We start from the raw sequence: 57,671 nt of genomic DNA, 5'->3' as shown, positions 1-57,671 counted from the left end.
GTAATAGATCAACTACTTTGGGATTATCATTGGTATAAAGGGTTCGCGCTATCGCTAGGTCGTGTTGTGTCTTTTGGTATTCTGTTAGTACCTGCTGTACCCCAGGGGATTGACTTAAACTGCTCAGATCAACGGCTTGTTGTGTAGTCAGTTTCATTTCATTTTGTAATGCTACGGAGCGAGTATAAGCTGCGGCCAATTCCCCTTGGCTTTGGGTAATGGCCTCAGTTAAATTTCCTAAAGATTCCAAACTCACTCTGGCTTCTACATCCAAAGCGACGACTCGGTTCTTTTCTTTAAACCGACGCAGAGCTATTTCTGCTTCCGTAACTCGTCTTTCTACCTTTGGCAACTCCTTAGACAAAAATTCCCGGGCAGCGATCGCCTCGGCGCGGTTAGTGCTAACATTACTAGCCAGGTAATGTTTCATCAAGGAATTAACTACATTGGCGGCTTCTCGTTTATCGGTACTCTTGTAGGAAAGTTCCATCACATCCGTCCCCCGGATAGTTTTGAGCTTGAGTATTTTCAGGAAATCACCCGTGGTCATGGGTGCGCCTTTTCTACCCTTGAGCTTTAGTTCGGTAATAGTTTTCGTGACAATGGGATTGGAACGAATGACTTCGGCCTCGGTATCAACTGGGTTGCTGAGGTTTGTGAGTCCGCCCAGTTCTCCCATCTTGTCTGATAGACTTGACAAGGATGAAGCTGCATCTTTTTTCGTAAAAACGAGCTTACCTTGTGATTCGTAAACTGGTTTTTGTGTGTAAGTCATAAAGGCTGTAGCTGAGATAACGGAGGCCATCACAACTGAGGCGACGAACCAACGTCTTTTTAAGATCAGCCAATACTGTTGAATATCAATGGAATCCTGGTCTTCTTGGTTAATAGACATATATTAATTTCATAAAATATACTGATTTTATCACTTATTTAGTCTACAGCCAAGACATCTTGTCGAATAAATAAGTTCCGCAAAAAAAGCTAACATAAGCTAACAATTACCAGATTTTTTTTCTTTCTGTGGTCAATGTGAGAGGTTATCCGCTCCAAAAAAGCTAACTAATGTTAACATTCTTCCTGTTTTTTCTTCCTGCTTCATTCTAAAAGTGTCTGCTCTATGTAAAGACGTTCCATGGAACGTCTCTACTACAGTTAACCTGACACCTACCCAACCCTCTCACCTGTTGCCCTAACCCGTGGGATCTATTATATCTTTTAGCTTTCTGGTTTCCCAAACTAGATGACTATAAATGATATCATCCAGATTATTATGCTTGGGTTGCCAATTCAATACCTGCCTAATTTTATCCGCACAAGCTGTTACGCAGGCTGGATCTCCAGGACGACGTTCTAATTCAATCACGGGAAAATCTACCCCAGAAATAGCTTTCGCCTGTTCCACAACTTGCCTAACACTATAACCTTTGCCATAGCCACAGTTGAGAATTTGACTTTCTCCGTTCTGTTCCAAGTAGCGTAAACCATCTACATGGGCTGTGGCCAGGTCTTCAACATGGATATAATCTCGGATTCCTGTACCATCTGGGGTGGGGAAATCGGTGCCAAATATCTTTAATTCTGATTGGCGTTTAAGTGCAGCATTACAAACATTTGCAATCAAGTGAGTTGCATTCGGTGAGTTTTGTCCGATTCTTCCCCCAGGGTCGGCTCCGGCGACGTTAAAGTAACGCAGTATTATATATCGCATAGGAGACGCTAGGGCGTAGTCTCGAATCATTAATTCGCTCATCAATTTGGAGCGTCCGTAGGGGTTAATCGGTAAGGTAGGAGTATTTTCCGTAACCGGATTTTCTTGAGGCTCGCCATAAACTGCGGCCGTACTAGAAAAAATTAATTGGTTAACGCCCATGACACTACAACAGCGGAGCAGATTTAAGGTATTACGGGTGTTATTAGCGTAATAATCAAGGGGGTACGCAACCGATTCTGGGACAACTAGACTGGCAGCAAAGTGAAGTACTGCACTAAATTGATGCTTGGCAAAGACTTGGTAAAGGCGGTCTATATCTGCTAAATCACCAATAATTAGTTGACCATGGAGTACGGAATTAGGCACGCCTGTGGAGCAGTTGTCATAGACAACTACGTCATAACCAGCTTCTCCGAGTTGACGGACCACATGAGAACCGATATAGCCTGCACCGCCTGTCACCAAGACTTTTTGATTCATCGGCCTTTACCTAATAAGACGACTTTGATGGTTTTAAAAGCGATAACTAAATCCAACCAGAGCGAATAGTTTTTCATATAGTATATGTCGTAGGACAGCTTTTCGTAGGCATCTTCTATGGAAGCACCATAAGGATAAAGGACTTGCGCCCAGCCTGTGATTCCTGGTTTGACTAAATAACGCAGTTCGTAGTAAGGAATCGCTTCTTTGAGCTTGACATCAAATTCTGGCCTTTCTGGACGAGGACCAATCAGGCTCATTTCTCCGCGCAACACGTTCCAAATCTGGGGTAGTTCGTCAATTCGCAGGAGTCGTAGCCAATGTCCTACTCTGGTAATACGGGAATCACGTTGGCTTGCCCATTGTGCGCCCTGTTTTTCAGCATCTTGATACATGGAACGGAACTTGTAAACCCGAAATGGTTTACCGTTGAGTCCGGTTCGCAATTGGCTATAGAAAATCGGACCTGGACTATCTAGTTTAATCATCAGTCCTACCAAAACCATGAGCGGAAATAGTAAGACAAATAATAGCATAGTGACTATTGTATCTGTAACTCTCTTGATTTTTCTACTAGTATCACTAGATACTAGTAGAAAGCCTTTACTAAAGGTAAACCACTCATCCTCAAGTAGGGAAGAAGGGAGTTTTTGATATAAGGTTTCCCAAATATCGGGTAGACGATAAACCGGAATACCTTTCAGTCGCAATTGCATCAGAGTTTGCACTTGTGTTTCATGGAGGCCTGTTTGAGTCCCCAATACCACGCCAGACCAGGATTGCTGAACCCAGTCAGATAAATCGCTCAGACTTCCACCATAAGTTATCTGGGTTTCGGTTTCTTCTAAGTTGGAGATATCAGAGATATTATGGGGATTTTCCGTGAGAATAACTAATTCTTGTGATGGTTTATCAGCTAATAACATTTGAACAAATTTGATGGCATGATCTCCACCACCAATAATCAGCCAACGCGCGCCCTCAACTTTGGATTGTGAATCACTTAATACCTTTGGTTTTAATTCCACCAATGATGTCATAGATACTCCCAGATTAACTAACTGAATTTACCACATTTTTATTGAATCATACTCTCTGGAAAAAAGTTCCCAAAAACTAGATAAATTTACGCACCTGATTTTGGTTTTTTCTTCCTGTTACGCACGTCGACACAAACATACCCTGAACGGACAGGGGATACTACGTGATACGATACCCGTAAGAGGCGTGTTATCCGCCAAACATTAACTAAACTATACAGTTTTCAAAACTCTTACCCCTCGCAATCAATGTAAAAATGAATTACGATATTTGACTAATGGATAATTAAAAGCGATGTCTTTTTTTATTTCGATGTTTCACCGAACGTCAATGAGTATAACCCTATAGATCGATATTAGTCAAGTGAATTGGAAAAATATTGGCATTGAGCAGTTTTAGATTATATATCTTCTAGAAATTAAATCAAAGGCGGTGTGACCGAAAACCCTTGTATGGACAATTCCTAAATTGTCCATACAATCTTTACCTCCAGATGCGTATTTATGTAATACCATACTTAAATACTTCACAGGAAAATCAAGGAGTCATGGAGTTAGGAATATATGACTTACGCACTGTACAAATTAACCATCATCTGTATGAACCATATCTGGTCGTTTCAGTTTTTGCGGATTAAGTCCAGATAAATAACCATAGTGAAGTGCTGCTGCAAGCAGTTCGCTAAAAAATGATCAAAAAATCGGGTTTAAATCCCTCAAGGTCAATAGTTATTTGTTTGCTAACTTAGGACTAGCTTTCTAGAACTATATAGTTATGTAATATCAATGAATATTCCAAAATTCCCACTTTTTGCTAGGTAAAAAAACGCCATTATTGGTGCTAAAATTAAATTTAGCTGATTTATAACCGATAAAACTGCATCTCACGTTAAATTACTCGGTTTTAATCCCTTAATCTATGTCTTACTAACTATTCCCAGTTAAGAGTTAAGAGTTCCCTGCCCTCACAGACAACTTATTCAGCAAGCCCTAAATAGTGATGGCCTCCCTGTTTCTGGGCGATAGGGAAGCGCGACCTAGGAATCGTGCCAGTTGCGTAAGTCCTGGAATAAAGAACATACTCAGTACCGTTAGCGCAGTGTATCCTCCCGATAAAAGTTACTGTGCTTTACGCTTACTTAGTGTTTCTGTAAGATGAGGTAGTTTATATTGGAATTTTGAATTAATCTCAATGGCTGTCTTTTCTCACATTACTGTTAAAGTTCCCGCCACGACTGCAAATTTGGGTCCGGGTTTTGATTGCATTGGTGCAGCTTTAAAGCTTTACAATCAATTTGAATTTACTACTCTCGATGTAGATGGCTTAATGATTCAAGTTTCTGGTGTGGAGGCGGAAAAGGTACAAACTGATGAGAGTAATCTTTTATATCAGGCATTTGTTAAGTTATATGGATATATAGAACAAACACCGCCATCAGTAAAAATAGAGATTAAGTTGGGTGTACCTTTATCTAGGGGTTTAGGCAGTTCCGCCACGGCTATTGTCGGCGGGTTAGTTGCAGCCAATGAATTGGCTGGTAGGCCTTTGTCTGAATTGGAGGTGATGAAATTAGCGATCGCTATAGAAGGACATCCTGATAATGTAGTACCAGCGCTATTGGGTGGTTGTCGTCTGGCAGCTACCAGTAACACAGGTTGGGAAATTAGCGATATTCCCTGGCATCGGGATATACTACCAGTAGTAGCAATTCCTGATTTTGAGTTATCAACCTCAGAAGCAAGGAAAGTTCTACCTACAGAAATCAGTCGTCATGATGCGATTTTCAATATTTCTCATTTTGGTTTATTGTTACGCGGTTTAGCAACTAATCGGGAAGAATGGTTAAAAACCGCATTACAAGATAAATTACATCAACCTTACCGTCAAGCTTTAATTCCTGGCTATGACGCTGTTAATAACGCTGCTATAGATGCTGGTGCTTATGGTATGGTAATCAGTGGTGCCGGTCCCACACTTTTGGCTTTAGTAGATACAAGCAAGGGAAAAGCAGTAGAAATAGCCATGAAAAATGCTTGGTTACAAAAGGGAATCACTTCAACTGTGCGAATACTTGACCTAGATATGCAAGGGACGACCACATTTTAAAGTTTAGATTTTGAATTTTCCATTGGTAATGGGTGATGAAAAACCAATTACCAATTACCAATTACCAATTAACAGTCATAACATAATATGGAAAAAATTCAGTCAGAAATAGTAGAACTAAAATCCCAAATCCAAGCACTCCAGCAAGAAAGGGCTATACTAACTAATAATCATGTAGAATTGGGCGAAAATGATTCACATTTAGCCATTGTTGAAGCTTATCGTCGTCAAGCTAGGGAAAATGCCCAATTATCTGCTGAACTTAAAGGCATAGATGATGCAATATCTTTCCTAGAAAAGCAAATACAACAAAGGAAAGTCTATCTAAATAGGCATTTACCTATTTCTATCCGCATATCGCAACAAGAAGCACAGCTAGAAGAAGCCAAAAAAATCGCTCAAATTCATGCAGAACGAGTTAACGAACTAGCAGGGGAACTGGCCAAAGAAATTAAACTTCTCAAAACCTGCGCTGACGAACTTAGTCCTATGTATTGGCAAGTTTACTACAAACCTTTCATCACAGGCTTTAAGACCATTTCTGTCCCCTATGTTAGATCAGATTGTCAAGTGTGGACAATTGTCAACCGTATTGTTTAAGCATCCTAAACAACCTTGTGAAAGTTTAAATTTATCCTTAGCCGGGGCATTATAACTAAAGACAGCGACTAATAGCGCTGTTTTTTTGTTGACATCACAAAAATTTACATTTAGAATAGACTTGCACCAGACTTCAGTAGGTATTTATTACTAATAAAATCCACAAAACTGGAGATGTTCACAAGAAATCATTTACAAAAGTAAAAATTTCTTAATATAATGTAAACAAAAGCAAAACCAAAAATATATTGTCAACAGTTATGAATACAATAGAACTCCCTTGGTTATCAGCCATAATTTTCCTGCCATTAGTGGCAGCCTTGGCAATTCCGATTATTCCCGATAAAGAAGGTAAAACTGTGCGCTGGTACGGTTTGTGGGTGGCAATATTAGATTTTTCATTAATTATCTGCGCTCTTTGGCAGGGTTATGACTTCCAAAGTTCAGCCCTACAACTGACAGAAAGCTATTCCTGGATACCTCAAATTGGCTTTAATTGGTCTTTGGGGGTTGATGGTTTATCAATGCCCCTGATACTATTAACAGGCTTAATTAACACACTCGCAGTATTCGCGGCTTGGAAAGTAACCAATAAGCCGCGTTTATTTTATGCGTTAATGTTGGTAATGTACAGCGCCCAATTGGGTGTATTCCTTGCCCAAGATTTGTTAATGTTCTTTTTGATGTGGGAAATTGAGTTAGTACCCGTTTATTTGTTAATTTCCATTTGGGGAGGAGCAAACCGCCGTTACGCAGCTACCAAATTTATTATCTATACCGCTGCTGCATCCATACTTATACTAGTATCTGGTTTTGCCATGGCTTTCTATGGTGATAATTTGACCTTCAACATGACAGAATTGGGAATGAAAGAATATCCCAAAGCTTTAGAACTGGCACTATATACCGGTTTCTTGATTGCGTACGGTGTCAAATTACCTATTTTCCCCTTCCATACATGGTTGCCTGATGCTCATGGTGAAGCGTCCGCTCCTGGTTCAATGATCTTAGCAGGTGTATTGTTAAAGATGGGTGGTTATGCCCTAATTCGTTTTAATGTGGAAATGTTGGCTGATGCTCATATCACCTTTGCTCCTGTTTTAGTAGTTTTAGGTGTAGTTAATATTGTTTATGGTGCTTGTTGTGCTTTTGCACAAACCAACCTCAAACGCCGTTTGGCTTACTCTTCAATTGCCCACATGGGGTTTGTGTTAATTGGGATTGCATCTTATACAGAAATCGGTATCAATGGTGCTGTATTACAGATGGTTTCTCACGGTTTAATTGCTGCTAGTTTATTCTTTTTATCCGGTGTCACTTATGAACGTACTCACACCTTAATGATGGATAAAATGGGCGGTATGGCTAAAGTAATGCCAATAACTTTTGCTCTTTTTACCATGGGTGCAATGGCTTCTCTAGCGTTACCTGGTATGAGTGGCTTCGTCGGTGAATTGATGGTATTCTTGGGTTTTGCTACTAGTGATGTTTACAGTTCCGGCTTCAAAATTGTCATCATCTTTCTCTCAGCAGTTGGCGTGATTTTAACACCCATTTATTTACTTTCTATGCTGCGTCAAGTGTTCTATGGTGACAAGAATGAAGAATTGCATTTAGATGCTGTGGTTCTTGATATTAAGCCACGAGAGTTGTTTATTACTGCTTGTTTGTTAATTCCTATCATCGGCATTGGTTTTTATCCTAAGCTGATCACACAAGCTTATGATGTGAAAACAGTAGAAGTTGCGGCTCATGCTCGTCAAGTTTTACCAATTGTCGCTCGTCAACAACCTGCAAATTTGTACTCACAAATTTTCACCTCACCAACATTAGCTAGTTCCAAAATAGGGAATATAGTTGAATAATTATCAAGTCCAAAATGGCACTGTAGTAAATCTTAAACTTAAATATGAGGGGAAGGGTGCAAATAAGAAATATCCTTGATTTCTTGCAAAAGTCAAGGATATTTATTTTTAACATATTTTTAACACTGTGTGCTTAGTAATAAGTTAGTTCTTTTGATAGATTTAAATTCCCGAATTATTAAATCATTTGGGAATATTTACCATCCTAAACGTTTAATAATATCGGTAACATTAATAACAGATGCCACCAATTTATAACAAAATATTTCCTCACTGTGAAATTGAGGTTGAAAAGGTTCACTTAAACTAATTGTTAATCTAAATTGATCAGGTTCAAAATTTTTCAAGTTGAGTTTTTCGATTACCTCTTCACAGGAATATATTCCCTCTTCTAAAAAACCAAGTTTGTCTATCCACACTGGATCTGTGATTGGTAAATCATAAAAATTACCACATAAATAAAAAAGACATCTGTAAGTCTTCTTATGTGAAGAATTATATTTAACTTGCCATTTTAATTCTTCTGGATTTATCATTGTTAATGAAGATCTAATCGGGGATATCTCTAAATCTTGATAACGGATACGTTTATCGAAATTACCTAATAACCTAGGTTGAGAAGAATTTTTTTGAATTTCTGGTTTAATTAATTCTCGGACTTGTTCTAAAGTAGCCTGTCCTAAAATCTGCCATTTATAACTATAATGAATGAGATAATTTTCAGGTTGATGACATTTTGGTTCATATCTAAGAAAAGGAATTTTCACAACATCAAATAATTGTACTTCTCTACCATCTCTCACTGTGTAGTGTTCTGGATATAGAGTTCCATCTTTTTTATTAGAAACTGGCCGTAACCACCCTGTACCATCGGTTTTAATACCTGCAAGACAAATTCCGCCATGCTTAGTAGATTTAGCAAGACAAATAATATCAAACCACAGCATTGTTAAACTTTAATTAGCACCTTAACTAATATTATACTTAAAGATGATGAATTTTGATATTTTTTTCTAGGTTAATTTGCAAATATTCAGCCACTAAGCGACGATGACAATTATGGGGTTTTAACTCGCTACACAATAAACAACTTTTATCTATGATATCTATAGATAACTTCCTTTCAATTTGTCGCTGTGTCATCAGTTGATTAAATTTCTGCTCATAGCTATCCCAAGTTATTTCTTTCTTCTTATAAGCATCCAAAATATCTTTAGTGGGCGCTAAATCAAGAATATGGATATATTCAATTCCACCAATTTTCTGGAGAAAATATTGTAAATCAGGCTTTTTCGCAAATCCCGCAAGTTGGGAAACATTATTTAAACGAGTATCAATAACTCGCTTCACACCTGCTTTTGTTAAGGTCTCGAAAAACTGCTCGGCTTTTTTTTGTGTGAAGCCAATAGTAAATAAATTAACTTGTTTAATCATCATCTGTTGTTTCTGTATAAGCTACTTTTTCACTTTGTAATTGATATGCTTTTTCTACTAATTCGGCACGGGAAAGAGGTTTTTCTAGGGTTTGTATGGGTGGGAAATCAAGTTGCAAATCAAATAGAGAAAGCTGTTTAACAGGACTTGGCAAATCAGCGGACAATTTAGCGGACAATTTATATAAATTATTCTGTTTTAATACCCTATTTTCTAAATCTTCATTTGATTCTAAATCTCCATTTTTATGAATATGGTGAATTTCTAAACCAGCATTTTTTAAATGTGGACAAATTAAAATAGCTCGATGACAAACAATGGGGTCTTGTTCTGCACACATTAAACTAATTTGATATTTTTCTGAGCCTTGAATTAGACGATTTAAGCCGATTTTAAAAGCTTCTGTGGCAGCAATTAAATCATAACGAGCCATACCATTTATATAACAGTTTCTATCACGGGGACGAGCGCCTAAGTTATCTCCCAGGGGAACATAAGCGATATTTACGGTTTTTAGGGCTGTTTTTAAAGCTGATTGATTAAACTGAGGAAATCGGCGACTATAAGGACTAGAACGCACGTCTGCTAAAGCTGTTACTTGATGTTGATGTAACAGTTCGATAAATGTTTCAATTGTATGATTGGAATGTCCAATAGTGAATATTTTCATAATTATTTTTTATCCAGAAATAATACTTATAATAATTTTTACAAGTTTTGATAAATTTTCTGGAACTCGATAGCGTTTGTGGTCTTGAGTTATTTGCCGATTAATTTTCGACTGCCATCTGATTGTAACATAAATTATGTTGTTTGAAAGCTCTATTCTAAAAATTAGGGCATCAGCTTGAATAACCCCAACTTTTTGCAAAAGTCGGGGTTATGTTTTAGGAATTACTTGTATAAACCTTAATTCCATGGAGTAATAGACCTAAACCCCATCCTAACATGGGGTAAATTGCCCAAAAATATCCGGGACTAACTACTAAATTTAATAGCACTAAAAAACCATTGATTGCCATAAAAGCAAATAGGTGTGATTTAAATTCTTTTCGTTGTTGACTATGAGACATTTGTTCTTTTTTCACTTCTACGTTATTTTTTAACCATTCTTGTTCCGCTGCTTGCAAAGATTTTGAAGAAACACCTAATTCTGAGGCTATTTCTATTATTTGCTCTCTTGTATATTCTCCTTGTTGCTTACGTTTAAAAGCTACTTCGAGAATTTGCTGCATTTCTTCTGAATTGTAAGTCATTATCTCTACCTAAAATGGTCAAAAAATACTTGTGAGAGTTGCTTTTGCAACGGTAGCTACACAATGATTAAAAATATTTGTCTGTTGTTATGGACTGTTGAAAAACATATTTTATATCTGAAAAAATGATTTATATAGTATTTAAAAACACAAATGTAGATGCAGGTCAAAATATCAAGTAAATAATCAGTGATGAAAGTGACATAATTTGATAGAATCGAAAAGAATATAGGTCTAGTTTACACAACCAAAATGACGAATGACTAATCATCAATCTACCAAACGCTTACCTAATCAACGCTGGCAAATTGCCGCATTAAATCCAGAATTAGCCGAAAAATTGGCAAATTTAACGAATACTTCCCCCATTATCGGCCAATTATTAATTAATCGGGGCATGGAAACTCCCGAAGATGCAAAGATATTTTTAGAACCTGAATCTCTGATTTTACCTTCTCCTCTGGCAGAATTTCCCGATTTAGCTGCTAGTGTGGAATTATTAGAAATAGCGATCGCCAATAATGATAAAATAGCTATTTGTGGTGACTATGATGCAGATGGTATGACCAGCACTGCATTACTATTAAGAAGTCTTAGGGCTTTGGGCGCTGATATTGATTATGCTATTCCTAGTCGAATGCACGATGGTTATGGGATTAATAACCGTATTGTCCAAGAATTTTATGATGAAGGTGTAAAACTAATTCTAACTGTAGATAATGGAATTTCTGCTGTTGAACCTATTACTAAAGCCAGAGAATTAGGTTTAAAAGTTATTATCACAGATCATCATGATATTCCAGAAAAATTACCTCCAGCTAATGCAATTCTCAACCCAAAACTAATAGCTGAATCTTCTCCCTATCGGGGTGTGGCTGGTGTGGGTGTGGCTTATATTTTAGCAGTTTGTCTAGCACAACAGTTAGGGGAAATTAAAGGTTTAGTTCAACCACTTTTAGCTTTATTTACTTTGGGAACTATTGCTGATTTAGCCCCCTTAACGGGTGTAAATCGTCGCTGGGTAAAACGGGGTTTAAAGTTATTACCAAAATCTAATTTACCAGGGATACAAGCATTAATTCAAGTTGCAGGAGTGCAAGCTAGTGAAGGAGAAAAAAACCAAAATTCCAAATCTTTAAAACCGGAAGATATTGGTTTTCGATTAGGACCGCGAATTAATGCTATAGGTAGAATTGGTGATCCACAAGTTGTCATTGATTTACTGACAACTGATGATTTTAGTATCGCATTAGCTAAAGCTATTCAGTGTGAACAAACTAATACTCAACGTCAGCAAATATGTGAAGAAATTGAACAAGAAGCTATTTCTATGGTTGAGGATTTATATATAAACTCTTTACAAAAAGACCGCGTATTAGTTATTATCAAAGATAATTGGCATCATGGTGTCATTGGTATTGTGGCTTCTCGTTTACTAGAACGTTATGGTGTGCCGGTGTTTATTGGTACTTATGAAAATCACAGCATAATTCGCGGTTCAGCGCGGGGAATTGCTGAATTTCATGTATTTGCGGCTTTAGATAGTTGTCGGGATTTATTAGGTAAATTTGGAGGACACAAGGCTGCGGGAGGATTTTCTTTACCAGCGGAAAATTTACCAGAATTTCGATTGCGGTTGTCGGAATTTGCAAATAGATGTTTAGAAATTCAACATCTCAAACCTCTTTTGAAAATTGATACTCAAGTGAATCTTCACGAAATTAATGAGGATCTTTTGCAACAATTAAATATTCTCCATCCCTGTGGTATTGATAATTCAGACCCTATATTTTGGACTCCTAATGTCCAAGTGATTGCACAAAAAATTGTTGGTAAGGGTCATATTAAATTAACTGTAGTTCAAAATATTGATAATAACTTGGTGGAAATTAAAGGGATAGCATGGCGCTGGGGTGATTATTTTCCTTTACCGTCAAGATTAGATATTGCTTACAAATTACGGGAAAATAACTTTAATGGTCAAATTAATATTGAACTTGAGTTAATTGGTGCAAAACTTCCAAATCATATTCTCAAACTTTTCACTAATTCATCAAATTTATCAGCGGTGAGTTTTGAATATCAACAGCGTCAATACACTTGTGGAATTTATGAAAATGGTATGGGTAAAGAATTAAGGGTCAAAAATTCCGAAGGTAAGGTTTTAGTGATGCGGCCAGATGATAAATTTGGTCTGTTAGGTTTCAACCGCGAAAATGCTGCACAGGTAAACTTATCTCAACCTATATATGAGGGAATTATTGAAAAGGCAATCCAGGCTTTATCAACCTGTGCTATGAGTTAAAGATTAAAAACTGTTTGAAGCGGGGATTTAACCCCGATTGTTATCAATGGGTAATGGTGATTAGATAAACTCTTACTTATTACCCATTAACTAATTTACAGGTTGCCGTTGCGAAATGCTAGGATAAAGATGACTATGGGACCTGAAATCACAATTAATCCCACGCAAGTCAACTGTAAGACAACTTCCCAATTGATGTTAGCTAAAATGTCCATTTTTTCCTCCCAATGATTTAATGGTTTAAAAAGATTTAATAATTTCATAGCCAAACCCGTAATTTATCATATCTTTTTAGGGGATCTAAAATTTAATTTAGTTCACAAAATTATAGAAAAAGTCATAAAAAAGTAAAATAGCAGCAATAGCAGAAGGTTAAAAATATGGCTACTTGGCAATGTATATCTCAGTGTGGGGCTTGCTGTAACTTAACACCAGCGGATCGTCCAGACTTAGAAGAGTATCTTTCACCACCGGATTTAGAACTTTACCTCAGTATGATAGGTGAAGGGGGATGGTGTGTAAATTATGATCATGGTACAAGGGAATGTAAAATTTATCCTCACCGTCCTCGGTTTTGTCGTGTAGAAGCAGAAACCTTTGCAGAAATGTATGGTATTGAAGCAGAGGATGTAAACGATTTTGCGATTGACTGCTGTCGTCAGCAGATTGAAGGAGTTTATGGCGATCGCAGTTTAGAACAAATCCGTTTTGATCAAGCTGTGGGTTTTTGATTTAATTCATACAGGTATTCTCTCATTGTGTTTTTGAGCGTAGTAATCAATGGGAGATTCACTTTCATATATCTAAATTTTGTTACTGATTACAAAGTTTCTATGCTGTCCCATATATCTAACAATAATTTCAAGCTAGATAAATGATTCATTGATTCACATCGCTTTTTTAACGCATCTAGATACTTTTTATCCGCTACAACCTTTGGATTTTTCTTACTATAAGACAAACCAAATCGTCTGAGATATTCTTGGAGATAACGTTCATGAAATTTCGCTTTTGTCCCAAAAATATATCCAGGTGGACATGAAGACATTTCTTCAGGATCATTGACCAAAATATCGTAATATGCCTGAAAATCAGATAAAACTGTAGAACTTACAATTGAACTATATTCGTTAGGAATTTCTGCATTACCTAATGCCCATGTTTCAAAACAGCAATGCTGAATTATTATATGAATCTCTGTTTTTGAGCTATCTATATTGCAGCCTGACTTGAGATCATCAAGTTTAGATTTCACTTCATGAAAACGATCTGTATAAGAATTTTCTTCAGAGTCAATACATATAAAAAAATGATTGACATTGCCGAATTTTACTATATCAATTAAACAGGCTTCCAGTCGAGAAACTCCTGGATATTGCTTAGGCTTACTCACCATATTTGGATAGCCGTCCCCTGCAATAATTCGACAAGTATTTATTGTCATATCTTCAGGTCGGACAACAAAAGTTAAGCTAGGAAATAAATGTTGTAACCATGCTTTATATACTTTTGGTTCAGTCTTTCCCCCCTCTACTAAAAATAAAAGATTCACTCGGAAAATTCCTCCCAGTCAAGTAAATTAATTAATTGAGTAAACTTATCTAAGCTAGATGCTGTGTTCAGTTCTGGAATATCTGGAGCTTTTCTGACTCTGACTTTGTTTCCAGATTTATTAACTATTTGCCAATTATCCCAAGGAATATTATTGATAATATATGGATGATGGCTAGTAAGTATAAACTGTATGTCTGAGGATTTATCAAGGATAAAATCTGTTAATTCAGCCATACAGTTAATTCCTAAACTGTTCTCAAATTCATCAATTAAAATTACTGACTCTTCAGGAGCAGTAATTACTTCAATTAAAAAAATTAAAGTACGAAACATACCGGATGAAATTCGCTGTTGAGGAATCCAGTCTTCTACACCGTTCTCCTGAATTTCCAAGAATAGCCTAAAATCACCATCTGAGGTTCTCTCGCTACTAACTCTCACATCGTTAACTTCTGAAAAAACATCAATATAATACTCTTTAATTTCATTGAAATCATCTGGCAAAAATTTCTGCAAACAAAAAGACTTTATGACTGGCAAACTCAAACTACCAGTAAAAATTTCTTTAAACCTGGAAATATTTATTTTATCAGAAAATTCTTCTAGTTTATTAATAATTTGAGTCAGATCATCATAATCAGCCTTAAGCATAAATCTCTGAGTCTCAGCAGTTTCAAAGTTGAATATTAATCGTCTAAATGCTTGAAGGACTGGAATAATTAAATTTTCTTCTGAAAGAAGAGTAATTGCACTTTCAGTTCTTTTTAATTTAGGTAATTTTTCGTTATTGAATTTTGAATCTGAAATAGTACGGATAAGTATCTCCAGTTCAGAATCATCATCATATCGAACTAATTTTTCATAAATAATTTCAGTCTGTTCCGACTCATTGACATTTAGAAATATTTCTTCTTTCTTGCTTGAGGAACTTTTTAACTCCCACCTATAATTTTGTCCTAAATGAGAGAAATTGATACTCCATTCCAAATCATCTAAATTACGATTTACACCTTTTGCAGTATCACAAATTAAATTAAGTGCTTTTAAAATTCTTGTCTTTCCAACTCCAGAACCACCGACAAGTAAATTTAGACTCTCAAATTTAACCTCCTGAATGTGCCAATTTTCTTTATTATTACTGAATTTAAAACTCTGTATTTTCATATTTCTTACTTTTTTTAACAAATAATTATATAGAGAATCTAAAAGAATTTCTGACATGAATATCTTCAATTCGCTCTATATCCGGTATTTTAGCGCCCAAAGTTGTGATAAGAGATTTTATTTTAGATTACTTTTTAATATCATTAACGCATATTCTCATTAGTATTCTTCATGCAAAAAATTAATGCTACTATTTGCTTACTATTGCATCTTGATAAATAAAAGTACAGCAATAAGCGATCGCAGTTGGGAAATTATCCGCTTTCATCAAGCTGTGGGTTTTTAATTCAATCAGGTTGCAATTTATGACAACAATATGAGAAAATGAAAGGAATATGAAAATAACTGAAAGACAAAACTAACGACCGTGAAAATTGATACTGCACCATTCAGCATTCCTAAATTATCTGCAACCGAAAACCAGTCACATCAGACTATAGTTAAGGATGATCCCAAAAGCAAAACATCTGTATTTATGGTCTTTGGGACAACCTTTATCACGATTTTTCTCGCGGAAATTGGTGATAAAACTCAACTTTCCACCCTGTTAATGAGTGCAGAATCTCATGCTCCTTGGGTAGTTTTTCTTGGTTCTGGCGTAGCATTAATTACTACTAGTTTATTAGGAGTATTATTAGGTGGTTGGATTTCTACGAAACTCAGCCCTAAAACTGTTGAAAAACTAGCCGGTGTCATGTTGCTACTAATTTCCCTGATGTTGGTCTGGGATGTCATTCAAGGTTAATTTTTGTAATATTGTCAAATATTGTCAACCGAGGAAAATATGGACTGGAATCTTTTAGGACTGAGCTTTGTGACAGTGTTTTTATCAGAATTAGGTGATAAGAGTCAGTTAGCAGCGATCGCTCTTTCTGGACAAGGACAATCTCGAAAGGCTATATTTTTTGGTACAGCGGGTGCTTTAGTCTTAACTAGCCTCTTGGGAGCATTGGCTGGTGGTGCGGTGTCTGAATTTTTACCTACACGCATTTTAAAAGCGATCGCTGCCATTGGATTTGCGCTTCTCGCTATCCGTCTACTCTTACCTAACACTGATGAGGCTTAAATTTCCCGCCAACACCAATTTAAAAGTATACCTCCTGCTATGACCTTAAAGGCCTCTAGCAGGAAGTAACCGCTGTGTAATAAGTTCATAATTGCTGGGACTGGATCACTAGGGAGTAAGCTGAAATTAGCTCCTAGAGCGCACATTTGGGGAGTTAAGAAATAAGTATCTAGTAATGCTACTGTTAACAATATTCCAGATAATGCAATACTACCCAAGCGCCAATGAGATTGAGTTTTGCTAATAGCCAATACAGAAGTTAAAACCACAGTAGCGGCTAATAATTCTAAGCGATTAAAATTCCAAAAAACTACATAACCTGCTATAGAAAAACTAGCTTCGTTCATCATGCCGGCAAAGTAAAGACTAGGCATAATTACCCAATCTAAAACCAGACTAGCACTCAGCCAAAAGCCCAAGGTCAAGAGAATGGCTATTTGCCAAGTTGAGCGTTTAAATTCCAGATTAGAAATAGCGTTCATAAAAATAATTGCTTTGTTGTATTCCTAGTATCTAACCAAGAGAAGAATTTGACAACAAATATAAATTAACTGTTACAAACAAAAAATTCTAGTTATTAAAGGAGTTGCAGACAGATTTGTTAACAAATTTAAAGTTTTATTAAGAAATAATTGAGAATAGCAATATTTATTTATTGGTTATTTATTGGTTATTTATCGGTTAGTCGTAAGGATTCAGACAAGGGGTAAAGCCATCGGTATTTTTTAATTATTTATTAATAATTCTTACCAGAAGTAAAATAGTATTTTCATGTAGAATCAGGTTTGACATAGGATTCAGATTTGATTTTGCAAATATACGTAGGCTGGGCAATACTCTATCAACACTACCGAATATTGTGCAGAAATCATTTAAGATGCCTATAAAAAATTTCAAGTAGGGAATGATTAATCATGAAAAATTGGCAGCACAAATTATTTGTAGGCTTACTTTGTTGTGCATTTTTAGTTTTTGGATGGCAAAATAGGGTATTAGCTGAAGGAATGAATAGCTATAATACACCCGCATCAAAAACTCAATTAGCCCAATTAGAAGTAACTCAAAATGTCTATGACTATCTGTTGCAATATCAACCAGAAACTTATAATTTGCTCACAAAAACATTAGCAGATAGTATTGAAGATGCCAAAGAACCATTAGCAAATGAAGTAGTGAATAATCTTTGGGCTTTGTCTGCAAATAATCCACAAATCAAATCAAGAGAAAATAATGGCAAAATACAATATTTGATGTCAACTTGGAAATATACAAGTAATCCCACTACAGACTGGCCAATAGGTGCAAAAAAACTGCTACCTTATCAAACTTGGTTTACAGCAGTACCACAGGTTAAAGAATTTTGTCAAAAATATCAAGCAACTGATAGCAATATTCCTGATCATATTGAACTTTCATTGAGATTACAACAGTATTTGGGGTTAATTTTGAATAAGTATTCTACCAAAACCCATTTTGTGGAAATGTGGGTAAAAGGAGAAGATCTAATGAGACCATGTATTGATGGAGAAATTAACGATTCTAGTTGCGATCTTTTACCTTTACCTGTTCCTGATAATAGTCCTGTGGTCAAGACAATATACACCAATTCCTATAGCAATGCTAAAAAAGAATATTATCCCTGGTCTGGTTTAGGTTATACCTATGACTGGGGAAATCCTCAACAACCCCATCAAGGACCAAGTGAATTTATCATTAACCCGACTCCAGAAAAACCTGTAGAGGTGGAAGTTGTTTCTGTCACACCAACCCAAAAATATTGTCAGCATCAGATTCTACAGTAAAGTTTTTGTTAAATAGCAAATAACTTACAGCGGATTATCATCAGGGTGAGGTACAATTTGGGCGGGCAAGATGCCCGCACCACAACTGCTATATTACCCTGGCTGTAGCTATACAGATAAAACTCATTTATCCATAATTGAATTTTAATGTTGATAATTTGAGAATTATATCTGCTCATAATGGGTATTTATTCCTGTTGTATCTTCATCGAAAAAAACTACAAAAATTAGAATTTAAAATTAGTAAGATATTAAATCAGTCTGGGGAATGATGGCTAAATGATTAACATTTATCTAGGAAATCAACTAATACTGTATTTTGCTAATTAAGCCCTGATAATTGGAGGTGAGAAGCAAGAATTTGTAGTAGAAACTACTAAATATAAAAATCTTTAAAAATCTGACAGATTGATAGATTGATAAATGCTTAATCTCATAATCAACTCAATCTTTTATCCGGTATGGGCTAAATCAACATTGAAAACTTAAATAGAGTTGAAAGTTTTCAGAAAGTGAAAATAGTCATGAATAATACAAAAGAACGCAAGTCTGCTCAAAAGAAGCAGTCCTTTTCTCCAGTTGATATTGGAACTCCTCAAGTACCAGTCCGTAAAATCAAAAGTAAAAATCAGCAGTCTGAATTACTCAGTGACTGGGAACACGCAAGTTAATTGATCAGGTGGTTTGATTAGCCTTTAAACTGTCTAAACTAGAATTTGGGCAGATTTTTTTGGTGATGATCATGATTTAAGATAGTAATGGCATAAGGTAGGGTAAGCCTGGGTGAAGAAAAGTAGATTTTTCATGATTTACAGTCACACATAAGAAGATCATATCCAATCACATCACACAAGTTGATCACAGAAATTAAAGAAATCAGACAAATCATAGTTCAGATTATGTTACCATTTGTCAATCGGTAGAAGATCAGGGTTATAAAAATGCAAAATGGCGACCAAAATCTGATTATTTTGATGATTTATATACTTACCGTCTATTGGACATTTAATCGCATGATTGAATCTATAGACGATATAGTTAAAGTTGATTTCCAAAAAGGTGCTGTTGATAATCAATTAAAAGAACAAAATCTTCAGGAGACAGTGGGTATTTCTTTTAAAACAGGTACTTATGGTTTAGATAAAGTGCAAGATGATTTAAAAGAATTATCCATGAGTATTGAAAATAAATCAGACAGTATTGCTATATATGTTGACTGGGATAATAGTTCTTTTGTGGTTGAACATAGCAAGCAGTCGCGGCGGGTAATTCGCAAATCTCCTGACTTAACCCGGGATTTAGCTATACCCCAAGTGCCGACAATTATCGCCCCTAAAAAGACAATTTCTGAAAATGTCACCGCTGAAGATGTTTTTCAAAGAGATAAAGAATCAGGAGTCTATAAACCAGCTTCACCTTTAATCAATGTAGCGGGAGTTAAAGGGAATAAAAAGTTATACAAAGACTTTTTAGATGGTAAAAAAAATTTAGAATTTTCCTTACAACTTGTATTGCGAATTTCAGAAATGAGAGTCGGTATAGCACCGGGAATAAATGTTCCCCCAGTGTCAATTATTAATTGTCCTTTTACTATTAAAAAACTCCCTTGGACCTACGCTTTACCTTGGAATAAAAAGTAATCTAGGAATACCCCCGACTGCTTGAAAAAATCAGGGATCTGAGTCTTGCGATTTTCATGTAATTAAAAGTAAACTAGAGAAAGGGGGAGAGTAGGCGTAGGCAGTTGCAGATTAGTCATTCAGACTGGTTTGAGGAAAGTCCGGGCTCCCGAAAGACCAAACTTGCTGGATAACGTCCAGTGCGAGTGATCGTGAGGATAGTGCCACAGAAAGATACCGCCAGTCAATTTATTGGTTGGTAAGGGTGCAAAGGTGCGGTAAGAGCGCACCAGCAGCGTCGAGAGGCGCTGGCTCGGTAAACCCCGGTTGGGAGCAAGGCCGGAGGAACTACGGTTGGTCTTTTACCGGTTCCGCTGAAAAAGAGCCGCTAGAGGTGTTTGGTAACAAGCATCCCAGATAGATAACTGCCCTCGCAAGAGAACAGAACCCGGCTTACTACCGACTCTCTCTTTTTAAGCGAATTATGGATTTTTTATTTTCCATAGTTCGTTTTTTCACAATGATAGATTTAAGTTTTTTTTGGGTAAAGGCGATCGCTCTATCATAGCTCTATGATAATTAACTATAGATATAAACTGGACGGATACTATGCGGACAATTATTAGAAGCAGCCCAAAGAGATTTGAATTTGGCACTAGAAAATGTAGAAAATCCCCATGAGAAAAATTTTATTGAAAAGCATTTTAATTTCTTAAACGAATTGAAACAGACTTATAAAAAAACATCAACCAAGTAGAAATATACTATTACTATGCCATTAAGCTGGAACGAAATTAAAAGCCGAGCGATCGCATTTTCTCAAGAATGGGAACATGAAACCTCAGAAGATGCAGAAGCTAAATCATTTTGGGATGGGTTTTTTCATGTTTTTGGTATTTCTCGTCGCAGGGTGGCAACATTTGAACAATCTGTCAAAAAAGCCGATAATAAACAAGGTTTTATTGATTTACTCTGGAAGGGTGTAATTTTAGTAGAACATAAATCTAGGGGGAAAAGTCTAGATAAAGCTATGCAGCAAGCCAAAGATTATTTCCCTGGTTTAAAAGAACATGAATTACCAAAATATATTTTAGTTTCTGATTTCCAAAAGTTTAAACTCTACGATTTAGATACTAATATTACCACAGAATTTGTCCTCAAAGATTTTATTAATCAGGTTCATTTATTCGGTTTTATTGCTGGTTATGAAAAACGCACCTATAAAGATGAAGATCCGGTCAATATCCAAGCCGCTGAATTAATGGGTAAACTACATGATAAACTAGAAGCAGTTGGTTATCGAGGTCATGATTTAGAAGTCTATTTAGTCCGGTTACTCTTCTGTTTATTTGCTGATGATACAGGCATTTTTGATAAAGGTATTTTTTGGGAATATATTGATTTACATACTAAATCAGATGGTAGTGATTTAGCAATGCACATTGCTTCTATTTTTCATACATTAAATACACCACCGGAAAAAAGATTAACAAATTTAGATACTAATTTGGCTCAGTTTCCCTATGTGAATGGGAAATTATTTGCAGAGGTTTTACAACCCGCTGCTTTTGATAGCAAAATGCGGGAAATGTTTTTAGAAGCTTGTGGTTTTGACTGGGGTAAAATCTCACCGGCTATTTTTGGTTCGATGTTTCAAGCGGTGATGAATCCCACAGAAAGACGAAATTTAGGCGCTCATTATACCTCGGAAAAAAATATTCAAAAGTTGATTAAACCTCTATTTTTAGATGATTTATATTTAGAGTTGGAAAAAGTCAAAAGTAATCGGGGTAAACTCCAAGAATTACATCAAAAAATCGCTAATCTTTATTTTCTTGATCCTGCTTGTGGTTGCGGTAATTTCCTAATTATCACTTATCGGGAATTGCGAGATCTAGAGATGAAAATTTTGCAAGCATTGAATAAAAATGGACAGCAATTTATTAATATTCAAGATATTATTAAGGTTAATGTAGATCAATTTGCGGGTATTGAATATGATGAATTTGCGGTGCGTGTTGCGGAGGTGGCAATGTGGTTAATTGATCATCAAATGAATATTCAGGTTAGTCATGAATTTGGTCAATATTTTTTTAGAGTTCCTTTAACTAAATCTGCGAAAATTGTTCATGGTAATTCATTAAGAATTGACTGGGAAACCGTTGTCGAGAAGGAAAAGTTAAGTTTCATCTTAGGAAATCCCCCATTTGTTGGTAAACAGCTACAAAATGCAGAACAAAAAGCGGATATGCAATATGTTTGTAATAGTATAAAAAATTCAGGTGTTTTAGATTATGTAAGTGCTTGGTATATCAAAGCTGCTCAGTTAATACAAGATACAAATATTCGTTGTGCTTTTGTGAGTACAAATTCTATATCACAAGGTGAACAAGTTGGGATTATTTGGCAAGAACTTTACAATAATTACAAAATAAAAATACATTTTGCTCATCGTACTTTTAGCTGGAGTAATGAAGCTAAAGGTAATGCTGCTGTACATTGTGTAATTATTGGGTTTGGTTTAGAGGATATTGAAAATAAGAGAGTTTTTGATTATGTAAATATTAAGGGTGAACCAACAGAGAGGAAAGTTAAAAATATTAATCCGTATTTAGCACCAGGAAATGATTTAGTTATCTTGAAGAGAACTAAGCCTATTTTTAGTGTACCTGAAATGATCTATGGTAGTAAGCCTACAGATGGAGGAAACCTTTTAATGACTGAGGAAGAAAAGCTAGAATATGTCATTCAAGAACCATCTGGAGAAAAATTTATTAAACCATTTATTTCTGCTGATGAATTTCTTAATGGTAAAAAACGTTGGTGTTTTTGGCTTAAAGATATTCAACCTAATGAATTAAAAAAATTGCCATTATTGTCTGATAGAGTCATTAAAGTTAGAAAAATGAGATTATCAAGTACAAAACAATCAACGGTAAAATGGGCAGATTTTCCTACATTGTTTATTGAAAATAGACAACCTGATAGTAATTATATAATTATTCCTCTACACTCATCTGAAAATAGAAAATATATTCCCATCGGTCTATTTAACAAAGATAATATTGTTGCGAATAGTTGTAGTTGTATCCCTAATGCTACTCTCTATTTATTTGGTATTCTTACTTCAGAAATGCACATTACATGGGTAAAATATGTATGTGGAAGATTAAAAAGTGATTATCGCTATTCCAATACCATCGTTTATAATAACTATCCCTTTCCTGAAAACGTCAATGAGAAACAAAAACAGAAAGTAGAAACAGCCGCGCAAGCAGTATTAGACACCAGAGCAAAATATCCTGATAGTAGTTTAGCCGATTTGTATGATCCCTTGACAATGCCACCAGACTTAGTAAAGGCACATCAAATATTAGATAAAGCCGTAGACTTATGTTATCGTCCCCAGCCCTTTGTCAGTGAATTAAATCGAATTGAATTTTTATTTAGTCAATATGAAGCCTTAAATGCTCCCTTACTCAAACCAGAGAAAAAGAAAAGAACGAAAAAAAGCAGTTAATTGTTAAATAAAATTAATATAAAGTAAACTTATACCATAAATTTATGGTATGCTATCTTACCTCAATTCCACATTCCGCAGCTAGTTGCAATTCTGAGAATATGCAGACAGAAAATTTTTCCACAAAAAACAACTTGTACTTATACTCCATAATTTAATGCTAAGTTAAGAGTTATTAGCCCTTTTTTCCACACTTACCTAATGTCCAGCGTTTATCCCCGAAGACAACGGCAGCTTGAAAGTTTAGTTCAAAAGTTTGGTTTGTCACTAAATGCACCAGTAAAGTGGCAATTATTGGACTTGGCACTAACTCATCCTACCGTCTCCGATACCGCCAATTATGAACAACTAGAATTTGTGGGCGATGCGGTGGTACGTCTCGTGGCGGCTGTGGTATTATGGGAACATTACCCTAATTGCTCCGTTGGTGATTTTGCCGCTATTCGTTCGGTTTTGGTGAGCGATCGCATTCTCGCCCAATTAGCAAGAGAATATGGTTTAGAATTATATTTATTAGTGGCTGGTAGTGCTACTGCTGATCATATCGGGCAAGAATCACGATTAGCAGATTCTTTTGAAGCAGTTCTAGGTGCGCTTTACCTTAGCACTCAAAATCTTAACCTGATTCGTCCTTGGTTAGATCCCCATTTCCAACAGCTAACCACAGAAATCCGTCTTGACCCTGCTAGACTCAATTATAAAGCGGCTTTGCAAGAATGGACTCAAGCACAATTTAAGGTTCTTCCAGAATATCGAGTTTTAGAAATTAGTCAACCCCACCGCAATCATGAACGCTTCTTTGCTGAAGTTTGGCTACATGAAAAAATGTTAGGACAAGGTAAAGGACGTTCTATTAAAGCCGCTGAACAAGCTGCTGCAAAGGAGGCTTATTTGCTAATTAGCACCCATCTGACAGAGGAGTAATTAAAATCATCTGATATTTATATGTGAATATATATACTTACAGGTGTGATAACATACAAAATAAAACCAATTACCTCCCCCCAAGGGAGGACGAGGCTAAAAGGATTTTAAACCCACCTTTGTGGGTTATGTCTGTGTAGATGCGGTTTATAACCGCCTAATCTATGCTTCTATTCTTCTACTTTTACCCAAAAATCTGCGGTTTTAATATTTCCATTACGGTTAAATTGCATCCACATTTTATATATTCCTGATTTGGGAAATTTTGTCTCAAATTCTATTTTTCCATCTGGGCTATTTTTGAGTGCATGAGCATGAATATAATCGGATTTTGTCAGGGGAGACGAACTTTTAATAATCACTAAATGACCTTTTTCTCCTAAGTAGGGTTGTAGGTCTTGAATGGGTTGATTTTTATTGTCTTTTAAATCAAAAATTAAACTTACTTCTTTACCAGCTTGCAGATTTTTTTCAGACATATTCAGATTGACTTTAGTATCTGTTAAGGTTTTAGTTTTTGTGAATTTTTCTAAATCTCTTGGGGGTGAAACTGTACCAGGAATTGTGATCTTCATTAAAGAGACATTTTCCCTTGCACCAGCGGGTTTATAATCACTGAAAAGTGTATAATTTCCTGATTCTGGAAACTTTGTAGTTACTTGAAATCGTCCATTGTCTTTGTATTCGGGGTGAATATGAGCAAAAGAGTTTAAATCATCCCTAACTACAATTAAGTGCATGATTTTTTCCTGGAAAATATCAAATTTATTTACAGGTTTTCCCGTAGCATCTTGAATATCTATGACTAAATTAACTGATTGATTGGGAGTTAAAGTTTTGGGAGTATTTAATGTCGCTTTAGTAGTTGTTTGTGAATTATTTTCATGATTCATATTTTCCATAGAATGTCCCTCATGTCCACCCATAGAATCTTGATCATCATTCATCATCATACTAGGAGAAACTTCTACTTTAGTAGATTTATTAGTTGATGAACAAGCGGAAGCTACTAATAAAGTTGTCACGAAAAGAATACTTGATAAAAATCGTTTCATTTCAGAAATGTTTTACTTTTTAATTTATCGGCTAGTTTGACTCCTAACTCCATTACCAATAGCATCTTTTTTCTCTGTATTTGGTAATAAAGCTAGATCAGTTAAGGGTAATTTGATGATTACCGTCGTTCCTTGATTTAAACCCAAACTCTGCAAACTAATTCTACCACCCATCAGTTCAATTAAATTCCGGGAAATTGCTAAACCTAATCCAGTTCCTTCAAATTTGCGCGTAGTTGTACCATCAACCATGACAAAGGGACGAAATAGTTTACCTTGTTCTTCTGGATCAATACCAATTCCTGTGTCTTTAATGGAGACTATAGCATAAGGCTGATGACTATTTGTGTAAATACTTGTACTAATTTGAATACTACCTTCATCTGTGAATTTAGTAGCGTTACCAATAATATTAATTAGCACTTGTTTAAGTTTAACTATATCTGCCTTAATTGGGATGGGTTGATCACCTATATCACAAATTAATTGTAGTCTTTTGGATTGGATATTAACTGATTGTAAGTTAATTACCTCTAATAATAATTGACGTAAATCTAGAGGTACTATAATTACAGAAAGTTTACCAGCTTCTATTTTAGAAATATCCAATAAATCATTGATTAAACCTAATAAATGAATTGCTGTATCATCGGCTTTTTTGAGAAATTCTAATTCTTCTTCTTTGTTATCACACAAACCATCACGAACCAGACGAACACAATTAATAATAATATTAAGTGGGTTTCTTAATTCATGGGAAGTTGTTGCTAAAAATTGACTTTTAATTTGGTTAGCTGATTTAGCTTCTTTCCAAGCAATTTCTAATTCTTCAGCCCAATCTTTGAGTCTTTCTACCATTTGATCTAATGCTTGTGCTAGTTGGTTAAATTCCCGAATTTTGAAATTACGGGGAATAGGTTGGGCTGCGTGGTGACTATGAAGATTAACAGCATAGTCGCGCAGTTCTTCTACTGGACCTGCTAAATAAGGAACTAAATAAAATGATGCTAATAAACTTGCACCAATTAAACCAACTGTTAGCACAATCAGAATTAGTTTAATTTCTTCTAAACCAAATAGGGCATTTTCTACAGTTGTAACTGCTAGTATAATCCATCTTTGTGATGGTTTTGTGGTTATAGGTTTAGTAGTAGCTGTAAAACCAGCGACCAATTCTTCTCCTTCTTTAAAAGATAAATTACTAGAATTATTACTTCCAGCTAAAGCATCTTTAACTATAGCTTGTATTCTTTCTACATCGGGATAATTTTTAATATTAGTACCGATTCTTTCCGGTAATAGATGAGCTAAAACCCTACCATCTTCAGAAATTACAACTAAAGAACCAGTCAGAGAGCCTGGATGATTGGGAGTTTGTTGATATAATGTGGTTTTAATGCTTAATCGGTAAGCTAAATTACCACGTTGATTAGCAACAGGAACTGATAAAAACAACTGGAGTTGATTTTGTTTATCTCGTTTGCCAGTTTTTCCTGCTGGAGGTGGTAATATAAATTGAATATCAACATCATTATTGGTAGGAGATAAACCTGATGGGGTAATTTCTTGATCACCACAACTACTAGCAATTATATCACCTTTTTTAATATGGGTGAGTTGTAAACAATCAATTTGGTTTGGTAGTTGGTTTTTGAGTTGTTTAAGAAATTGTTGAATTTCTACAGATGATCCAGAATGAATTACTTTCGTTTGACTAGCGGTAATTAAATTGGAACGTAAAGCAGCAATATCGTCACTAATTTTTTCTCCTTTGTTAACTGCACTTTCTGTTAAATTTTGTCTGGCTGTATTAAAAAGGCTAGAACGGGCTTTATTCAGGGCGACTAATTCACCTACTAATAAAACCGGGACAAATACCAGCAGTATTCTTGTTACTAAAATTCGTCTAAATGACGATTGACTAGATTTAACCATCTGTTGTCTCTTTTCGCATTCTTAAACCACCATAAAAAGATATATAATTACACTCACTAAAGGAGACATTTTATAGAAGATAAAGCCGATTTAATCAGTGTTATCAGAATTTTTAATAGATAGAAAATAGGTAAAAATTGAAAATTAAAACTTAAAAAGTTATTACCGATGACCAGTTACCAATGACCAATGACCAATTACCAATTACCTGCCTATTAATTTATCTGTTTTCCCTAAAAATAAACATCATGTAAATCATAAAAAGTAGATATAGTGAATATTGTTGCATATCAATATAGGGAGTAAAATTTCTCAACATTGTCTTATAGCTATAAACTATGAGAAAATCTACACAGCAGCTAAAAATTATCAAAGTAACTTAATGATGGAAAATCGCCCTCATACCACAGTAGTTTTAGCCATGAGTGCTGATGGCAAAATAGCAGATTTAAACCGCTCCCCTGCTCGGTTTGGTTCATTAAATGATAAACTCCATCTGGAGAAACAAATTGCTGCTGCTGATGCTGTTTTATTCGGTGCTGATACCCTTCGTGCTTACGGTACGACAATGATAATATCAGAGTCAATACTCTTGCAACAAAGAATAAAAGTAAATAACCACCCCCAACCTGTTCATATAGTGATTTCCCGTTTAGCTAATCTAAATCCGGACATTAAATTTTTTCAACAACCGGTGAGACGTTGGTTACTCACAACTTCTATAGGGGCTTCTGTTTGGGAAAAAAGTTCAGCATTTGAGGAAATTTTAATATTTGAAACTCCTACGGGAGGAATTGACATTCTGGCTGTTGTAAAATACTTAGCAAGTGTACAAATTAGCCGTCTAGCTATTTTAGGAGGAGGACAATTAGTAGCATCTTTTCTTGAATTGGATTTAATTGATGAAATTTGGCTGACTATTTGTCCACTGATTTTAGGTGGTAATACTGCTCCTTCACCGGTAGGAAAAAAAGGATTTTTATCTGCTCTTGCTCCTCAGTTACAATTACTAGAAGTATCCACAGTTGAGCAAGAAGTATTTTTACACTATCGGATAATTCATCAGTCATAAGTAAATCTAAAATCCTAAATTGTTGAATAATTACACAATGATAAAAGCACACAAACCTAACTATTCTGTCACTTGGACTCACACAATCGCGGATGTTCCTAAATCTGCTTGGGATGCTTTAGCAATACCCTTAAAAACCCCTTTTTTAGAATGGGATTGGTTGCACAATTTGGAAGTATCCCATAGCGCTACAGCCCATGCTGGTTGGTTACCAAATCACTTGGTTTTATGGCGAGATGGAACTTTAATTGCTGCTGCTCCATTATATTTAAAAGGACATAGCCAAGGGGAATTTGTCTTTGATCATCAATGGGCTGAATTAGCATCTCGCTTAGGAATAGAATATTATCCCAAACTCCTGGGAATGACACCATTTACCCCCGCAGAAGGCTATCGGTTTTTAATTTCACCGGGAGAAGATGAGGAAGAAATTACAGCTTTAATGCTCCATGAAATTGATAGTTTTTGTGTTAAACATCGCATTTCTAGCTGTCATTTTCTCTATGTTGATCCCCAATGGCGACCAATTTTAGAAAAACAGGGTTTGACAACTTGGTTACATCATAGTTATATTTGGAAAAATGCTGATTTTACAACTTTTGATGATTATTTAACTGGCTTTAATGCTAATCAAAGACGCAATATTAAACGGGAACGCAAAGCTGTAGAACAAGCAGGTTTAAAACTTCAAGCTATGACTGGTGACGAAATTCCCCCATCTATGTTTCCCTTAATGTATGATTTCTATGCTGATACTTGCGATAAGTTTGGTTGGTGGGGTAGCAAATATCTGACAAAGCAATTTTTTGAACAGTTATACCATAATTATCGTCATCGCGTTGTATTTTTTGCTGCTTATCACCAACAAGATCAAGATCAGCGTCAACCCCTGGGAATGTCTTTTTGTTTATTTAAAGATAATCAACTCTATGGACGTTATTGGGGGAGTTTTCAAGACATAGATTGCTTACATTTTGACGCTTGTTATTATACACCAATTGCATGGGCGATCGCTCACAATATCCAAACTTTTGATCCCGGTGCTGGTGGTAAACATAAAAAACGCCGTGGTTTTCCTGCTACTCCTAATCACAGTCTCCACCGCTTTTATAACCACCGTTTAGAAAAAATTATCCTCCCTTGGATTCGAGAAGTCAATCACATCGAACAACAAGAAATAGACGCTATTAATGCAGAATTACCTTTTAAATAGCAAAATCTAGATCGCTTTTAGATACCGGACTTCTCACAGAATTCCGGTATCTACCTAAATGATCTATAATTACACTGAAGATGTAATCTAAAAAAGACTGTCTCAATAAATTTACTTTTGATAAAGCATGAAGGATTTACTACTTGAAGATTTGACAGCAATTGATCATAAACTTTCCCAGCGTCATATTGATCTTGACCCCAATGGCTATTTTATCATCTACATAGATAAAAATGAAGGATTGATTTATGCCAAGCACTTCACTAATATTATTAATGAGCGTGGTTTAGCGGTAGATCCAGAAACAGGTAAGGTCATTCCCGTACGCGGTAAGGTGGAAAGAACACACACAACCGTATTTAGTGGCCGCACAGCCAAAGAACTCTGTATTAAGATCTTTGAAGAAACTCCAGATTGTCCTATTACCTTCTTAGATCATGCAGCTTATTTAGGTAGAGAATTTGTCCGCGCTGAATTAGCTTTAGTATGCGGTAAAGATTATATTCAAGATTGATTAGTAGTAGTGATGAGTAAATACTTACCTCATCACTTATTACCTATTCCCCAGATTCTTTAGATTCTTTAGTTGCTGGTTGAAACACTTGGTAAATATAATATGTGGCCATGGGAATCACAGTAGCCGCAATTAAAAGCCCTACAACCCAAACAGTAGCATTGCCTTTATCAGTGTCTTCCGCTTTAGTGAACGTTCCTTCTACTTTGACAGTTTCTATTTTCTGTGGGGGACCTGGATCTGGTTTACCAGATAGAACCGCAACCAGGCGATCGCTCACATCCAAAAAACCCTGATTATATTTATTGCCATTACGCAAAAATGTACCTAATGTTTCTTCAGTAATACTCTGCGCGATCGTATCAGTCAATAGAGACTTAATATTATCACCACTAATTAAAGCAGTTCCATTAGTAACGGTGTCAACTAGTAATAACACTTGATTAGCTTGCTCTGCTGCGGTTGGAAACCATTTAGTAAATAATCCTTTGCCAAAACTTTCCGGTGTTTCACCGTAGTCAAGCCTGTGAATTGTTACAAGTCTCACCTCCTGACCAGTTTCCTGAGCCAAATCCTTGAAAGTCTTAGTCAAATTACCTTCATTAAATCGGCTAATCACATCACCTTGATCTAAAATCCAAGTATCTGCTGTTAAACCTGGCATTTCGTATACACCAGTAGCAGAAGCAGGTAAAATAAACAGCCAAGTCCCCATCACCATTACCAGTAAAGGTAAAAGAAGACGAGTAAAGTATTTTTTGTTACTAAATAACTTTTTGAGTAACTGTTGCATAGTATGAATCCTTAAACAGACTTGCAATCAAAATACTACATAATGAGGGACTTGGTAATTGGTAATTGGTAAGAAGTTCTTTTCCCTGTACTCCAGCATCGGCGGGGATATGTAACTTCATTAAGGTAATATTAAATTTAATAAAAGTAAAAAATCTTTGTTTAAGGAAATATCATGACAGCCTCTACCACCTTTGACTTAGTAGCACTAAATCAGCAATTGGAAACCGCAACCCCCAAGGAAATTTTAGCTTGGTCTATTAACAATATCCCCACGGGACTGGTACAAACTAGTGCCTTTAACGTTGATGACATCATCTTGACACATATACTGTATACAGAACTTGAGCATCCAGTTCCTGTAATTTTTCTTGATACCCTTTATCACTTTCCCCAAACCCTAGAATTAGTTGCTAAAGTCAAAGAAATCTATAACCTTGATTTAAAAACCTATAAAACACCAGATGTAGATAGTCGTGAAGCCTTTGCTGCTAAATTTGGTGAAGCCCTTTGGGATACAAATATTGCTAAATTCCACGATATTACCAAAATTGAACCATTGCAACGGGGTTTAGATGAACTGAATACCGTAGCCTGGATTACAGGCCGCCGTCGTGATCAAGCTATTACCCGTGCTACCATGCCTGTATTAGAATTAGATGGTAAGGGAAGATTGAAAATTAACCCCCTAGCTACTTGGACCCGTAAACAAAGTTGGGAGTATGTAGCTGAACATAAGGTAATTTACAACCCTCTCCATGACCAAGGTTATCCCAGTATTGGTGACGAACCTATTACCACTAAGGTAGGTGAAGGTGAAGACGAACGCGCTGGACGTTGGCGTGGAAGTGAAAAAACTGAGTGCGGAATTCATATTTAGTCAGTTGTTAGCAGTCTAGACGACTAAACCCCCGACTTCTTGAAGCAGTCGGGGATCATCCTACAATTAAATAAATTATGAAAATTCTTCATCTTTCAGATATCCATATTGGTAGCGGTTTTTGTCACGGGCGTGTTAATTCCCTCACAGGTTTAAATACACGACTGGAGGATTTTGTCAAGACATTATCTTTGTGTATTGACCGGGCGTTAAATGATCATGTAGATTTAGTTTTATTTGGTGGTGATGCTTTTCCTAATGCGACACCTGCGCCCTATGTTCAAGAAGCTTTTGCTCATCAATTTCGTCGCTTAGTAGATGCAGATATTCCCACGGTGTTATTAGTAGGAAATCATGACCAACATTCCCAAGGTTTGGGAGGCGCTAGTTTAAATATTTACCGAACTTTAGCTGTACCAGGTTTTGTGGTTGGTGATACTTTGACCACTCACCGCATTTCTACCCGCAATGGAGATATACAAATAATTACTCTCCCTTGGTTAACTCGTTCTACTTTGATGACTCGTCAAGAAACTCAGGGTTCTTCTTTGGCCGAAGTTAATCAATTACTCACAGAACGTTTACAAGTGGTAATAGAAGGCGAAATTCGTCGTCTTGACCCTAGTATTCCTACGGTACTTTTAGCTCATTTAATGGCTGATAATGCAACTTTGGGCGCGGAACGCTTATTAGCAGTGGGTAAGGGTTTTACTTTACCTTTGTCTTTGTTAACTCGCTCATGTTTTGATTATGTGGCTTTAGGTCATGTTCATAAACACCAAAATCTCAATAAATCTAATGACCCACCAGTGATTTATCCGGGAAGTATTGAACGGGTAGATTTTAGTGAAGAGAAGGAAGATAAAGGTTATGTCATGATAGACTTGGAAAAGGGGAAGGTAAATTGGGAATTTTGTCCTTTACCGGTGCGAATATTTCGGACAATTGAAGTAGATTTATCTAAACACGATGATCCACAAGCAGCTTTATTAAAAGGAATTGCTAAATATGATATTCAAGATAATGTGGTACGACTGATTTACAAACTGCGCTCAGATCAATTGGATTTAATTGATAACTCTTCCCTCCACAGTGCTTTAAAATCCGCCCATACTTACACCATTCAAGCAGAACTAGTCAGTCAGTTAGCAAAACCCCGGATTCCTGAATTGAGTACGAGTACCAGTATTGACCCAATGTCTGCTTTGAAAACATACTTAAATAATCGGGAGGATTTAAAAGATATCGCCCCGTCTATGTTAGAAGCAGCACAAAATTTGTTAACAGATGATCAGGAAATTATAAAATATAATCTCCCCGACTTATTGAAAAATTCGGGGATCTAACTCTAAAAAACTTAACAGTTAATTATGTTACAAATCTGCCAAAATTGCTATATTCTATAAACTCAGACTTGAGTTTCCCCTCAATTGAATAAACATAAACACATTTATCTGGTGGACTTTTTATGTCCTTGTATCCTCAGATTAAGCAATTTTTCCTTGGTAAGTCCTTACCAACCAGCGCCCATAGCGAAGAGCGATTAAGTAACGGTGCGGCTTTAGCGGTTCTTTCTTCTGATGCTCTTTCCTCGGTAGCGTATGCTACAGAAGAAATTTTACTAGTTTTAGTCGCAGCAGGAAGTGGCGCTCTGGGTTTGTCCTTACCTATTGCTGTAGCAATTATCGTCCTCTTGGCTATAGTAGTCCTTTCCTATCGTCAAACCATTCGCGCCTATCCTCAAGGTGGTGGTTCTTACATTGTCGCTAGGGAAAATCTCGGTCTTTATCCCGGATTGGTGGCTGGTGGTTCGCTGATGATTGATTATATTTTGACTGTAACTGTCAGTATATCTGCTGGTACAGCCGCTTTGACTTCAGCCATTCCGGTACTGAAATCTCACACTGTCCTGCTGTGTTTGTTTTTCATCTTTTTGATTATGCTGGCAAATCTCCGGGGTGTCAAGGAGTCAGGACAGATATTCATGGTTCCTACTTATGCCTTTATTACCAGCATTTTTCTGTTAATTGGCATTGGTTTGTTTAAATATACCACTGGGCAGGTGATAACTGAATATCCTTCTCTTCCTGTTAGTGAAGGCATAAGTGTATTCTTCATTTTACGGGCTTTTTCCGCCGGTTGTACCGCACTAACGGGGGTAGAAGCAATATCTGACGGGGTTTTAGCTTTTAAAACTCCAGAATGGAAAAATGCTCGCCTGACTTTGTTATATTTGGGAGTGATTTTGGGATTTATGTTTGTGGGTATCAGCTACTTAGCAAACATTTATCATATTGTTCCCGAAGAAGGACAAACCGTAGTTTCTCTTTTGGGTAGGGTTATTTTGGGAAATGGACCTGTTTACTATTTCCTGCAAATTGTCACTCTGCTGGTTTTGATGTTAGCTGCTAATACCAGTTATGCAGATTTTCCCAGACTGTGTTATTTCTTAGCACGAGATGGATTTTTACCTCGTCAATTATCTCTCTTGGGCGATCGCTTGGTCTACTCTAATGGTATTATGCTCTTGAGTATCTGTGCAGGAGTCTTAGTAATTATCTTTAAAGGTCAAGTTAACGCCATTATTCCTCTCTACGCGGTTGGTGTATTTACTTCCTTTACTCTCTCCCAAGCGGGTATGGTACGTCACTGGTTTCAAGAACAAACCAGAGGTTGGCGTGCAAGCGCAATCATGAATAGCTTAGGAGCATTTTCTACCCTAATAGTGTTATTAGTAATTATTTGTACTAAGTTCCTATTAGGTGCTTGGCTGGTTGTAATCGCAATTCCTTTAGTAGTTACTCTATTTGCAGCTATTCATAGTCATTATCAATATGTAGCTCAACGTCTCAGTATCCACGATTTAGCACCCCGGACTTATATCTCCGTTCCCAAACCCGCAGTTGTCACTCACCCTGCGGTAGTTGTAGTGGGACAACTCAACCGAGGAACGGTAGAAGCTTTGGACTATGCGCGGACAATTGCAGATAAAATTGTTGCTGTTCACGTAGATATTGGTTCTACAGACCGGGAAGAATTACAAAAAAAATGGCAAAATCTAGAAGCGGATATTCCTTTGGAAATTATTGAATCTCCCTATCGTTCTGTAATTGACCCCATTGTAGATTTTATTGGTCAGTTCCAGAAAAATCACCCAGGTGTTTTCACAACTATCATTATTCCTGCTTTTGTTCCTCGTAATTGGTGGGATAGTATTTTACATAATCAAACAACTTTGTTTTTGAAAAATGCTTTACGAGTTAATAAAAGTCGCATTGTTACGACTGTTAGATATTACTTATGATAATTGTCAATTGTTAGGTGTTAATTTTTTAAAACTTCCGTTCAAACTCAATTACAGCGCGACTATCATCCGTTAAATTAGTAGAAGAACGGAGACGAAGTTCATTATTTATTCGGTAATTAATCCCCCATTGTAAAGGATCACTAGCAGTCAATATCTTAATAGTAGAAAGGGAAAACTTCGGAGAAATATCAACTCCTGCTTCTAAAGCCAATTCTAAAGATGAGTTATTTCTCCCTGCTTCTGGCCTTTGGGAAAGAATAGTGGGAAATACTCTTAATTCGCTTAAACCAAAAGCATCACCAATTTGATTAAATGCACCTTGGAAATTACTAAAAACGGCCGAACCAGCAATATTAATTAAACCCAGTTTAATGTCACCACGTTCTTTAGTATCAATGAACCCACCCCCTAATAAAGTGACAATTTGTGCTTCTGAACGTGAAGGATTGCTTTTGAGTTGCAAATTCTCATTGATTTGAGTAGCTAAACCATTAATACTTGCTTCGACTCGAACTGTTTCTAAACCCGATAAACCTAAAGAACCTACAGAATTTTGTCGGCCAATATCGTTATTTTGAACTACATCTAGAATTTTAGCAAATAGACGAATATCCAAATAAGGGTCACGGGGTTGACTAGAAACAAAAGTAGCGGTATGTTCATAACCTCGTGCTAAACCTAATTGGGTCGTGAATAAATTCACCGCACCTTTAGTTAGTTTAATAGTTCCTTCCGGTACGGGTTCAGTTAAAGAACCATTAACAATTAAATCCCCAGCAGCTTGGAACTTAAAAAGCGGTGGACTAGTAATTTGTACATTTTTACCTAAGTTCAATTCTAACTTATTTAACTTGGTAATTTTATTTTCTACCTCTGGAGATCTTTGAGAAATGCTGATTTTACCATTTGAGGAATTAACATTTTTAGATTCTGCTAACAATACTTGACCATCAAATAATTCTATCTTACCACCAATTACAGGTTGCAGAAGAGAACCTGTAATTTTTACATTACCACTAGCACCCCCTTGATATAATCCCTTGAGATTTAAAGCCAATTGTTCTAAATTAACAGTCAGTGCATTTTCTGTTTTAATATTTTGACTAGTAAAAATTGGTAGCTCTCCCACCACTTCAACTTTACCATTACTAAATCTACCTTCAAGACTGTCTACAAATACTCGGTTTAAATCAAACTCTGCACTACCATTTATATTGGTTAACTTTCCTGGTAATGCTTGAGCGCTAAAGGTAGCATTACTCAAGGAAGCTTTACCTTCAACCAAGGGGTTTTTTAAAGTTCCCGAAACTTTTAAATCTAATTCTCCTTGTCCATTTTCAAAAGCTACTTCATTAGTAAAAAGATTTAGAAGTGTTAAACCTTCGTTTTTGACTTTCACATCTAAGGTAATTTGATTACCCTCGGATTTTCTAGTCGCAAAAGGTATTTCATAAGGAATACTCCCCGAAATTTCAGTTCCAGATTCTTTCCCCGTTCCTGAGACATTGCTACTAAAGTTTAATCTTCCATTAGCATAATTGAAAGTAGCGTTGGTTGATGCTATTTGTTTTTGATTAATTGTTCCTTCTGTAATGTTTAATTCTCCTATAGCTTGAGGATTATTAATACTACCTGCTATTGCTGTCGTTAAATTCAGTTTACCTCCAATTCCCACTGGTAGTTTCACTAAATCATTTACTCGCCCAAGAGGAAAATTTTCTACTGTCAATTTACCTGATTGTTTACTATTACCAATGTTACCTGTAAAGGTAATTAACTTTTGCTGAGATTGAATTTGTAAAGGTTGTAAACGGAAAATTCCCTCTTCTAAACTACCCTTAACTACTACTTTTTCCACCGCATAAAATCGGCTTGGTTCTGTTGGTTTACCCCAAGTAAAGTTTTGTCCTTGCAGGTTAAATTTCACTCTTGGTTGGTCGGTGGTAGCAGTATTAATACTGATACCACCGTTTAAAATCCCTTTTAAGTCTCTTAATTCTGGTATGGGTGTAGCATTTATCCGTTTTTGTTCTTGGGCAGTTACCAGGGCATTAATTTCCGATAACCTTTGAATTTGGCTGAATAAGGACTGATTTGGTAATTTTTGGGATTGAGCGGTTAACTCCTCAGCTTTGCCGTATTTTGGTGCTTTTAAACCACGTTGCAAGTCTTGAAGTTCAAATATTTGGGCAACATTAAGAATGTCTTGAATATTACCTTTGTCAATTTTGATGTTTGCTCGCAGTTGGGGTTTTTTAGTCCATGGTCTGATGTTTGCATCAAAGTTATATCTGCTTTCACCTTTGCGAAATTCGCTATTACCGAGAATAAATGTTTGATTATCATAGCGTAGTTGGGTTTGAAAGCGATCGCCTTTAATGCGGCCAATTTCTGGTTTCTCAATGGCTATATTCCCCTCTGTCGCTAATGTCTGGGAATTAATTTGTAAATTTCCACTTAATAATCCCCCCACACCTCCCGGACTTAATAGTGTATCATCTGGTAAAATTATATTTAATGCTCCTAATGGTAGATTAGTCATACCCACGGCTAAGTTACCATCTGTTTCTATACCTGATAACAATGCTTGTTGCCACTTGACTAAAAAAGATTTAGGACGATTATTACTATCTAATTTAAATGCTATACGCTCTTTTCCACCTGCAACATCTAAGGTTACTCCCTGTCCTGATACAGCTTGAACACTACCAGTTAGAGATGGTTCAAATGCCAATTTTTGAAGTCTTAAATCTGTAAATCCCAATTTACCTGTAATATTTGGTGCAGTGGGTTTTCCTCTCAACTGGCCACTAAAATCCAGATTTCCAGCAATATCTACGTTTTTAGGTAATTTAATGGGCAATTTTTGTAGATTATAATTATTTACATCTAAGTTTAAATTCATATCCGTAATTTCGGGAATCCCTACTTTTTCGGCATTAGCTAATAAATAACCTTTAACTTGGAAATTACCATTATTATAACTATCTATAGTTAGCTTTTTTCCATTCCAACCAATATATAACCAAATAGGTGGATCAATACCTGGCAAACCTCTATTAAATCGCAGTTGACCAACAGCAGCAATATCTGCTAATTTGGGAGTGGCTAAAGTTCCCGCTAGTTGTAATTTCCCTGTCAACTGTCCTTGTAACTGCTGACCAAAAGAGCGCAATTCTAACCCAGAAGTAGCCAAAGAAGCCTGATAATTTCCATCGTTAACTCGAATATCAGAGACCATAACCGTTCCGCTAGGAAGTTTCAATCTCCCTTTTCCCTCTCCCTGAATAGTTTCAGGTTGGAATGACTCCACAGAACCCCCTACCTGTAATTCACCTGTGATATTTCCTTGCCATGGGGATGGTACAGGTGCTAAACTAAGTAAGGATACATTATCAGCTTGAATTTTCGCCTCATAGCGACCTTCCGCAACTTGAATATTCCCAGCTTTAATTTTCCCCCCTCCCACAGATAAAAAGGCCTCACCCAATGCTGTGAGGGTTTTGAGTTGGAAATTTTCCCGATTACCCCCAATCATGAATTTACCTGTGAGGGGATAATTTAAAATCGGGTTGGTTTGTTTTTGTTTTAATATTGTGCCTAAGCGTAAATTTCTCCCTAGTAACAAGGCTGTGAAATTTTGCTCTTGTAAATTGATTTGGGCTATATTGACTGTACCACCCGCAATGTTAACATTCGCATTTTCAGGGATAATTGTCTCGATTTTAAATGGTGAGGAATTTCCTGATAAACGGATATTGCCATTAAATTCCGCCCCAGTTAACGAAATATTCTCCTGTTGTTTTTGGTCTATAAAGGAGGCTAATTTAATCTTATTAGCTTGCGCTAAAGCTTGCCAACGACCATTACTATAAGTACCACTACCCCTAACTATGCCACTACCTACATTAGCAACTAGATCACGGAAGGAAACCGTCTGGTCAGAATTAATAATTGTTGTTAACCTTGCGGGATATTTAGCTTGAGGTGCTTGCAATTTTACTATAGTCTGGGTTTTATTATCCGCTCCTTTGAGTTGGGCTGTAGCTGATAATAGTCCAATGGGGAATCCTGTTTGAATATTATATACTTGAGCGATCGCATCTCCGGCTATATTTTCCCCACTCAAGTTAAAATCTAGTTGGGGTACTGCACTCAGTTTAATTGTTCCCCCACCTTTTACCTGACCTTGATATGTAGTTTTTCCTTGGATATCTGTAATTTTCAGCAGAGACTTACTGCTTATCAGTTCAAATTTACTACTAACTTTCTGAAAATCTACTTTATCAATTCGGACAGTTTTCAAACTGCTGACACTACCGGATAATACTGGCTGGGAAATTCCTCCCAATATCTGTACATCTGCTTGAGCTATCCCAGTTACAGGAACTGGTAACTTGACTTTCAGAGTAGTTTGGGCATTAGCTAAACTTACCGCATTGACACGCCCTTTTAGATTAAATCCAGCTTCCTGGTCAATTGTACCTGATGCTGTAACGGGGATTTGCCCGTAGTTGGTAATTATCTGCTCTAATTTAATCGCCAGTCCATCAAAACTGAGATTCCCTTGACTATTATTTAATAATTGAGGTATTTTAGGGATTTGTACCGTTACTCCCGCTATGGCCGCCTTACCGTATAATAAGGTTTTCCCCCTGGGAACTACTTTAATTTGCAAATCACCATTGACTCTACCAGTTTTTAAGGTTAGTGGTAAAGTGACAATTCGCGTAATATCTGCGGCAAGAATGTTTTCCGCTTGTAGTCGAAAATCCCCAACTAAAACTTTCTGAGGAATTAAATCCCCGGTAATGGAAATATTACCCCCACTGACTGCCTTACCAGCTAATTCTAATTTAATCAGACGATTTTGATTTAAGAGTTTAGCTGTGCCATTAATTCCTGAAAATGCTACTTTCTCTGGTAAAGAATTTTTTTCTAAAACCGATACTTTCGGCACTAATACTAGATTGGCATCACGAAACCGCAATTTATCCAAATCAGTTTTAATCAATGCTTTACCCGGAGGCGGAGTTATAGTAGTAGTTAACCAGCGTCCTTGGGAATCTTGTTCAATATAAATATCTGGGTTAATTAAAGTTACATCTAATCGCAGATTGCGGTTAATAACTAATTGCCAAGGATCAAATCCCACTTCAACAGCTTTTGTATTTACCTTATCTGAATCCGTATCTGTAGTTGGTATCTCTGAAGCGGCAAAACTTACCCCTGTCAGGGAAAATGACTTAACTGCTCCCAATTTGACCGGACGGTTCAGGGTGTTAGTTAGATTTTGGGTAACTAATGGTACTAAATCATCATAAACGAAATTCCGCAACCGCCAAACACCGGCAATAATTCCCAGCACCAATACAGCACCTAAAACTAGTCCACCTCGACTTAATATTGTTAACCATAGACGCTCCAACCCAGAGTTTCTGGAGTGAGAATTTTGACCAGGAGAGTTAGACATGATGTTTTCACCACAACTTATGGGATCAGGAAGCCCGCTAAATTTACGCTGCTGGATATTTGACACTCACCTTCCCCATTATACCAAAAGCTGTCTTTCTAGAACGGAGTTTTTAACCAAAATTTTCGGGAAAAAGAGTAGAAAAGGTATTGACAGAGAGTTTTTAATCGGTTATCATAGAACCGACAAGGAAGAACTATCTTCTACTTTTATGTAAATTAATATTATTTTTATCACGCACAGGCGCGGATGGTTGGCACTTTTTCGAGAAAAAGAGTATAAAAGATGTTGACAAAGAGTTTTTAATATGTTATTATCAAACGGACGAGGAAGAACTATCTTCTGATAATTTTATAAATATATGGCAAACAAGCCCAAGCAGATTATATCAAGAATTATTTTAAAAAAAATAGTTGAGAAAGTCAAGCCCGAAAATGAACTTTTTTCGTCGAGTTATTGAGAATATTCTCAAGATTATTGAGAATAGAGGGGCAATTATTCAACTTGACCTTTTTTTGTCAAATTCCTATTTAAAAAACTTATAGTTAATTAACTATATGATTGGAAAATCTTTTAGTTTAGCTGTGAGTCCTGAAAATCGGACAAAAATGATCTCAGACTTTTGCAAATGCACAACCTAGAACTTTAATATAAGTTAGACAAGAAATTAAAGGATGGATAATGCGTGTTTTTGTACTAATTTTTAATGCTGGTACGGACAATGAGGGCATTCACAGCGTTCGGATTACCAATGGCCAAGGGTTAGAAGGTAATCAAATCCTCATGTTTGAATCAGAAGATGATGCTACTCGCTATGCTTTAATGTTGGAAGCTCAAGACTTCGCTGTACCGACAGTGGAAATGATGGATGCTGCTGATGTTCAGGAATTTTGCGAAAGTGCCGGCTATGATTGGGAAATTATCTCCGAAAATAGTGAGTTAGCGATTCCTCCAGCAATAAACGTGGAAGAAACTGACTGGCAAGCTGAAGCCGAAATAGGGTACACTAGGAAAGATTTCCTGGCCACAGGTCCATCTGTACCAGAAATTGCTAATTCTGATTTAGACAGCATTCGTCGTCAACTGGAAGGGCTATTATGATTTGTCATGGATCATTAGTCATGATCAGTAAGTCAACCACCCACCACTAATCAGAGTACCGATATAGTGCGGGTCTCCTGGGAGGTTTAGATGACAACTGACTATTGATTTGTTACCACTGACCAAGAATATAGACTACACAAAATGACAAATTTCCAGGAACGCGGCCATCTACTCACAGAACAAGTTAATCCTCATAGTCTCAATCTAGACCAACTCAATTCCCTGGAATTGGTGGAGTTATTTAATCATGAAGACCAAAAAGCAGTAGCCGCAGTAGCAGAGGCTAAAGTTGAATTAGCAGCAGCTATTGATTTGACAGCGGACAGGTTGCGTCAAGGAGGACGTTTATTTTACGTGGGTGCAGGGACAAGTGGTAGATTGGGAGTATTAGATGCTGCTGAATGTCCACCTACTTTCTGCACTCCGGCCGAGTTGGTACAGGGGATTATTGCCGGTGGCGCTGGTGCATTGGTTCGCAGTTCTGAGGATTTAGAAGATCGATCTGAAGATGGGGAAAGTGCCATTTCTCAACGACAAATTACCCAACTAGATGTGGTCGTCGGCATTACTGCCGGAGGAACAACACCTTTTGTTCACGGTGCTATTAATGCTGCTCGTCAACGCGGAGCTAAAACTATTTTTATAGCTTGTGTCCCCGCTGAACAAGTCACTATTGAAGTTGATATTGATATCCGTTTGTTAACAGGTCCAGAAATTTTGGCTGGTTCTACTCGTTTGAAAGCGGGAACTGTAACAAAATTGGCTTTAAATACTCTCTCCACTGGGGTAATGGTCAAACTCGGTAAGGTCTATGGTAATCGCATGGTTGATGTCGCTGTGACTAATCAAAAGTTACGCGATCGCGCTTTACGGATTCTACAAGACTTGACGGGATTAAGTCGAGAAGCGGCGGGTTTCTTACTGGAACGCAGCGGTAAATGGGTGAAGTTGTCCTTATTAATGCACTGGACGGGTTTAGATCAGGAAGCGGGTAAGGAACTACTAGCTGCACATTTGGGTAATCTCCGTCAGGCTGTAACTAGTTATAATCAAGATCATAATTCGGGTGTTGGTAAATGAAAGTGTGAAGAGGTAGGGCTATGGTTTAATTGCTGTTATTTTTTAGGTGTTGCTTCACCAAATTTAATGACAAGGGAAATTGATATACTCACTATCAAAATCAATGTCATACTTAAAGCTGAACCAAAACCCCAATTTTGAGTAGCACCAAGAAACTGATTATAAACTAATCTGGCCGCTGTCATGCTGGAAGCACCTCCTAATAATTCGGGGTCAATAAAATCCCCTAATGCAGTAATAAAAACTAGCAATGAACCAGCCGCAATACCCGGTAAAACTTGAGGTACGGTCACTTTTAAAAAAGTTTGGATGGAATTTGCACCTAAATCAGCAGCAGCTTCTAATAGTCTTTTATCTAATTTTTCTAAGGAAGCATACAAAATTAATACCATGTAGGGTAATAGGCTGTAACTCATACCAATTAATACGGCTAAATTACTATTGAGAATATCTAAAATTGGTAAACCAATACTGGTTAACAAACTATTTAATAATCCGCTGGGACGCAAAATAGTAATCCATGCGTAAGAACGTAATAAAGAAGAAGTCCATAAAGGTAATACAAAAGCTAATACTAACAAATTTTGCCAGCGATTTGGTACTATTACAGCAATCCAATAAGCAACGGGAAAACCTAACATTAAGGTGATAATAGTAGTACCAAAGGCAAAAAAAAGTGAGTTGAATATCACTTTTAAATAAATCGGTGCAAAAATGTGAATATAATTACTAATACCACTGGGATTTACTAAATCACCAGGACGAATATCTGGGACTAAGCTTAACTCAAAAATGATTAATGTTGGCAAAAGTAATAATATTAATAACCAAATACCAGATGGTGCTAGTAATGTCAAGGGAGGTAGCCAATTTTTCCAAGCTGTTTGTAATTTGTCGGTTTTTTTCAGGTTGTTAGTAGATTCCATTTGAGTATGAGGATTTGGTGATTTTTGATGAGGATTACCCCACAAGGGTTATATATTTAACATTTAACATTTAACATTTAAAATTGGCTGAATATGCCATTTTTCTGTAGTTGGGTTTTGTGCTGTAACTGACCGATAAATCTAACCACAGAGGCACAGAGAACACAGAGGTAAGAGGTAAGGAGATGATGTTTGACTTTATCATTAATTTTTTTATGTTAGTTATGTTAGTAATTGTGTCCAATATCTATCATAGATTTCTTCAAATTTTCCCAAGGGGGTAATCCGTTCACATTTTGCTAAAATTGATTCGGGAGGAAATAAATTGCTGTTCTGTTGAATTTTCTGTGGTAATTGCTCAAATGCTGCTCTATTAGGGGTAGAAATATATAATCTTTGGGCAATTTTGGCGGCTATGTCTGGTTGTAAAATTAAGTTGATCCAAGCGTAAGCACCAGCTAGATTAGGGTTGGATTTAGGAATGACAATGGTATCTGTCCATAATGAAGAACCACTACGCGGAATGACAAATTTTAGTTTGGGGTTTTCTTTAGAAATTCTCACCGCGTCTGCAGAATAACACATCGCAATTAATAGGTCTCCTGCTAGGATTTTATTTTGCCAAGCATCTGTGTCAAACGCAGCAATGGCAGGTTTGAGCAATTTTAATTTTTGATATGCTTGTTTTATTTCATTTTCATTTTGTGAATTATAGGAGTATCCTAACATTCTCAAGGTTGCACCTATCACTTCCCGGACATCGTTGAGTAAGGTAATCCGTTTATTTAATTTATCTCGATTTTGCCACAGATATTCCCAATCTTCGGGAGGATTTGAGAGTTTTTCTGAGTTGTATAATAACCCTGTTGTTCCCCAATTAAAGGGAATACTATAACGGTTTTTGGGGTCATAAATGGGATTATTAAATTGTGGAAATAAGTTATCTAATCCGATTAATCGGTTATGATCTATTTCTGCTAATAATCCTTTTTCTGCCATTTTCTGTACCATAAAATCTGATGGATAGATAATACTATAAGTACCACTTCCTCCAGCTTGCAATTTCGCTAACATGACATCATTCGATTCATATACATCTGCTATTACTTTCATCCCTGTTTGTCTGGTAAAGGTTGTTAGTAATTCTTTATCTGTATATTGTGTCCATGTGTAAATATATAGTTTATCACTTTGATTAGGGTTAATATCTTTTGAGCCTACATTGGCTAGTCTCCAACCACAACTACCTAAAGATAAGGTGGAAAAAACTGCGATTTTTTTGAGAAGTTTACGTCTGTTAATCATTGGGGGAAATTGAGTGTTGATAATTGATTCATAAGATATTATGCTATGCTAGGAATAATTGACCACAGATAAATATGGATGATTCCTATTTCTGCGGCTCAAATTAAAGTTTGTTATTTTCACTAATAGCTAAACAGTCAGCTTTTTCCCACCAAGTATAAATGGTTGTATTCCTTTCTAGTAAGTTAGTGAATGTATTCCGTTGTAAAACATTAATGTTCATACCGTTGATTAATTCTATGGTATAATTAACATGAGTACCTGAATACATGACATTAATTAACCTTCCCGCAAAGCAGTTTATGGGTATGTTGGGTGGATATAGGGAAAGTTGGATTTTTTCGGGACGGACGCTAACTACTACATTTTGGGATTTTTCCAGGGGTGTTTGTTCGCAGCGATTCACAATCATCGTTAATCCGGTTTTAGTGGTAATTGTTACACATTCTGCGTCTATTTCGGCAATTTTACCACTAAATAAATTAGTATCACCGATGAAATCAGCTACAAAAACTGTTTGGGGACTTTCGTAAATTTGACTGGGAGTACCAATTTGTTCTATTCTGCCTTGATTCATCACGGCAATACGGTTAGATAGAGATAGCGCCTCTTCTTGATCATGTGTCACCATGATAAAGGTTAATCCTAACTCTTGGTGAAGATTGGATAGTTCAACCTGCATCTGTTTACGAAGTTTTAAGTCTAATGCTCCCAAGGGTTCATCTAATAGGACCACTGCGGGACGATTAACTAAAGCCCTTGCTAATGCTACCCGTTGTTGTTGACCACCGGAGAGTTGATGAGGAACACGCGATCGCAAGCTTTCCATTTTTACAAGTTTTAAAGCTTCCGTGACGCGACTATTAATTTCTGATTTGGATACTTTTTTTAATCGCAGTCCAAAAGCAATATTTTCCCACACATTTAAATGATTAAATAAAGCATAACTTTGAAATACTGTATTCACAGGTCGTTGATAAGGAGGAATATCGGTCATTAATTGACCCTGAATCAATAGTTTACCAGCATCAATTCTTTCAAATCCAGCAATTAAGCGCAGTGTAGTTGTCTTTCCACAACCAGATGGACCTAAAATACTAAAAAACTCTCCTTTTTTAACATTCAAATCTACACCCTGTACTGCGGGTTCTTGGTTAAAAAACTTAAATACGTTGCATAATTCAACATCAAGTGTCTGTGAGGATTTTAAATCCCTTTGATTTTTGATCGCAGTTTCAGCCATAATATCCAGTCCAATGTCCTAATCTCATATTTAATATGATTGTCAATTGTTAATTTTTCCCTGTTTAACCCAAAATTTCTTTTGGTCCTATGGCTATTTTACCACCATTGCTTAGTAGTCAAAAAAATACGCGCACAGTTGGACGTGGTGTCCAATCTACATTTGTAATTTTATTCACATTATTAATGTTATCTGGTATTGGCGCTCGATTGGTCTATTTACAAATTGTACAAGGAGGGAAACATCGTCAACGCGCAGAATCTAACCGGGTGCGGATTATTCCTAAACAACCAGAAAGGGGTAATATTTTTGACAGAAATGGCAAATTATTAGCCAGCACTCGTTATCCTCGGTCTGTATATTTATGGCCTATGGCACATAAAAAATCCTCCTGGTCTGTCGTCGGTCCACGTCTAGCGCAAATTCTGGAAATTCCCCAAGCAGAGATTGAAAAAACCCTTGAAGAATCTGCTGTTAATCCCTCTTCACTGATTCGTATTGCTCGCAACCTAAATGAAGCCCAAGTTACAGCATTAAGGGAGTATGAAAATGAACTCCCAGGTGTGGAAATAAATACGGAAGCTGTTCGTTATTATCCCTATGGCAAAGAGTTAGCTCATATACTTGGATACACCAGGGAAATTACGGCTGAACAGTTGGAAAAGAAGAAAGCCCAAGGCTACCGATTGGGTGATGTCATGGGTCAAATGGGTATAGAAAAGGCTTATGAAAAATTGTTAAGAGGTGAGTGGGGAGGTCAGCAAATAGAAGTAGATGGTAGCGGTAGACCCCTCCGAGTATTGGGAACTAAACAAGCAAAATCTGGTAATGATCTACATTTGACCATAGATTTAGAGACGCAAATAGCCGCAGAAAAGGCTTTAGGTAATCGAAATGGGGCAATAGTAGCAATTGACCCTAAAAATGGTGCTATATTAGCAATGGTGTCTCATCCCGGTTTTGACCCGAATATTTTTTCTAAACAAAAACTTTCCCAAAAAGATTGGGAAAGTCTCCAAGGTTCGGAACATCCTTTAGTTAATCGTGCTATTAGCGCCTTTCCTCCCGCTAGTACCTTTAAAATTGTCACCACCACAGCGGCGCTAGAATCGGGACAATTTTCTCCAGATACAGTATTACAAACCTATGGTTCTTTAACTATTGGTGGGACTAGATTTGGTGAATGGAATCATGCTGGTTTTGGACCATTGGGTTTTGTGGGAGCGCTACAGTGGAGTAGTGATACCTTCTTTTATCAAATTGGGAAGCGGGTTGGCGGACCGACATTGATTTCATGGACTCGTAAATATGGATTTGGTCAAAAAACTGGTTTTGAATTTACTACAGAGGAAGCTAAAGGTTTAGTTCCCGATGAGAATTGGAAACAGAAGGTATGGAAAAGAGATTGGACTGTGGGTGATACTATAAATATGTCCATTGGCCAAGGGGCTTTACAAACTACACCTTTACAAGTCGCTGTCATGTTTGCTGTACCTGCTAATGGTGGTTATCGTGTCCAACCCCATTTACTCAAAGATCATGAAGAAGCTAAAAGTTGGAGAGAATCATTAAATCTCAAACCCACAACCGTCAAGGTTTTGCGTGCGGGATTACGGAAAGTAGTTAGCGAAGGCACAGGTAAGGTATTAAATACTCCGACTCTTCCCCCAGTAGCGGGTAAAAGTGGAACTGCGGAAGCTTGGAGACGAGGAGTTAAAGAAAATCACGCTTGGTTTGGGGCTTATGCACCCGCTGATAAACCAGAAATTTTAGTGGTGGCTTTTGCTGAACATTCCGGTGGTGGTGGTGGTAGTGTAGCAGCACCTATGATTTTAGCAGTAATGGAAAAACATTTTGCTCGCAAGTAGGTAAACCACCTTTACTTTGAAAACCATAGTTTTTGGGAATTACAAAGGAAATTAAAATTTACCAGTTTAAATTTACCAGTTTAAATTTACCAGTTTAAACCCCTCTATGCCAGCGTGTTCCTTCTTTGCTATCTATTAAGGTAACGCCTTTTCTTAATAGTTGCTCACGAATTTGATCAGATTCTGCAAAGTTTTTGGCTTTTCTTGCTACCTGTCTTTTTTGAATTAACTCCTCAATATCAACATCATTTATACCATGATTAACGGGATTTTCTACTTCTGCTTGGGCGGTTAAACCTAAAACATCTGCTAATCTAATTAGAGTTTGCCATTTTTGCAGTAATTCATTGGCAGGTGTTTCTGTTTTTCCTTGATGTATAATAATATTTCCTTCCCGATTTAGTTCTTTGGCTAATTCAAAAACTATTGCTAAACCACCAGGGAAATTAAAATCATCATTCACTGCTGCTTTAAATCTCTCAACCTCCGCATTTTGGATTTGAGATTTCAGATTTTGGATCAGGTTAGATTCATCCCACTCTAATTTTTTACCATGTTGATAACCGAAAAGTAAACCTTCTTTGAGCGTATGCCAGCCATTGGTTGCTGCTAATATGCCATCATCGGTAAAATCTATGGGTTTGCGGTATTGTGCCATTAAGACAAATAATCTTACCGCCATTGGATCTATGCCACGATCTAATAATTGCCGAATTGTGATAAAATTACCCAAGGATTTGGACATTTTTTCACCGTCCACCTTGACCATACCATTGTGTAACCAATAATTGGCTAAAGGTTTGCCAGTCACAGCTTCTGATTGAGCAATTTCGTTTTCATGATGGGGGAAAATTAAATCAGCACCACCAGCATGAATATCTATTGTATCACCCAAGCGATCGCGCACCATGGCAGAACATTCTATATGCCATCCTGGGCGGCCTTTTCCCCAGGGAGACTCCCACGCAGGTTCACCGGTTTTTGCAGCCTTCCACAGGGCAAAATCAAAGGGGTATTTCTTCTTTTGATATTCCGCGTCTTCGATATTTACCCGTTCACTTGCACCAGCTTGCATATCTGCTAATTTGCGTCCTGAAAGTTTGCCATATTCGCTAAAATTCTGTACCGCATAATAGACATCACCGTCAGCGGGATAAGCAAAACCTTTATGCTCTAAATCGTGAATTAATCGCACAATCCCATTCATTGTATGTGTAGCGCGGGGATATTCGTCAGCTTCTTTAATTCCTAACCGCGACATATCCTCAAAATATGCCTGAATGTAGCGTTCTGCGACAATTTCCATGGAGGAATTTTCTTCTCTAGCCCGTTTGAGAATTTTATCATCAATATCCGTAAAATTTTGGATGTAATACACATCATAGCCGATAAACTTCAGGTATGAACGTACTATATCCCAGATAATAGACGTTCTAGCATGACCCAAATGGCAGTAATCATAAACTGTCACACCGCAGCAATACATTTTCACTTTTCCAGGTTCGACGGTGGTAAATTGCTCTTGACGACGGGTGAGAGTATTGTAAATAGATAGGGTCATAATAGAGGAATAAGGCATCTGACGATTAATAATGATAACGCAAGTTGATGACAATGGTGTCATCCCAGATTAAGATCAAGCTGCATGGAGTAAGTTTATGGATAAATTTTGTTATAGTTGAAGGTCTTAGTAGCTAATAACTAATAACTATTAACTATTAACTATTATTAGTAATACTTGCTAATCTTGTCAACAACTGGAGGTAAAGTATGATTCAAGCATTACCCAAAACTAAATCAGTCACTTTTGAGGAATTTGTGGAATGGAAACCAGAAGGAAAGTATTATGAATTACATCATGGAGTAATTATTGAAATGAATCAACCATCAGGCAAGCATGAAGGGATTATCATTTTTTTGAATAGAAAAATAAACTCAGAATCTACACGTTTAGACTTACCCTATGGTATAGCAAAAACTGTTGTAGTTAAACCACCTGAAAATCAGTCTGCTTACTCACCAGATGTTTTACTTGTAAATCCCAATAATTTAATCAATGAACCATTATGGGAAAAAGAATCTACCCTTATCCAAGGTGCATCAATTCCCTTAGTGATTGAAGTTGTGAGTACAAATTGGCGTGTTGATTATTTAACAAAAGTCAAAGATTATGAAGAAATTGGTATTCCTGAATATTGGATTGTTGATTATTTAGCATTAGGAGGAACTCCCTATATCGGAAATCCTAAACAACCAACTATTTCTATCTATGATTTAATTAATGGGGAATATCAAGTGAGTCAATTTAGAGAAAATCAAACTATAGTTTCACGTACTTTCCCCGAATTAACCTTAACTGCTAACCAAATTTTTCAAGCTGGTATGTAAATATGTTATCGTCATGCAGAATCGCCAAAATCAAGATAAAATTAAAAACACATTAAAAACACACCAAAATCCTACTTTCTGACCATGCAAACAATAGTTAATTCCGACTCTCACGCAATGGAACTTACTAAAAAAGGTTTACCAGTAACCATTATTACCGGATTTCTCGGTAGCGGTAAGACTACTTTACTTAACCATATTCTCACAAATCAGCAAGGTGTGAAAACTGCTGTTTTAGTCAATGAATTTGGGGAAATTGGTATTGATAATGAATTAATTATTTCCACTGATGAAAACATGGTGGAATTGAGTAATGGCTGCATTTGTTGTACCATTAATAATGACTTAGTTGATGCTGTTTACAAGGTTTTAGAACGGGAAGAAAAGCTAGATTATCTAGTTGTCGAAACCACTGGTTTAGCTGATCCTTTACCAGTAGCTATGACATTTCTGGGTGCAGAATTACGAGATCTAACCCGATTAGATTCTATCATTACTGTAGTTGATGCCGCTAATTATAGCTTAGATTTATTCAATTCTGAAGCTGCTTTAAGTCAAATTACTTATGGTGATGTCATTATTCTCAATAAGACAGATTTAGTTGATGAAACCACTCTACAGGAATTGGAGAAAAAAATCAATAATATTAAGGAAGGAGCGCGGATTATTCGGACTACAAAATCTCAAGTTCCACTTCCTTTAATTCTCAGTGTTGGTTTGTTTGAATCTGATAAATACTTTGATTCCCACACAGAAGAACATCATGATCATTCTAATTGTGGTCACGAACATCACGATGATCATGATCATTCTACCTGTGGACATGACCACCATGATCATGAACATCATGATCATTCTAACCATTTAGAAAATGACGGTTTTACCTCTATTTCCTTCCAAAGTGATAAACCCTTTGCTATTAGAAAATTTCAATATTTCCTAGATAATCAATTACCTACAAATGTCTTCCGTGCTAAAGGTATTATGTGGTTTGAAGAAAGTCCTCAACGTCATATTTTCCATCTTTGTGGTAAACGCTTTACTATTGATGATGATCAATGGAAGAATGAAAATAAAAAGCAAAATCAGTTAGTGCTAATTGGTCAAAATCTAGATAGTGAAACCTTACTCCAGCAACTAGAAAATTGTATTTGTTTTCCTTCTACCAGCAAAGGTAAAGGATTTGGAAAGTAATCATTAGGAAATATTTTGTAGGTTGGGTTAAGCAACAGCGTAACCCAACAAATTTAATCCCAATTTAATCCCAATTTAATCCCAATTTAATCCCAATTAAAAAACCAGAAATTATCCCAGAAATTATCATTTAACATCCTGAAAATAAACCTAATGAACAAATAATCCGCGCTTCCTGCTGTACATCTTCAGGATGAATAATACACAAAGAATTATTATCACGTAAAGAGACAATCATTGCCGCTAATTGTTCATCTGTAATTCCACTTTTCAACTGACGATTAATTTTAATCACTGTGGTTTCTTTTAAAGGATAAAGATAGATTTCCTCAACAGCTTTTTTCAAATTTTGCCAATCTTCTCCTAATGGAAATAAGGGTGTTTCCGTTCTTTTAATATAAGCATCTAATTTATAATAGGTGCGATATCTTGCACTTTTAGGACTTCCCAATTGTCCTCCCGTTGAGTTTTGCTGTTCTAAGATTAAATCAGCCCCTTGAGAGACAATTTCATGGTGTTGGGGATGTCTTTTTAAGGGGGGTGTATCCCGGTTACATCTAGCAACTCTTAATATTCTCATTTGTGATTGAGTAACGCTTTTACCTTCCCTATTTATCCACGCTAAAGCATCCGTGCCTTCAGCAGTTCGCAAATACATTAATACCCCTTGAGGATCTAAATTTGTACCTTCATATTCGCGGGTAGAATAAATCACATTAGGAAGACCTTTGATAGTTTGTTCTAAACTAGGATCAGCATCTATAGCATTTTTCCAAATTTGAAAAGCTTCCGATGTTAAATCAACTTCTCCATCATCCTCTTTATCAAAGATACCTGATTTTTCATGATAAAGATCAAGTATTTCCTGATCAGAAAGACTATCTTCAAAAAATGCTTCATCTGTTCCCACCACATTCGCATTTTGTTGTAATCTTTCACTTAATCTCCCTCGTAAATTAATTAATTCCTCTACTCCCTCCGCAGGTAAAAACGAATAACAGAGAATTTCTGAGGCTTTTTGGCCAATTCTATCTACTCTGCCAATTCTTTGAATTAAGCGAATAATTGCCCAAGGTAGGTCATAATTAATAATTATCCGACAATCCTGTAAATTTTGACCTTCACTTAAAACATCGGTAGCAATTAAAATTCTAATTTGTTGTTCCTGGAGAATATTTTGTTTATTACTTTCTGGACTAAAACGATAAGCTAATGCTGTCGGATCATTTATTTTTCCTGTCACTAATGCGGTTTGAGTGATATTGGTTTTTTCTAAACACTCCTGTAAATAACGCGCTGTATCTGCAAATTGGGTAAATATCAATATCTTCTCATTTTCATGAGTTTCCGTGATTAATTTTTGCAAAGTTTGTAATTTTTGATCTTCTTGATAATTCCATTCTCCACAATTATGTAATAACTTCAATAATGATAAAGCATCTTCGCGGAGATGTTTTTTTAATTCAGATTTGAATAATCGAGAATCTAACCATTTAAACCGTTTTTGGTACTTATTTTGATAGAGTTCATAAATAGCCTTTGCTTGACGTTTATATTCTGCTTCTTTACTTGTTAAACTGGCAAAATTCACCTCATCATTATGATCATCATTTTCTGCATGATCATCATCAGCTATTTCAAAATCTAAATTGGTAGAATTAATATTATCAGCATCTTCATCATTATTGGTAGTATCTAAAAACTCTGCATCTTGTGTACCAATAGGAATATCTAATTTATTTTCTAAAGCATGAAGATATACATAATTCCGTAAAATATGACGTTCTAAAGATTCTAAAAAAGCATTGCCACTACTTTCTAATCTTTTAAACAAATTCGTGCGACAAAAACCCATTAACCTTCTACCACCACGGGATAAACTATTTAATATCTGTTGTTGTGCTGCTGTGGGAGGTTGTTTATATTTATCTAAAGTGTAATTTCCTAAACCATAACGGGGTAATGATAAAGAATTAATAATTTCTACTACCTCACCAGAGTATAATTTTCCATAGTTATCATCATTATTAATCGTAAATTTAGCAGTTTTCGGGATACGGGTAGGAAAATAAGAACGAGTACCATTAGGAAATTGTAAATATTTACGTTCATTTATAGGGTCTGTATCAGCATAATTATTTTTAATGAAACTGCGGGTTCTTCTAATCATATAACGATTCATTAATAATTGCCAATCTTCAAAATATTCACTTTTTTCAAATGCTGCTAAAGTGCTAATATTAGTTTGGGGATGTTTGCGGTTAAACTCATGTTCACCTCCTAATTCCTTGATTAAATTATCTGGTTTAATAATTAAATTTTTATCTTCAGGAACGAATAACCGTAACTGTGCAGATAAGTCAAAATAGCTTTTATTATAGGGAGTTGCTGTTAATAAAATACAACGACTTCCACTTTGTTCTATATATTCCTTAATAGCTGCGTAACGTTGTCCTTCTCTATTTCTTAAATTATGACTTTCATCTATTAAGACTAACCGAAAACGTGCCGGAATTGTCGGTAATATTTTACCAACTTGACTAATAGAAATTACTTTAGCTGTTAACCCATATTCATCTTTATAATTTTCCCACATAGAAACGAGATTTTTTGGACAAATAATCAAGGTACTAATTCCAAGTTCCTCTTCAATAATTTTCGCTATCGCAGTTCCGACTAAGGTTTTTCCTAATCCTACCACATCACCAATCAAAACACCACCACGACGGTTAACATAATGGGCAGCAATTCGTACTGCTGCTGCTTGAAAAGGGAATAATTGAAAATCATAAGGTATAGTATATTGACTTAAACCATCTCGCGCTTCTTGAGAGAGATGATAGGCCATTTTCAGATAAACATAATAGGGAGAAATTAACTTTTCCGTTGCCCAACTTTCATCTATAATTTCTGCCAATTCATCAGAAATATCTATACAAAATCTGTCTTCCCAACGTTCATCAAACCAGGTTTGTAATTTATTGGTTGCATCATTATCTAGGATATCAACATTTAATTCTCCTTGGGTTGATAAACCAGAAAAAGTTAAATTACTACTTCCTAAAAAAGCGATCGCTTTTAAATTATGATGGCTTTGAGGCATTAAATAAAGTTTAGCATGAAGGGGACGACGTAAATAGAGTTTAACTATTACTTTTTTAGATTTTAATTGTGATTTCAGTCTTTTTAAACCCAATTCATCATCATTATTTGGTTTTCCGATCATTAATTGTTGACTAAATTCCTGGACTATGCGTTCTCTCAGGTTATTTGCGTCACCCTGGGATATGGGTTTAGGAGATATTCCTAAACCTAAAACTTGGTTAAGTTCGTCTTTGGGTAATTTCTGCATTCCAATTAATAAGCGACAACAGTTATTTTCTCCTCCGGTAAATTGTTCTATTTCTTCCTGGATTAATTTCCATCCCCGTAAGTTGAAATAACCTACACAAAAATCTGCCCTATGGGCATCTTTGAGGCTTTCTTTGAGTTGGGGTAGTAGTTTTTCGTTGATATTATCAAATATGTGTGGCATAGTTTTTTATATTATTAGTTATTTGGTTAATTGTCTGAATCAGGATATCCAGGATTTTAGGATTTTCAGGATGGGATAAATATTGGATATTATGCCACATCATCAGCTTATAATCTAAAAAAGAGTTTTATTGATCAAGAAAGTCCGCTAAAAATTCTGCTTCATCTTCTTCTCCCCATGTTCCTGCAAGATAATCTAAATCATGATCAGGATAAGAATTAGATACATTTTTTTCTGATTTTTGTAATGTGGTTTTTGATGTGTCATTTAATGACAACATACTCTTTCTTGTGTTTTTCTTCAATTCTTGAAGTAATTGATAAACTTCATTAAGTTGATCTTCTGGTAATTTATCAATTTCTGCATAAATCAATTCTTTAACAGTCATGGTTTTTACTCCGGTTGCTTGCTAATTGGGATATTATAACACATTATTTATATATTTATATCCCTGTCTTCTATGATTAATTTATCATTGATTGACAATATTAAAACAGAAGTTGGGGATCTTGATCAATGTTTACTATTATGTTTACTATAATATAGTAAAATAGTTGTAGTAATTACAGGTGAGTAAATATGATAGCGCAAGAAATAATGGCAAGGATTGATCAAAATGGTAACATTTCTTTAGATCATCCTCTGATAGTTAATAAACCAAGTCGGGTTAAATTAATCGTTTTGTTTATTGAAGATGAATTAGATGAAGATGATCAATCAAAAGCAGTTGTTTTAGAAAGTTTGAAAACCTCATTACAAGAAGCTAAAGCAGGTAAAGTTCATCCAATTTCAGAACTTTGGGAAGGTATTGATGTTGAGTGAAACACCAGTTATCGTTAATTTTACCGATAATTTTTAACAAAAAATACGCAGTTTGTCAAAAAAATATCGCCATATTCGTACTGATATTCAACCAATAATTGAAGAATTACAAAGTGGTAATTTTTTAGGTGATCAAATTGCAGGAACAGGGTATACAGTTTTGAAGGTAAGAGTTCGCAACAGTGACATTCAAAAAGGGAAAAGTAGTGGTTATCGAATTATTTATCAAATTGAATCACCTACAAATGTCCTTTTACTGTTAATTTATTCTAAACTGGAACAAACAGATGTAACAATGGATGAAATTAAGTCAGTTATGGAACTGTTTCAAGCATGATCTTAGTTTTAATCTTAATCCGTTTTTATTTATAAATTGTCGGGGTAATTCATGAATTACCCCTACTTTAACGTTATTTAACCATTTCCCGATAAGCATTTAAAGCCGCATTTTTCACTTCTTCTGCTACTATGGGAAAGGTACTCAATATATGACTAAATTCTGTTTCTGTTAATCCATATAAATGGGCAATTATTCCATCTAATTCGGCGCGGATTTTACCCCTTTCTCTCTCGTCTGTAATTCCGTTTTCATGACTTGTTAATCCTACTTCTTTCGCTAATTCATCATACTCTGCTGTGGTACAGATTAGTTTGGCTGCACGTTCTACTATTTCTTGAAAATATGGGTCTTTTTCTGTTAATCTGGGTACTGGTGTTTGATAGACAATAAAAAATGTTAAATTAGTGGTTACTCTTTGTCTTAAAGAATAATCAGCAACAAAACTATTGAAAATTGTTAGTAAAAATAATTCTGATTTATAATCTAGTGAGTTGTCGGATTTAATAATAGCTGTTGGTAGTTTATGATTACAAAAAATGTTAGTATGTAACATTGTTGCAATCATTGTTCTTTCATTTGTACTGCTTGCAATATCCCTAAACCCTAATCTATAACACTGATAATATAATTTTTGTCCGTTATCAATTTTACCTCTTTTTAATAATGCTTGTCTAGCTTCTTTCTCGTCTAACCAGTATTTAGCTTTTCCCCAACTATGATTAAATTGATGAATCATTTTCCCCTCATATAAAGGTAATCTTCCCTTTCCCGGTTCAGTTTTAAACAAATGACTATCATTAGTCATGTGAAACTCATTAGTTAACTTTAAATTCCACTTATCCTGAATTTCCTCCCCCAACAACGGAAAGCAACTCATTTTTTCAGCTATGAAAATATCTAAATCAGTTTTAAACTCCATAACCGAAATAGAATCAGGAGATAAGCGTTTAATTAAATCTACAGAAATATGAATACAATCATCATCAGGAAAACTATTTAATTCTCCCACATCATGACGCATAAACCTAGCCGGAAAAGATAAAGTTTGATTACCATTTTCAAAAGTCAAAACCACAAACTTAAAGCGACTATCAACATTTTCAAAAATAGCCTTTCTATTTTCAAAACAGAATAACCCAGTGATCTTAGTTTGCGAAAACAACATTTCCCGTAAT

General features: G+C 36.1%; 46 protein-coding genes, 1 other RNA gene and 1 pseudogene (1 of these 48 running past the window's edge). 26 read left to right on the top strand and 22 right to left on the bottom strand.

Annotation, left to right across the window (positions count from 1 at the left end; genetic code table 11):
- The 3 genes from FFO06_RS07545 to FFO06_RS07535 all read right to left on the bottom strand — a co-directional run.
- On the bottom strand, nucleotides 1-895 hold the beginning of the coding sequence (locus FFO06_RS07545; protein WP_137907486.1) for a GumC family protein. Its footprint begins 1,310 nt before the window's first position; the window shows 895 of its 2,205 coding nt (coding positions 1-895); its start codon is at nucleotides 893-895; its stop codon lies beyond the left edge, outside the window.
- Nucleotides 896-1,192: 297 nt separating this feature from the next.
- Complete coding sequence (gene galE / locus FFO06_RS07540; protein ID WP_137907485.1) at nucleotides 1,193-2,194, bottom strand: UDP-glucose 4-epimerase GalE; 1,002 nt, start codon at nucleotides 2,192-2,194, stop codon at nucleotides 1,193-1,195.
- Nucleotides 2,191-3,234: a sugar transferase gene (locus FFO06_RS07535; protein WP_137907484.1), complete on the bottom strand. Its 1,044-nt coding sequence runs from the start codon at nucleotides 3,232-3,234 to the stop codon at nucleotides 2,191-2,193. The genes galE and FFO06_RS07535 overlap by 4 nt, the downstream gene beginning before the upstream one ends.
- Before the next feature lie 1,192 nt (nucleotides 3,235-4,426).
- Here FFO06_RS07535 and thrB point away from each other — a divergent pair.
- From thrB to FFO06_RS07520, 3 genes are all read left to right on the top strand, one after another.
- Nucleotides 4,427-5,341: a homoserine kinase gene (thrB, locus tag FFO06_RS07530; RefSeq protein WP_137907483.1), complete on the top strand. Its 915-nt coding sequence runs from the start codon at nucleotides 4,427-4,429 to the stop codon at nucleotides 5,339-5,341.
- An 87-nt stretch (nucleotides 5,342-5,428) separates the two neighbouring features.
- Entirely contained in the window at nucleotides 5,429-5,941 is a 513-nt protein-coding gene (locus FFO06_RS07525) for a hypothetical protein (RefSeq protein ID WP_137907482.1), read from the top strand.
- A 260-nt stretch (nucleotides 5,942-6,201) separates the two neighbouring features.
- Nucleotides 6,202-7,806 (top strand): NAD(P)H-quinone oxidoreductase subunit 4, encoded by a 1,605-nt coding sequence (locus tag FFO06_RS07520; RefSeq protein WP_137907481.1) that lies wholly within the window; start codon nucleotides 6,202-6,204, stop codon nucleotides 7,804-7,806.
- Between the two features lie 197 nt (nucleotides 7,807-8,003).
- Here FFO06_RS07520 and FFO06_RS07515 read toward each other — a convergent pair whose 3' ends face one another.
- From FFO06_RS07515 to FFO06_RS07495, 4 genes are all read right to left on the bottom strand, one after another.
- Entirely contained in the window at nucleotides 8,004-8,753 is a 750-nt protein-coding gene (locus tag FFO06_RS07515; protein WP_137907480.1) for a dual OB domain-containing protein, read from the bottom strand.
- A gap of 37 nt (nucleotides 8,754-8,790) precedes the next feature.
- On the bottom strand, nucleotides 8,791-9,243 hold the full coding sequence (locus FFO06_RS07510) for a DUF488 domain-containing protein (RefSeq protein ID WP_228036608.1): 453 nt from the start codon (nucleotides 9,241-9,243) through the stop codon (nucleotides 8,791-8,793).
- Nucleotides 9,233-9,910, bottom strand: a complete 678-nt coding sequence (locus tag FFO06_RS07505) for a DUF488 domain-containing protein (RefSeq protein WP_137907479.1) — start codon at nucleotides 9,908-9,910, stop codon at nucleotides 9,233-9,235. Before FFO06_RS07505 ends, FFO06_RS07510 begins: the two co-directional genes overlap by 11 nt.
- Nucleotides 9,911-10,127: 217 nt before the next feature.
- Nucleotides 10,128-10,496, bottom strand: a complete 369-nt coding sequence (locus FFO06_RS07495; protein WP_137907477.1) for a 2TM domain-containing protein — start codon at nucleotides 10,494-10,496, stop codon at nucleotides 10,128-10,130.
- 259 nt (nucleotides 10,497-10,755) lie between these two features.
- Between FFO06_RS07495 and recJ the strand changes: the two genes are divergently transcribed.
- Nucleotides 10,756-12,801, top strand: coding sequence for a single-stranded-DNA-specific exonuclease RecJ (gene recJ, locus FFO06_RS07490; RefSeq protein ID WP_137907476.1), 2,046 nt, complete (start codon nucleotides 10,756-10,758; stop codon nucleotides 12,799-12,801).
- A 95-nt stretch (nucleotides 12,802-12,896) separates the two neighbouring features.
- On the opposite strand, the gene psb30 is transcribed toward recJ, so the two are convergent.
- Nucleotides 12,897-13,016 carry a photosystem II reaction center protein Ycf12/Psb30 gene (gene psb30 / locus FFO06_RS07485; protein WP_137907475.1) on the bottom strand — a complete coding sequence of 40 codons (120 nt, stop codon included), beginning with the start codon at nucleotides 13,014-13,016 and terminating at the stop codon, nucleotides 12,897-12,899.
- A 165-nt stretch (nucleotides 13,017-13,181) separates the two neighbouring features.
- Between psb30 and FFO06_RS07480 the strand changes: the two genes are divergently transcribed.
- Complete coding sequence (locus tag FFO06_RS07480; RefSeq protein WP_137907474.1) at nucleotides 13,182-13,532, top strand: YkgJ family cysteine cluster protein; 351 nt, start codon at nucleotides 13,182-13,184, stop codon at nucleotides 13,530-13,532.
- 89 nt (nucleotides 13,533-13,621) lie between these two features.
- Here the strand turns inward: FFO06_RS07480 and FFO06_RS07475 are convergent, their stop codons facing one another.
- Both FFO06_RS07475 and FFO06_RS07470 read right to left on the bottom strand, forming a co-directional pair.
- Nucleotides 13,622-14,353 (bottom strand): hypothetical protein, encoded by a 732-nt coding sequence (locus FFO06_RS07475; protein WP_137907473.1) that lies wholly within the window; start codon nucleotides 14,351-14,353, stop codon nucleotides 13,622-13,624.
- Nucleotides 14,350-15,576, bottom strand: a complete 1,227-nt coding sequence (locus FFO06_RS07470) for an AAA family ATPase (protein WP_228036607.1) — start codon at nucleotides 15,574-15,576, stop codon at nucleotides 14,350-14,352. Before FFO06_RS07470 ends, FFO06_RS07475 begins: the two co-directional genes overlap by 4 nt.
- Nucleotides 15,577-15,886: 310 nt before the next feature.
- On the opposite strand from FFO06_RS07470, the gene FFO06_RS07465 reads away from it, so the two are divergent.
- Together FFO06_RS07465 and FFO06_RS07460 are read left to right on the top strand one after the other, a co-directional pair.
- Nucleotides 15,887-16,264: a TMEM165/GDT1 family protein gene (locus FFO06_RS07465; protein ID WP_201275437.1), complete on the top strand. Its 378-nt coding sequence runs from the start codon at nucleotides 15,887-15,889 to the stop codon at nucleotides 16,262-16,264.
- Between the two features lie 39 nt (nucleotides 16,265-16,303).
- Nucleotides 16,304-16,585: a TMEM165/GDT1 family protein gene (locus FFO06_RS07460; protein WP_028090900.1), complete on the top strand. Its 282-nt coding sequence runs from the start codon at nucleotides 16,304-16,306 to the stop codon at nucleotides 16,583-16,585.
- On the opposite strand, the gene FFO06_RS07455 is transcribed toward FFO06_RS07460, so the two are convergent.
- On the bottom strand, nucleotides 16,582-17,067 hold the full coding sequence (locus FFO06_RS07455; RefSeq protein WP_137907472.1) for a DUF4149 domain-containing protein: 486 nt from the start codon (nucleotides 17,065-17,067) through the stop codon (nucleotides 16,582-16,584). The genes FFO06_RS07460 and FFO06_RS07455 overlap by 4 nt on opposite strands.
- A gap of 432 nt (nucleotides 17,068-17,499) precedes the next feature.
- On the opposite strand from FFO06_RS07455, the gene FFO06_RS07450 reads away from it, so the two are divergent.
- From FFO06_RS07450 to rnc, 6 genes are all read left to right on the top strand, one after another.
- Nucleotides 17,500-18,387 (top strand): hypothetical protein, encoded by an 888-nt coding sequence (locus tag FFO06_RS07450; protein WP_137907471.1) that lies wholly within the window; start codon nucleotides 17,500-17,502, stop codon nucleotides 18,385-18,387.
- A gap of 524 nt (nucleotides 18,388-18,911) precedes the next feature.
- Nucleotides 18,912-19,058: a hypothetical protein gene (locus FFO06_RS21480; protein ID WP_190371875.1), complete on the top strand. Its 147-nt coding sequence runs from the start codon at nucleotides 18,912-18,914 to the stop codon at nucleotides 19,056-19,058.
- A 270-nt stretch (nucleotides 19,059-19,328) separates the two neighbouring features.
- The gene (locus tag FFO06_RS07445; protein ID WP_028084564.1) at nucleotides 19,329-20,027 is read left to right on the top strand and encodes a hypothetical protein; all 699 of its coding nucleotides are present in this window, start codon (nucleotides 19,329-19,331) and stop codon (nucleotides 20,025-20,027) included.
- Nucleotides 20,028-20,113: 86 nt separating this feature from the next.
- Nucleotides 20,114-20,478: RNase P RNA component class A (gene rnpB, locus FFO06_RS07440), an RNA gene on the top strand.
- A 300-nt stretch (nucleotides 20,479-20,778) separates the two neighbouring features.
- Entirely contained in the window at nucleotides 20,779-23,526 is a 2,748-nt protein-coding gene (locus tag FFO06_RS07435; protein WP_137907470.1) for a class I SAM-dependent DNA methyltransferase, read from the top strand.
- A 201-nt stretch (nucleotides 23,527-23,727) separates the two neighbouring features.
- Nucleotides 23,728-24,450 (top strand): ribonuclease III, encoded by a 723-nt coding sequence (rnc, locus tag FFO06_RS07430; RefSeq protein ID WP_137907469.1) that lies wholly within the window; start codon nucleotides 23,728-23,730, stop codon nucleotides 24,448-24,450.
- A 170-nt stretch (nucleotides 24,451-24,620) separates the two neighbouring features.
- Here rnc and FFO06_RS07425 read toward each other — a convergent pair whose 3' ends face one another.
- Together FFO06_RS07425 and FFO06_RS07420 are read right to left on the bottom strand one after the other, a co-directional pair.
- Entirely contained in the window at nucleotides 24,621-25,505 is an 885-nt protein-coding gene (locus FFO06_RS07425; protein WP_137907468.1) for a DUF8832 domain-containing protein, read from the bottom strand.
- Nucleotides 25,506-25,529: 24 nt separating this feature from the next.
- Nucleotides 25,530-27,440 carry a sensor histidine kinase gene (locus FFO06_RS07420; protein ID WP_137907467.1) on the bottom strand — a complete coding sequence of 637 codons (1,911 nt, stop codon included), beginning with the start codon at nucleotides 27,438-27,440 and terminating at the stop codon, nucleotides 25,530-25,532.
- 382 nt (nucleotides 27,441-27,822) lie between these two features.
- Here FFO06_RS07420 and FFO06_RS07415 point away from each other — a divergent pair, with 382 nt between their 5' ends.
- The 3 genes from FFO06_RS07415 (at nucleotide 27,823) to FFO06_RS07405 (ending at nucleotide 30,239) form a co-directional block, all read left to right on the top strand.
- Nucleotides 27,823-28,512, top strand: a complete 690-nt coding sequence (locus FFO06_RS07415; RefSeq protein WP_137907466.1) for a RibD family protein — start codon at nucleotides 27,823-27,825, stop codon at nucleotides 28,510-28,512.
- Between the two features lie 37 nt (nucleotides 28,513-28,549).
- Nucleotides 28,550-29,725 (top strand): GNAT family N-acetyltransferase, encoded by a 1,176-nt coding sequence (locus FFO06_RS07410; RefSeq protein WP_137907465.1) that lies wholly within the window; start codon nucleotides 28,550-28,552, stop codon nucleotides 29,723-29,725.
- Between the two features lie 127 nt (nucleotides 29,726-29,852).
- Nucleotides 29,853-30,239 carry a DUF4346 domain-containing protein gene (locus FFO06_RS07405; RefSeq protein WP_137907464.1) on the top strand — a complete coding sequence of 129 codons (387 nt, stop codon included), beginning with the start codon at nucleotides 29,853-29,855 and terminating at the stop codon, nucleotides 30,237-30,239.
- 43 nt (nucleotides 30,240-30,282) lie between these two features.
- On the opposite strand, the gene psb32 is transcribed toward FFO06_RS07405, so the two are convergent.
- Nucleotides 30,283-31,032 (bottom strand): photosystem II repair protein Psb32, encoded by a 750-nt coding sequence (gene psb32 / locus FFO06_RS07400; RefSeq protein ID WP_137907463.1) that lies wholly within the window; start codon nucleotides 31,030-31,032, stop codon nucleotides 30,283-30,285.
- A gap of 174 nt (nucleotides 31,033-31,206) precedes the next feature.
- Here psb32 and cysH point away from each other — a divergent pair, with 174 nt between their 5' ends.
- From cysH to FFO06_RS07385, 3 genes are all read left to right on the top strand, one after another.
- Nucleotides 31,207-31,911, top strand: coding sequence for a phosphoadenosine phosphosulfate reductase (gene cysH, locus FFO06_RS07395; RefSeq protein ID WP_137907462.1), 705 nt, complete (start codon nucleotides 31,207-31,209; stop codon nucleotides 31,909-31,911).
- Nucleotides 31,912-31,985: 74 nt separating this feature from the next.
- The gene (gene sbcD / locus FFO06_RS07390) at nucleotides 31,986-33,257 is read left to right on the top strand and encodes an exonuclease subunit SbcD (RefSeq protein ID WP_137907461.1); all 1,272 of its coding nucleotides are present in this window, start codon (nucleotides 31,986-31,988) and stop codon (nucleotides 33,255-33,257) included.
- A 122-nt stretch (nucleotides 33,258-33,379) separates the two neighbouring features.
- Entirely contained in the window at nucleotides 33,380-35,215 is a 1,836-nt protein-coding gene (locus FFO06_RS07385; protein WP_137907460.1) for an APC family permease, read from the top strand.
- 28 nt (nucleotides 35,216-35,243) lie between these two features.
- On the opposite strand, the gene FFO06_RS07380 is transcribed toward FFO06_RS07385, so the two are convergent.
- Complete coding sequence (locus tag FFO06_RS07380; protein WP_137907459.1) at nucleotides 35,244-40,691, bottom strand: translocation/assembly module TamB domain-containing protein; 5,448 nt, start codon at nucleotides 40,689-40,691, stop codon at nucleotides 35,244-35,246.
- 681 nt (nucleotides 40,692-41,372) lie between these two features.
- Between FFO06_RS07380 and FFO06_RS07375 the strand changes: the two genes are divergently transcribed.
- On the top strand, nucleotides 41,373-41,792 hold the full coding sequence (locus FFO06_RS07375) for a DUF3110 domain-containing protein (protein WP_137907458.1): 420 nt from the start codon (nucleotides 41,373-41,375) through the stop codon (nucleotides 41,790-41,792).
- A gap of 144 nt (nucleotides 41,793-41,936) precedes the next feature.
- Nucleotides 41,937-42,875: an N-acetylmuramic acid 6-phosphate etherase gene (murQ, locus tag FFO06_RS07370; RefSeq protein WP_137907457.1), complete on the top strand. Its 939-nt coding sequence runs from the start codon at nucleotides 41,937-41,939 to the stop codon at nucleotides 42,873-42,875.
- A 35-nt stretch (nucleotides 42,876-42,910) separates the two neighbouring features.
- Here the strand turns inward: murQ and FFO06_RS07365 are convergent, their stop codons facing one another.
- The 3 genes from FFO06_RS07365 to FFO06_RS07355 form a co-directional block, all read right to left on the bottom strand.
- Complete coding sequence (locus FFO06_RS07365) at nucleotides 42,911-43,801, bottom strand: ABC transporter permease (protein ID WP_137907456.1); 891 nt, start codon at nucleotides 43,799-43,801, stop codon at nucleotides 42,911-42,913.
- Nucleotides 43,802-44,023: 222 nt separating this feature from the next.
- Nucleotides 44,024-45,106 carry a polyamine ABC transporter substrate-binding protein gene (locus FFO06_RS07360; RefSeq protein ID WP_137907455.1) on the bottom strand — a complete coding sequence of 361 codons (1,083 nt, stop codon included), beginning with the start codon at nucleotides 45,104-45,106 and terminating at the stop codon, nucleotides 44,024-44,026.
- 103 nt (nucleotides 45,107-45,209) lie between these two features.
- Nucleotides 45,210-46,349 carry an ABC transporter ATP-binding protein gene (locus tag FFO06_RS07355; RefSeq protein ID WP_137907454.1) on the bottom strand — a complete coding sequence of 380 codons (1,140 nt, stop codon included), beginning with the start codon at nucleotides 46,347-46,349 and terminating at the stop codon, nucleotides 45,210-45,212.
- Nucleotides 46,350-46,438: 89 nt separating this feature from the next.
- On the opposite strand from FFO06_RS07355, the gene mrdA reads away from it, so the two are divergent.
- Nucleotides 46,439-48,217, top strand: a complete 1,779-nt coding sequence (gene mrdA / locus FFO06_RS07350) for a penicillin-binding protein 2 (RefSeq protein ID WP_137907453.1) — start codon at nucleotides 46,439-46,441, stop codon at nucleotides 48,215-48,217.
- A 94-nt stretch (nucleotides 48,218-48,311) separates the two neighbouring features.
- On the opposite strand, the gene cysS is transcribed toward mrdA, so the two are convergent.
- Complete coding sequence (gene cysS / locus FFO06_RS07345; protein ID WP_137907452.1) at nucleotides 48,312-49,778, bottom strand: cysteine--tRNA ligase; 1,467 nt, start codon at nucleotides 49,776-49,778, stop codon at nucleotides 48,312-48,314.
- Between the two features lie 209 nt (nucleotides 49,779-49,987).
- Between cysS and FFO06_RS07340 the strand changes: the two genes are divergently transcribed.
- Both FFO06_RS07340 and FFO06_RS07335 read left to right on the top strand, forming a co-directional pair.
- Nucleotides 49,988-50,605 (top strand): Uma2 family endonuclease, encoded by a 618-nt coding sequence (locus tag FFO06_RS07340; protein WP_137907451.1) that lies wholly within the window; start codon nucleotides 49,988-49,990, stop codon nucleotides 50,603-50,605.
- 84 nt (nucleotides 50,606-50,689) lie between these two features.
- Complete coding sequence (locus tag FFO06_RS07335) at nucleotides 50,690-51,799, top strand: CobW family GTP-binding protein (RefSeq protein WP_137907450.1); 1,110 nt, start codon at nucleotides 50,690-50,692, stop codon at nucleotides 51,797-51,799.
- Nucleotides 51,800-51,929: 130 nt separating this feature from the next.
- On the opposite strand, the gene FFO06_RS07330 is transcribed toward FFO06_RS07335, so the two are convergent.
- Nucleotides 51,930-55,334: a helicase-related protein gene (locus FFO06_RS07330; protein ID WP_137907449.1), complete on the bottom strand. Its 3,405-nt coding sequence runs from the start codon at nucleotides 55,332-55,334 to the stop codon at nucleotides 51,930-51,932.
- Between the two features lie 127 nt (nucleotides 55,335-55,461).
- Nucleotides 55,462-55,722, bottom strand: a complete 261-nt coding sequence (locus tag FFO06_RS07325; protein ID WP_137907448.1) for a hypothetical protein — start codon at nucleotides 55,720-55,722, stop codon at nucleotides 55,462-55,464.
- Between the two features lie 191 nt (nucleotides 55,723-55,913).
- Between FFO06_RS07325 and FFO06_RS07320 the strand changes: the two genes are divergently transcribed.
- On the top strand, nucleotides 55,914-56,156 hold the full coding sequence (locus FFO06_RS07320; protein WP_137907447.1) for a type II toxin-antitoxin system RelN family antitoxin: 243 nt from the start codon (nucleotides 55,914-55,916) through the stop codon (nucleotides 56,154-56,156).
- 52 nt (nucleotides 56,157-56,208) lie between these two features.
- Nucleotides 56,209-56,493 carry a type II toxin-antitoxin system RelE/ParE family toxin gene (locus tag FFO06_RS07315; RefSeq protein ID WP_306420194.1) on the top strand — a complete coding sequence of 95 codons (285 nt, stop codon included), beginning with the start codon at nucleotides 56,209-56,211 and terminating at the stop codon, nucleotides 56,491-56,493.
- A gap of 73 nt (nucleotides 56,494-56,566) precedes the next feature.
- Here the strand turns inward: FFO06_RS07315 and FFO06_RS21130 are convergent.
- Nucleotides 56,567-57,671 (bottom strand): annotated as a pseudogene (locus tag FFO06_RS21130) (Eco57I restriction-modification methylase domain-containing protein); the annotation flags it as partial.

Origin of the sequence: Dolichospermum planctonicum (genome assembly GCF_005402965.1) — a bacterium.
Classification (GTDB): Bacteria; Cyanobacteriota; Cyanobacteriia; order Cyanobacteriales; family Nostocaceae; genus Dolichospermum; species Dolichospermum planctonicum.
This window is presented reverse-complemented; position numbering and strand designations above follow the sequence as displayed.

What these genes read in the sequence shown, in the direction of transcription:
- galE (WP_137907485.1), bottom strand. Translation starts at nt 2,194, where the DNA reads ATGAATCAAAAAGTCTTGGTGACAGGCGGTGCAGGCTATATCGGTTCT.
- FFO06_RS07535 (WP_137907484.1), bottom strand. Translation starts at nt 3,234, where the DNA reads ATGACATCATTGGTGGAATTAAAACCAAAGGTATTAAGTGATTCACAA.
- thrB (WP_137907483.1), top strand. Translation starts at nt 4,427, where the DNA reads ATGGCTGTCTTTTCTCACATTACTGTTAAAGTTCCCGCCACGACTGCA.
- FFO06_RS07525 (WP_137907482.1), top strand. Translation starts at nt 5,429, where the DNA reads ATGGAAAAAATTCAGTCAGAAATAGTAGAACTAAAATCCCAAATCCAA.
- FFO06_RS07520 (WP_137907481.1), top strand. Translation starts at nt 6,202, where the DNA reads ATGAATACAATAGAACTCCCTTGGTTATCAGCCATAATTTTCCTGCCA.
- FFO06_RS07515 (WP_137907480.1), bottom strand. Translation starts at nt 8,753, where the DNA reads ATGCTGTGGTTTGATATTATTTGTCTTGCTAAATCTACTAAGCATGGC.
- FFO06_RS07510 (WP_228036608.1), bottom strand. Translation starts at nt 9,243, where the DNA reads ATGATGATTAAACAAGTTAATTTATTTACTATTGGCTTCACACAAAAA.
- FFO06_RS07505 (WP_137907479.1), bottom strand. Translation starts at nt 9,910, where the DNA reads ATGAAAATATTCACTATTGGACATTCCAATCATACAATTGAAACATTT.
- FFO06_RS07495 (WP_137907477.1), bottom strand. Translation starts at nt 10,496, where the DNA reads ATGACTTACAATTCAGAAGAAATGCAGCAAATTCTCGAAGTAGCTTTT.
- recJ (WP_137907476.1), top strand. Translation starts at nt 10,756, where the DNA reads ATGACTAATCATCAATCTACCAAACGCTTACCTAATCAACGCTGGCAA.
- psb30 (WP_137907475.1), bottom strand. Translation starts at nt 13,016, where the DNA reads ATGGACATTTTAGCTAACATCAATTGGGAAGTTGTCTTACAGTTGACT.
- FFO06_RS07480 (WP_137907474.1), top strand. Translation starts at nt 13,182, where the DNA reads ATGGCTACTTGGCAATGTATATCTCAGTGTGGGGCTTGCTGTAACTTA.
- FFO06_RS07470 (WP_228036607.1), bottom strand. Translation starts at nt 15,576, where the DNA reads ATGTCAGAAATTCTTTTAGATTCTCTATATAATTATTTGTTAAAAAAA.
- FFO06_RS07460 (WP_028090900.1), top strand. Translation starts at nt 16,304, where the DNA reads ATGGACTGGAATCTTTTAGGACTGAGCTTTGTGACAGTGTTTTTATCA.
- FFO06_RS07455 (WP_137907472.1), bottom strand. Translation starts at nt 17,067, where the DNA reads ATGAACGCTATTTCTAATCTGGAATTTAAACGCTCAACTTGGCAAATA.
- FFO06_RS07450 (WP_137907471.1), top strand. Translation starts at nt 17,500, where the DNA reads ATGAAAAATTGGCAGCACAAATTATTTGTAGGCTTACTTTGTTGTGCA.
- FFO06_RS21480 (WP_190371875.1), top strand. Translation starts at nt 18,912, where the DNA reads ATGAATAATACAAAAGAACGCAAGTCTGCTCAAAAGAAGCAGTCCTTT.
- FFO06_RS07445 (WP_028084564.1), top strand. Translation starts at nt 19,329, where the DNA reads ATGCAAAATGGCGACCAAAATCTGATTATTTTGATGATTTATATACTT.
- FFO06_RS07435 (WP_137907470.1), top strand. Translation starts at nt 20,779, where the DNA reads ATGCCATTAAGCTGGAACGAAATTAAAAGCCGAGCGATCGCATTTTCT.
- rnc (WP_137907469.1), top strand. Translation starts at nt 23,728, where the DNA reads ATGTCCAGCGTTTATCCCCGAAGACAACGGCAGCTTGAAAGTTTAGTT.
- FFO06_RS07425 (WP_137907468.1), bottom strand. Translation starts at nt 25,505, where the DNA reads ATGAAACGATTTTTATCAAGTATTCTTTTCGTGACAACTTTATTAGTA.
- FFO06_RS07420 (WP_137907467.1), bottom strand. Translation starts at nt 27,440, where the DNA reads ATGGTTAAATCTAGTCAATCGTCATTTAGACGAATTTTAGTAACAAGA.
- FFO06_RS07415 (WP_137907466.1), top strand. Translation starts at nt 27,823, where the DNA reads ATGATGGAAAATCGCCCTCATACCACAGTAGTTTTAGCCATGAGTGCT.
- FFO06_RS07410 (WP_137907465.1), top strand. Translation starts at nt 28,550, where the DNA reads ATGATAAAAGCACACAAACCTAACTATTCTGTCACTTGGACTCACACA.
- FFO06_RS07405 (WP_137907464.1), top strand. Translation starts at nt 29,853, where the DNA reads ATGAAGGATTTACTACTTGAAGATTTGACAGCAATTGATCATAAACTT.
- psb32 (WP_137907463.1), bottom strand. Translation starts at nt 31,032, where the DNA reads ATGCAACAGTTACTCAAAAAGTTATTTAGTAACAAAAAATACTTTACT.
- cysH (WP_137907462.1), top strand. Translation starts at nt 31,207, where the DNA reads ATGACAGCCTCTACCACCTTTGACTTAGTAGCACTAAATCAGCAATTG.
- FFO06_RS07385 (WP_137907460.1), top strand. Translation starts at nt 33,380, where the DNA reads ATGTCCTTGTATCCTCAGATTAAGCAATTTTTCCTTGGTAAGTCCTTA.
- FFO06_RS07380 (WP_137907459.1), bottom strand. Translation starts at nt 40,691, where the DNA reads ATGTCTAACTCTCCTGGTCAAAATTCTCACTCCAGAAACTCTGGGTTG.
- FFO06_RS07375 (WP_137907458.1), top strand. Translation starts at nt 41,373, where the DNA reads ATGCGTGTTTTTGTACTAATTTTTAATGCTGGTACGGACAATGAGGGC.
- murQ (WP_137907457.1), top strand. Translation starts at nt 41,937, where the DNA reads ATGACAAATTTCCAGGAACGCGGCCATCTACTCACAGAACAAGTTAAT.
- FFO06_RS07365 (WP_137907456.1), bottom strand. Translation starts at nt 43,801, where the DNA reads ATGGAATCTACTAACAACCTGAAAAAAACCGACAAATTACAAACAGCT.
- FFO06_RS07360 (WP_137907455.1), bottom strand. Translation starts at nt 45,106, where the DNA reads ATGATTAACAGACGTAAACTTCTCAAAAAAATCGCAGTTTTTTCCACC.
- FFO06_RS07355 (WP_137907454.1), bottom strand. Translation starts at nt 46,349, where the DNA reads ATGGCTGAAACTGCGATCAAAAATCAAAGGGATTTAAAATCCTCACAG.
- mrdA (WP_137907453.1), top strand. Translation starts at nt 46,439, where the DNA reads ATGGCTATTTTACCACCATTGCTTAGTAGTCAAAAAAATACGCGCACA.
- cysS (WP_137907452.1), bottom strand. Translation starts at nt 49,778, where the DNA reads ATGACCCTATCTATTTACAATACTCTCACCCGTCGTCAAGAGCAATTT.
- FFO06_RS07340 (WP_137907451.1), top strand. Translation starts at nt 49,988, where the DNA reads ATGATTCAAGCATTACCCAAAACTAAATCAGTCACTTTTGAGGAATTT.
- FFO06_RS07335 (WP_137907450.1), top strand. Translation starts at nt 50,690, where the DNA reads ATGCAAACAATAGTTAATTCCGACTCTCACGCAATGGAACTTACTAAA.
- FFO06_RS07330 (WP_137907449.1), bottom strand. Translation starts at nt 55,334, where the DNA reads ATGCCACACATATTTGATAATATCAACGAAAAACTACTACCCCAACTC.
- FFO06_RS07325 (WP_137907448.1), bottom strand. Translation starts at nt 55,722, where the DNA reads ATGACTGTTAAAGAATTGATTTATGCAGAAATTGATAAATTACCAGAA.
- FFO06_RS07320 (WP_137907447.1), top strand. Translation starts at nt 55,914, where the DNA reads ATGATAGCGCAAGAAATAATGGCAAGGATTGATCAAAATGGTAACATT.